This is a genomic window from Psychrobacter sp. TB15 (genome assembly GCF_000511655.1).
Classification (GTDB): Bacteria; Pseudomonadota; Gammaproteobacteria; order Pseudomonadales; family Moraxellaceae; genus Psychrobacter; species Psychrobacter submarinus.
On record NZ_AYXN01000041.1, the window covers coordinates 57,672 to 115,342 of the forward strand.

A 57,671-nucleotide genomic window follows, 5' to 3' on the forward strand; every position below is an offset into this window, starting at 1 on the left:
CTATCATCGGTAATTTGCAAGCCAATGCGGCATTGCATTACCTCGGGCTGAACACCAATCCGCTGACAGGCAAGCTTTTATTGTGGGACGGTAGCCGTATGCAGCAGCGCATGATGGGCTATCGGCAAGATACCAGCTGCCCGGTATGCGCGTTATGATTGTGTACCGCTAGCGCCATCACAGCTATTTTAGATCATTAGGTTATAAATCATTACTTTTACACCTGACTATAGTTGTTCGGGCGTGTTGAACATTCGACCGTGGCACTGACAGAGACTATTTTTTAGGCGATTTGCAGATAAAAATGGTAAGTTTAGTTGTTCTAAGCGTCTATTTTTATCAATAAAGCGGCAAAAAATAGTCCTGTCCCTGTTGTTGTAGTTAGGGCTGATGCTAAAATCGCCCTAGTCGTTGCGACTGTTTAAATAAAATCAGCTAACCAATGCAATAAGCATTACCTGCAATTTTCACTTAGACTAGAACTATTTTAGCTATCAGCAGTGCGCATTTGTGAATGTTCAACACGCCCTATTATCTACTCCTTCTTTAATCATTTATTAAGACAGTTAGCCGTTATGAAATTATATCGCCCGCATTTATTGAAGCACAGTCTGAACGTCGCCAACCGTATCCGTCAGACCGCAAGTGTCGCTGGATTATCGGCGCTGCGTGTGGCGAAAGGTGAAAAACCTGATGCGTATCTACTCAAAGAAACCTTCGAGCAATTGGGCACCACTTATATCAAAATTGGACAGTTTATCGCTAGTACGCCATCCTTGTTTCCGCGTGAATACGTCGAGGCTTTCCAAGGGTTTTTGGATCAGACCACGCCGTTGCCTTATAGTTATATTGCACAAGTATTACGCGAAGAGCTAGCGGTTGATGGCTTAACACTAGAGGAGCGTTTTGCCGATATTGAAGAGCAGCCATTAGCCTCCGCCTCCATTGCGCAAGTGCATGTCGCCCGCCTCCATAACGGTGATGAAGTGGTGCTCAAGGTACAAAAGCCTGGAGTTGAGACGATCATGCAGACCGATTTGGGCGTGCTACACGGCGTCACTAAGCTGCTTGAGCTGCTGATGCCCTCGATGAAGTTTGCTAGCATCGCGCCTATTATTGATGAGATCCGCTTGCGCATGCTCGCCGAAACGGACTTTATCGCGGAAGCCAAAAACATTCGTGATTTTCAGCAGTTTTTGAGCGTTTCAGGTAATACTCGGGTGGTTGCGCCAACCGTCTATGATGAGCTGACTACCAAGCGCGTATTAACGATGAGCCGATTACACGGCGTCTCTATGATTGATGAGCGCGCGATGCGCCAGTATTGTAATGACCCGGCGCAAGTGATGGCAGATACTTTGAATACTTGGTTTGCAAGCTTAATGCTCTGCAACAGCTTCCATGCTGATTTGCACGCGGGCAATCTGATGCTACTGACTGATGGTCGTATTGGCTTTTTAGACTTTGGTATCGTCGGTAAATTAAAAGCGCAGAGCTGGCGCGCTTGCATGGGTATGATGCAAGCGCTGCAGGATAATGACTATCGGGCGATGGCGCAGTATATGATCGATATGGAGATGACCAAAGGCGAGAATCATGTTGATGTCTCTTCGTTAGCAGCGGACTTACAGCGCATGATGCAGACGATTATGGCAGAAGATATTGCCTTTACCAGCGGTGTCCCTTTTAATACCAAAGAGCAAGCGGATGAGCTCAATAAGATGATGCTAGAGATCGTCGAAGTCGGTAAGCGCCACGGTATTCACTTTCCGCGTGATTTTGCATTGTTGACCAAGCAGCTATTATATTTTGATCGCTTTATGCGCACTTTAGCTCCAGATATGGATATGTTTAGCGATCATAGAGTTGCTATGTTAGGTCGACCTGATAGCATAAGCGAATAAAGGCAGATAGCGACGAGTTAAAGCGCCACAACATTTTTATATGGAATCTATTATATTTAGACCTCTGAAATGATATAAATATAGCAGGGTATGGACACCAAGGACGATGGGTTATGAGCAAAAACTGCAATAAACGAGCGCAGCGGTCATGGCAACGAGGATTGCTATGACGCGGGTTTGTTTCAAGTGTTTGGGTACAATGTTGGTCCGGCTATGTTAAAGGCCTCAACGCGCCGCCTGATTCCTTCGATTACCAACGAAACCGTTATCGCGTGGATAGGGCTTTATTGCCTAGCCGTGGTCATGGGTTATGGGCGTTTTTTATTTACCGCAACCTTGCCTGATATCATGAGCGAGCTTTCACTGAGCACAACGATCGCTGGATGGTTGGCATCGGTGAATTATATGGGCTATTTTATTGGTTCATTGATAGCGATGTTTGTGCCCCATCGCTTAACGTGGCGCGCCTTAATACTCGGTACTTTATTGAGTATCATCACCACTTTACTTTTGTTTTTGCCAAACTTGCCTTTAAGCCTTTGGTATGTCATCCGTTTATTCGCAGGAATTGCCAGCGGCATCGGCATGATACTAGGCTCCTCTTTTATTATCCAAAGCTTTAGTACTCATAAACGCTCCTTACTATCGACGGTGCATTATGCCGGTATCGGTGTTGGTATTAGCGCCTCAGCCATTCTGACTTGGTGGCTACTTAACCTTGATCTGCATTTTTATAGTATTTGGCTAGTGGCCGGACTGACAAGCTTACCTTTGCTGGTTTTGCTCTACGCTATTCGCCCGGATGGTGTTTCGCAAGGTAACGCGCTAAACAAAAAGCCCTCTATAAAACAGACGTATATCAATTTTAAGCGTTCGCTCTACGAGGCGATGGTGGGTCAAGCCAAAGCGGTTCTGCTATTGTCATTGAGCTATGTGTTGGCAGGGTTTGGTTATATCACCTCAGCGACTTTTCTGCCGGTAATGGCGGTAAAACAGCTACCGACGCAGACTCATGCCGGACTACTGATTTGGTTAGTGGTTGGGGTGTTTGCTATGCTCTCTAACCCGCTATGGGGCGCGCTAGCTAAGCGTATCGGCGAGACCAAAACCTTGATCGGTTTGACGCTCTTGCAGGCTTTAGGGATGTTCGTGCCGCTATGGTTTGCCGGTGCGTTTGGCTTATATATCAATGCGGCTATTTTGGGTGCGACCTTTGTCGGTATCGTCTCCATGACCTTAAATATTATAAAAAATATAAACCCCGCTTACTCTAATTTGTTAATAGGATTAGCAACTTTGGCGTATGCAGTAGGGCAGTTCTTAGGGCCGTTAGTGACTGTCGCTTTGGCTGGTGCAAAAGACAACTTCGATGCTGGATTACTAGTAGCGGGAGCCGGATTGCTGCTTGGACTGGTATTGATCTTAAGCTTTAGTCGGCAGATGAAGCAAGTACGCCAAGGCTCGTAAGCCAAAGCCGGAGCGTGCAAGTTATACAATACTGCGACAAAAGACCTCTCGCAGCTCAAAGCTAGTATGAACTTGCGCCACGCCTTCGATGCGATTCAGCCTATGTAATAAAAACTCTTCATAATGCGCCATGTCCCGTACGCGTACTTTAATCAAGTAGTCCTCAGTACGGCCGGTGACAATGCTGCAGCTCATCACCTCCTCAAAGCTTCGTATTTTACGCTCGAATTGCTCAAAGCGCTCAGCGGTATGGCGATCCATGCTAATCGCAATAAACACCGCCAGTGGATAGCCTAATTTGTATGCATCAGTTTGAGTATGGTAGCCGGTAATGATGCCGTTATCTTCTAGGCGTTTGACTCGGCGAGCACACGGGGTAGCCGAAAGGTTGACACGCTCAGCCAGTTCAGTGATGCTGATACGCGCGTCCGTCTGTAATAACTGCAATAGATGTCTATCAATCTCATCGAGAGGAAAGCTGAGTGGATGATTTTGCGTCATAGGATTATTATTCATATTAGACATTATTTACCTTAAAATTAGAGGTTTTAGCCAATTATAATTAAATGATTAAGGTTAATCACTAATATAGACAATTAATTTATCAAATTAAGCCGTATTTCACTTCGCAAACCTTGTTATTATAATGGCATCACTTTTGGTTTTGTTTTATGATAAAGCTAAGGTTAAAGCAACTAAACATTAAGGATAAGGGTAACTGCTCTTCATTGAGTCAACACTTTATCCAGATGATTTATCTATCGATCGAACTCTATTCATTTTAGGGACACCTTTTATACCGTTAAGGAACTGTTATGTCTGCAACCACCACTCGCACCGCTAAGATTACACCTAAGCATGCCGCTTTTGACTTTCGCAAGTATCGTCCCTTTGCCTTTGCGCCGCTATTATCGGATCGTACTTGGCCAAGTAAAACGATTGAAAAAGCGCCAATGTGGGCCAGTGTCGATCTGCGTGATGGTAACCAAGCCTTGATTGATCCGATGACGATTGAACAAAAAATGCGTTTTTTTAAGACCTTAGTCGAGGTTGGTTTTAAAGATATAGAGATCGGCTTTCCTTCTGCTGCGCAAGTTGAGTTTGATTTTGCTCGTCAGTTGATTGAAGAAAATCACGTACCAGAAGACGTCACGCTACAAGTATTGGTACAAGCGCGAGAGCACTTAATTGCACGTACCTTTGAGTCGTTAAAAGGTGCTAAGCGCGCTATCGTTCACGTTTATAACTCCACTAGCCGTATTCAGCGCGAAAAAGTCTATGGCAAATCGCGAGCTGAGATCAAAGAGATTGCCGTCGCAGGCGCGCAGTTACTAGTGGACTATGCTGCTAAGTATCCGGAGACAGAATGGGTGTTTCAGTACTCACCTGAGAGTTTCAGTCAAACCGAGACTGAGTTTGCAGTAGAAGTCTGTGACGCGGTTTGCGAAGTATGGCAGCCACAAAACGGGCAGGAGGTTATCTTTAACTTGCCGGCGACCGTTGAGGCGTCTATGCCTAATGTATTTGCCGATCAGGTAGAGTACTTCTGCCGCAATTTGGCCCAGCGCGAGCATGTGATTGTCAGCCTACATACGCATAATGATAGAGGCTGCGCGGTAGCCGCAGCTGAGCTTGGCGTACTAGCGGGCGCCGATCGTATCGAAGGCACATTACTTGGCAATGGTGAGCGCACCGGTAATATGGACGTCATGGTCATGGCGATGAATTTGTTTAGCCAAGGGATAGATCCTGAGCTTGATTTTAGTAACATGAGTGAGATTGTGCAGGTGGCGACCGAAAGTACGAACTTGCCAGTACATCCGCGGCATCCGTATGTGGGCGAGCTTGTCTTTACTGCCTTTAGTGGCTCGCATCAGGACGCGATTAAGAAGTCGCTCGATTATAACGAAAACCATGCTGATGAGACCGAAAACTTCTGGGATGTGGCTTATCTACCGATAGATCCTGCTCACATTGGCCGTAGCTATCAAGATGTGGTGCGTATCAATAGCCAGTCTGGTAAGGGCGGCGTGGCATACATTTTACAGCGCGATTATGGCTTTAACTTACCGCGCTGGATGCAAATTGATTTTAGTAAAGTCGTACAAAACCAAGCAGAACAGAAGGCTCGTGAATTGCAAAATGATGAGATCTTGCAGACCTTTGAGAGCACTTATCTGCAGCAAGGGGGTTTTGATCTACTCGACTATAATGTTAGCAACACAGGCGGTGAGGTCTTCTTCGATGGTCAAGTACAGATGAATGGCGAAACTGTAACTATCAAAGGCAATGGTAACGGGCCGCTGTCCTCTTTCATTGATGGCTTAGCTCATCATACCGGCAAGTCATTACACATTATCAACTATGCTGAGCATGCCATTAGTACCCAGCATGTTGATGATGGCAACGATAATAAAACCAATGCCAATGCGGCCGCTTATATCCAGCTCAATGTTGATGGTGAGGTCTATTCAGGAATTGGCACTTGTAGCAGCACCGTCTCTGCCATGCTAAAAGGCGCTTTGTCTGCTTTTGCTCAAGCGTCAGTAACGAGCGCAGCATAGGTTGTAAGCTAGAATAGACTGAGCTGCAAAGCGCTTAGCTCACAGCGTCACTACTTATTGCGTCACCCAGTAAGCGGTGGCGCTTTTTATGTTAAAGGACTTGATGCACTTGAGTGTTTAAATACTCGCTATTCGAGTACTAGTCGAGCACTAATCATCTGGTTACTGGGCATATCGATATCTATGCGTCATGAGATGTCGTTTGATGGGCTAGAAAAAGGTGAGACGCATAAAGTTACTTGTCTTTTTAACGCTAAAGATTTACGCTGAAGGTTAAAACACTCATTACCGTTTTAACCATAGGGCTAATCACCGTTTAACAACGGGGCTCATTACGACGTCAATTTAATTAAAACGCCAATGAAAATAAATAAGTAAAGGCTAATTATGGAACCCCTCTCATTTGCTTCATTTACTCTAGCAGGTATCTTGTCCACATTTCCGGCTCCTGGTCAGCAAGTTAGCCAGGCGGTGATTACCACTCATATTAGTCCAGCTATAGCAGGTCAATGGGAGATCGAGCTTGATAGCAGTAATGACGCGACTTTTGAGCGCACTATGTCCAATGCACAACAAAGCGAAAAGGCTAATATAACGTCTGATAGTAGGCTTGGCGGCATTGTAGCGCAAGATGAGCGGCGTATCGTAACGCCTAATCCTACAGTCGATAAACAAGGCGCTGATCTGGCTATGAATCTATCGGCGGCTAACGCCAAGCAGTGCCGTGAGATATATCATTTTGGGGAAGATAATGAGATGTGGGCGGTGAGTGGTGATGAATGGACGTACGGCCGTTATATCGTCACGCATATGGACACAGGACTTCCTATCATTGCGCTAAAGACGATTTATGATAATAATGAAGTAGACTGCTCAGGTAACCAAGTGGATCAAAGCAATGAAGCGTTTATCGCTTTTTTAAATCATGATGGCAATCAGATGCAGTGGTGCGCAGATCCTGAGGGTCAAGAGTGCTTTATGAACTTTAAAAAAATATTGCCCTAAGAGGTTAATGACAGTCGCTAATAAACCTTAGGGTTAGTCATTACCAAAAAAAGCCGCTATTGATAAAAATAGCGGCTTTTTTTCAATAGCTATAAGGTTGCAAAGAAGGTTAAGACTTCTCAGCTGACTGTAATAGCTCATTTTCTAGATAGTGAATGTTTTGTGCTTCTTCCACAAAGTTGTCATCTGCCAAAATAACGTCACGATGCAGTGGAATGTTAGTTTTGATCCCCTCGATGATCAGCTCATCTAGCGCGTGCAAGGTTTTTGCTATGGCTTGTTGACGGGTTTGACCATGGCAGATGAGTTTACCGATTAAGGAGTCATAATAGCTTGGAATCTCGTAACCGGGATATAGGTGCGAATCAAAGCGCACGCCAGCGCCGCTAGGGCTGTACAGCTGCGTTATGGTGCCAGGTGAGGGCGCAAAGGTTCTAGCATCTTCAGCATTGATGCGGCACTCAATCGCATTCCCTTGAATCTCAATCTCGCTTTGACGATAGGAGAGACCATAGCCTGCTGCAATCTTAAGCTGTTCGACCACCACGTCGATACCAGTAATCATCTCGGTCACCGGATGCTCAACTTGTACCCGCGTGTTCATCTCAATGAAGAAAAACTCATTATTCTCAAATAAAAACTCAAACGTACCGGCGCCGCGGTATTTTACAAGCTCACAAGCTTTTACGCAGGCTTGGAGGATAGGCGCACGGACATCATCTGGAATATCAGGAGCTGGCGCTTCTTCTAGTACTTTTTGATGACGGCGCTGTAGCGAGCAGTCGCGATCATAGAGATGAATAGCATTACCGTTACCATCGCCCAGTACTTGTACCTCTACGTGACGCGGGTTTTGTAAATAGCGCTCCATATAGACCGTGTCATCACCGAACCACAGCTCAGCCTCTTGCCTTGCAGCTTGGACTTGACCGACCAACTCGTCGAAGCGTTCAACGACGCGCATGCCGCGGCCACCGCCGCCAGCAGCCGCCTTAATCAATAACGGAAAGCCAATATTGCGCGCTTGCTCTTCGGCATTGTGCATCGTGACAGCGCCAACAGAGCCTGGCACGGTTGGCACACCGGCTTTTTTCATCGCATTAATCGCAGAGACTTTATTGCCCATTAAGCGAATATGATCGGCGTTAGGGCCCACAAAAGTAAGACCTGCTTCTTCTATTCGCTCAGCAAACTCAGCACTCTCGGCCAAAAATCCATAGCCTGGATGGATAGCATCAGCGCCTGAGATCTCTGCTGCTGTCAATATTGTATTGATATCAAGATAGCTCTGATTGGCGTTCGGTTTGCCGATACATATGGCCTCATCTACAAAGCGTAAATGCATTAAGTTAGCATCAGCGGTCGAGTAGACACCAACGGTCTCGATACCTAGAGCTTTACAGGCACGGACGATACGTAGGGCAATCTCGCCTCTATTGGCGATGAGCAGTTTTTTTATCATGAGGTCATCCTTGTCGAAGACGTTCTAGAGTAGGGTTAGTGCCGTTTTAAGCTTTGTAGCGGATAACGGGTTGACCGAACTGCACGACTTCAGAATTATCGACCAAAATCTCAGCGATAACGCCGCTTTGAGTGGCTTCTAAAGGGTTCATAATTTTCATAGCTTCGATAATACCTAAAGTATCACCGGCTTGAACCTGCTGACCCACTTTGACAAACGGTGGATCGTTGGGGCTAGGAGCAGCATAGAACACCCCAACCATAGGAGAGGTCTCAACGCTACCGGCTTTGGCTGCAGGTTTTTCACTAGCAGCTGCAGGGGCTACGCTAGCGGCTGGCGCAGCCATCATGGTTGGTGCTGGCGCATCATAGTGACGAGTTAAGCTGATATGTTCATCATCAGAACTGACCTCTAAGTTGACGAGCTCATTTTCTTCCATGAGGGCGATTAGCGTGCGTATTTTTTCAATATCCATTGTTATCAAGGCCTTATGCTTAAGTTCAAAGAATCGGGTTTGAAATTTTGTATTTATGGGGCTGACAGTCAACAAGTATAATGTTCAGTTGATCCAAACTTATCGAATGACAGTGTAACAAAGTATTTAATAAGAATGACTCATGATACCTATCTTCGCCGCAATGAGCAATCAATGTACAGTTGTTAACTGAAAATTTTTACATATTATTGACGTAATGAGTAGCGATAGCAATATAGCCTAAGTGTTATACCTCAATATCAGCCATAAAAGTCGCCACTCATCAAAAAACAGATAACTCATCACGCTTATGGCGACCAAGCTATAGTTAAGCGTCTTTGCTGATAGCGCAAACGAATCGTCAATAAGATAGAAGCCAAAAATAAACCCGTAATCAACGCCATCCAAAACCCTTGCGCGCCAGTATCAGTATAGCGCACTAAATAAATACCAAGCGGTAACGCTACTATCCAATAGCAAAACAGCGTCACCCACATCGGCACAGTCGTATCTTGCATACCGCGCAGGATACCCGCGACGTTGACCTGCCAGCCATCGAATAGCTGATAAGCTAAGGCAAATATTAATAAATGCATGGCTTGAGCGCGCACGGCTGGATTGTCAGTGAAGGCCGCGGCCAACTGAGGCCGGAATAGCCAAACGCCAAGCATAGACGTCAATGCAATCAGTACTGTCCAAATGAGACCCGTCACCTGTACATGGCGCAGGGCCAGCAAGTTCTTCTCGCCAAAGCGGTTAGAGATCATGATAGTCAGCGCCATAGCGACTGAAATAGGAATCATAAATAACTGAGAGGTAACGGCCAAAGCGACCTGATGCGAGGCGGTTGCCAACTCGCCAAGCGGACTAATAACTAGCGCCCCTAAGCTGAACAAACTGGCCTCAAAAAATATAGAAACCCCAATGGGTATACCCAGCTTCAAAAGTTTTGCGATCTGAGCACGGCTAGGCGCACTAAAGGCATAAAAAAAGCGAGTATTAGCGAATTGTGCTCGCTTAGTAAATGCGGTATACACTGCAAGCAACAACACATTGATCCAAAGGACCATAGCCGTCGCGACCCCGCAGCCTGCACCGCCCATCTGCGGCATACCATAGAGACCATGGATGAAGATGTAGTTAAGCGGAATATCAGCAAGCAGGCCGATGATACTAATAATAGTCACCGGTTCAGGCCGTCCTAAGGCTTCGCAATAGCTACGAAGTACGGCATAGACAGCGAGCGCCGGAAAGCCAAAAGAGACGCCAAATAGATATTGCGACGCTATCGGCTGAATATTCTCAGGAACGCCCATTATCGGCAGAATATTGGGCGCTAAATTAACGATAATAAACCCAATAATACCAATTGCTGCCGCTGTCCATAAAGACTGCTGCGTGATGTTTGGTACGTCGCTATGCTTATTTTGACCGACCGCTTCACCTATGAGTGGGGTTGTGGCAATCAAGATGCCAGTAGCGAGTAAGAACAGAGGCAGCCAAATGCCAGAGCCTACTGCTACGGCTGCCAAGTCAAGCGCAGACACTTGGCCTGCCATGATGGCATCGATTACTCCTAGCGACGCTTGGCAAAACTGAGTGATCAAAATAGGGAGTGCTAGTACGCCTAAACGTAGGCTATAGCTTTTGAAGTCTTTAAAGGATATTAGAGATGGCATAGTTCGCAACTGATTGGAATAAAATAACCCATCAATCCAAACGATGAATTGATGGGTCAAAAAAAAGGATAAACTGGCGCTGAAGTCAAAGTATCATCTCAACGCGAGCAAGTACTGATAATTACTGGACTTATATTAGGGCGTGTTGAACATTCGACCATGGCACTGACAGAGACTATTTTTTAGGCGATTTGCAGATAAAAAATGTAAGTATAGTCATTCTATACGTCAGTTTTTATCAATAAAGCGTCAAAAAAGAGTCCTGTCCCTGTTGTTGTCGTGAGGGCTGATGCTAAAATCGCCCTAGTCGTTGTGACTGTTTAAATAAAATCAGCTAACCAATGCAATAAGCATTACCTGCAATTTTAACGACGACTAGAACACAGCTTTGATTAACTAGTAGCGATCAGCAGTGCGCATTTGTGAATGTTCAACACGCCCTAATGTACCTACATTATAGCGCTAACAGACATAAATGATAAGCTTTCAGGCAAATCTAAAACTTAAAGCTTAATCGCCAAGTGACCTATTATTATCGTCAAAGGCTTTATCACAAAAGCATAGTTAGTCGAAGCGCTTAGTATAATAGGGGCAAACTGCCAATTGTTATAAGATATCTAAACTCTCAGCCGTATTCATAATCGCCTGCCAATGCTTAGGCTCAAGGGGTATGACCGTCAATTGCTCGCAGCCTTTTTTGAGTAATAAGGAGTCATCAAGTGCCGGAATGAACTTCAGCTCTGATAGCGGAAGTATCTCTGTAAACGCTTGCTCAAATCTTAGATCAACCATATACCAACGCGGCTGCTCTTCGGTCGCTAGCGGGTCGTAATGGCGATGCTCTGGATGAAACTGACTTGGATCTGGATAACCGGCTCTGACCACGCTCATAATACCCGCGGCACCAGAGGGCTTAGCGCTTGAATGATAAAAAATCACTTGATCGCCGACGCGCATGTCATCACGCATAAAGTTGCGGGCGCGGTAGTTGCGTACTCCGTCCCAGCATTCTGTGCCTAAACGCTGTAAGTCAGCAATACCGAAATATTTGGGGTTCGATTTCATAAGCCAATAAGCCATACATCATCCTAATTTTTATTGAGTTTTCAAGTTCGATATGAGTTTAATAAATATAGAGCTTAACTGTGCCTAACATACTGAGCTATTAGTAGGCATATTTATTGAGGGTTTTGTTATCAACCCCCTTTTCTTTAACCATTAGAGTGGTTATCCTAGCGACCTTTATACTTGTATTTATACTCTGCATTTATACTCTTAAGCCTAACCAGGCCAGCATTTAAAACGGATATCTTTTTGACTGATAAATTACAGAGATTACATACGGCCGATAACGCCCAAAAGACGAATAGCTCAAAAGAGGCTAGTAGTGCCAAAATGACGAATATCGCAGTCAAGGCTATTCCGCTTGCGCTCTACATTCATATCCCTTGGTGCGTCAAAAAATGCCCTTATTGCGATTTTAATTCGCATGAGCTGCCAACAGATAGTCCGCTATCAATGTCTGAGACCTACGAGGACTATGTCGATGCACTGCTCGCCGATGCACTATTGCAGCAGCCATTAGCGCAAGGGCGCAAGCTGAGCTCCATTTTTATCGGTGGTGGTACGCCATCACTATTGCCTATTCCTCAGTATCAGCGTCTTTTTGAAGGGTTACGTCATTACTTTGATTTTGCCGATGATATCGAAATCACCATGGAGGCCAACCCAGGAACACTTGAGCACGCGCCTTTTACTGAGTATCTACAAGTCGGTATTAACCGCCTCTCTATCGGCGTACAAAGCTTCAGTGCCGATAAGCTCACAACGCTTGGCCGTATTCATGATCCGCAGCAAGCCGTTACGGCTATTAAGGCGGCGCGCGAAGCGGGATTCAGACGAGTCAATGTCGATCTGATGCATGGACTGCCGCAGCAAAGCTTAGTTGAAGCGCTCCATGATATCCAGTTGGCTCATGACACGGGCGCTACTCATATCTCTTGGTATCAGCTCACCATTGAGCCTAATACAGTGTTTTATCGCAATCAGCCTGTTTTACCGGATGAGGATAATTTAGCTGATATTGAAGAGGCGGGAGGCGCGTTATTACATAGTCTAGGCTATAGCAACTATGAAGTGTCTGCTTGGGCCGGCAGGCTAGATACGCCTTGCCGTCATAATCTCAACTATTGGCAGTTTGGCGACTATCTTGCGATTGGGGCAGGGGCACATGGTAAGGTCAGTATTGATCTGCTTACAGCCGAGAATGATACCAAAAAGAAGATAAGTACTTTGGTATCGTCAATAGATAATACTTCACTAGAGCCGGAGAACGACATGGCTCCCATCTATCGCTACAGCAAATCACGCTTACCTAAGGATTATCTGAATTATAAAAACCAGCCAAATGACAATCATGCAAATAACGAAAATTCAAATAGACAGAACAACATTGCAACGATGCCGGCACCGAAGATGGTCGGTTGGAGCGCTATTGCTAGCGATGAATTGGTGAGCGAGTTTATGCTCAATGCGCTCAGACTACATGATGGGGTAACATGGCAGTTATTTGAGGCGCGTACAGGAATGAGTTATAAGGACATCGCTGATTCGGTAGAGAGGTTAGTAGCTAAAGGCTTGTTAACTGAGTCGACTGAAAAACTGCAAACGACTGCATTAGGTCGGCGCTATCTTAATCAAATATTGCGCGCGTTTTTATAGCGTCTGATAGCTATGATCAAAGCTGTAGACATAAAAAAAGACTTATCAACTAAATGATAAGCCTTTTTAATGCAAAATCTACTTATTGAGCTTAGATTTTGTTTTGAACGTCTTGTGCGCTGTCAGTTACAGCGTTGCCTGCGCTTTTAACGTCTTGGCCAAGACCTTTAAAAGTGTTGCAACCAGTTAGTACAAACATAGCTGTCAAAGATGCGATAACTAATTTTTTCATAGTAATTTCCTCAAGATAATTTGGTTTTTGGATAATATAAATGGTTTTAAACACTTAAATGCTATAAACACGGTGCTTTATAATCACCTATCAAGATTGGACAAAACAGTGAATAAACCTCATAAAAAAACAACTTCTTCTAAAAGCGGATCTCTTTAAGAAGTTCTATCTATCGCCTTGTCATCCGATAGAGCCATCATAATAAAAGTTGAAATGCATGCAAAGTATCAAAGTGTAAGTATTAGCCATAATCTGTAACTTGTAATTACGATGACGTTAAATAGGGTTACATCGCCACTAGTTATAAACAATTATCGTGTCTGACTTTGCATGGCTTTTCATGTATGACTTAAATTAGAGTCTAAAATATTTAATTACTTTCCTATGGAACGCTTATGACCATTCACATTGTGCTTGTCGCCCCAAAGATGCCGAGCAATACCGGTAATATCATTCGGTTATGTGCCAATAGCGGCGCACAGTTGCACCTAGTCAAACCTCTAGGGTTTGAGCTTGAAGATAAGAAACTTCGCCGCGCAGGACTTGATTATCATGAGTATGCTCATCTACAAGTACACGCAGATTGGGCAGCTACCAAAAAAGCGTTAACGACGGCAGAGTGCCATATTATCACTGCATTGACCACGAAGCTAAGTCATCCACTTTATGAGTATGATTTTGGTCAAGGAGATAATAGCGCAAAGACACCTAATGTTGCCCTGGTTTTTGGCTCTGAGACCTCAGGGCTAGCGGATGATATACGAGAAGATATAGGTGCAGATAATTGGCTGCGACTACCGATGCTGCCGGACTCGCGCAGCTTAAATCTAGCCAACAGTGTGGCGATATGTCTGTATGAGGTATGGCGACAGCAGGGGTTTTTTGGAGACACTGGCCGCAGTACAGGCTATGAGACTCTAAATGTTTATGACCCTAAAGAATAGCAGTCGTTAAACTCATTAAGCGCCCAGTATATTAAGACAGAATAAGTCAGCTGTTATAACCGCTATTACAGACAATTCGGCGGCTTGGGTAAACCTGCTAGCCGATTAACATGACGAGCGACTAGGCCGGTATTAAAAATCTGTTGCAACTTTTGATTACTAATATTATGTTCAGGCAAGGTCTTTTGTAGCCATTTGATTAAAGGGCGAGTGGCCGGCGCGTGATTAAATTTATTAAAAAACGCGCGTACTTGTTGCAAGATTTGCAAGTGCTCAGCGTTTAGGCTGACGTCTAAAGTATCGGCGAGCTGCTGGGCGACCTCTGGCGTCCAAAGGGTGTGATCGCAAAGATGACCGTCTTGGTCTAGCGACATAGTGGTGATTGAGGAGGTGCTGTCAGTCTGAGTCATAAGGCAATAGTCACCACGTTATCAAATGTGCTGTCTTGGGTAAGTTTGACCCACTCTGTATCGCTCAATACGGCGTCGACCTTATTGTTCAGCTTGAGCTTTGTAGTAGTAGCCTCATCAAGCTGCGAGAGGTCTGCGCTCAAGGCGTAAATATTAGCAATGCCTGTTATCTCATTTTCTTTTAGATAAGCGGTAAGCCAATCGATAAAGGCGGCAGTGCTACCTAATAACATCAGGCTGTCACCATGGCGCCAAGTGAGGGCGAGCTGATCGGTACTGCGTCTAAGGTTGTCCATCGTGCTATGTAATTGGTATAAAGTCGCCATAATAAAAGAGTCCAAAAATAGGGCGTTAGCAGTTAGCTTAATAGGTATGTCATCAATAAGGTCTTTAAGCTTGAAGTCTCTGATTTAAGCTTGAAGTGTCTAGAATTTACTCAAAAAGAGAAAATGTTTTGAATATTTTAAAAGCTTAAAACCTGCTGAAAGTCGTCAATATTAATCACCTCAGGCACTAAGGTTAACTGACCGGCTAAGTCATCAGGCAGTACACCTGTCAGCCAACCACTAAATACATCTTCTGGCAACCAAGCCGGCGGCATATCGTATAATTCAAGCGACTGGATCATGCCATGCAAGCGTGCTCTGGGCTGCATCAATAAGCCAAACACTGGCGCATCCAAATACAGCTGTACCTCATGGCCAAAAGTTGCCAAGGTTAATGCCAAAGCGCAGCCTTCATAGCTTGCCATCTCAGTCGCTGTACGCAGTTGAATTAATAACTTCATCATTAGTCCTTAAAACGCTATTAGGCGATTGTCATCTTGTAGCATCATAGCCAGCTCGCTAAGTCCAACTAGCGTAAAGCCGTCAGCTAAATTATCACCGTTTAGCTGATGACGGGCACTGTTTTCACTATCACTGACGCCGCGACTCAGCGCCGTACTAACACAAACCGGCAAAGCTAACCCATGCTTACGGGCGAGCGCTTGCCACTGTTGAGTCAAATCAAGCTGATCGGCAGATTGCCAGCGCAAACGATTGGCTAGATGAGCGCTATCTGCATAAAAAAACAACTGCAAGGCCGGCTTTTTATTTTCATCGGTCTCGTTAAGTAAAGCTTTGGCGTAACGCAGCGCTACATGAGCTAGCGGATGGCTAGGGTCTTTAGTAATCAGTAGGGTAGTCTTGGTAGTCATAAATGTAGTATCACAAAGTTTTGCAAAGTATAAGGTATGGTCGACTTTTAGTTCAATAGACGCTAGTATTTTATCTCTTTTTCAAGATAGGCTTAGTGATGAGAGTCTTTAAAGTCAGTTTGTTTATGCTAACATAAAGCTGAAAATTCACTACTACCTATGTTACTAGGAAACGAGTTATATGCTATCTGTGTCAACAGAGATGTCCTCCACTACACCGAGCGTGGCAAGTTATCAACCCACTGCTGAGCAGCTGCAAGTCTTGCAAACCGCGAGTGAGTTTGCTTATCAGGTGTGGGAGAGTAGGACGATATCCTGCCAAACCTTTCTACGTAGCTATCCTCTAGAGCAAACCTTAACGCGTCAACAAATCGATGATCTTATTCAAGATTATACCTTAGATGAGAACTATCAAACCGCTGATGAGCCCAAAGTCATGAGCGGTCTGCGCCATCTACGTATGCTGCTGATGATGCGCTGGATCTGGCAAGATGCGCTGAGTATTATCTCACTTGAACAGCTCACCGATGAGCTCTCTGAGTTTGCTGATGGCTGTATCTTATTTGCTAAAGACTACACCTATGAGCAATTGATTGTTAAATATGGCAAGCCTACCTTTATTAATGAGCAAGGCGAGCTAAAAACGGATGACATGGCTATTATGGCTATGGGGAAGTTAGGCGCTCATGAGCTTAATTTGTCTAGTGATATCGACCTTATCTTTGTGCATCAAGCCCGCGGCATGACTGATGGTGATAAGTCTAAGGGCACGCGCAGCATCGATAACAAGCGCTTTATGACGCGCTTAGGACAAGGGATTATCAAACTGCTGGATAATAATACTGCTGATGGTTTTGTCTTTCGGGTAGATATGCGCCTGCGCCCTTGGGGTGATGGTAGTGATCTGGCGATTCATTTGTCTGCACTGCAAAAATACTTTGCCAATCATGGCCGCGCTTGGGAGCGTTTTGCTTGGCTCAAAGCGCGGGTAATCGGAGAAGTATCACCAGAATTTTATAATCAGCTACAAGCGCTGATTAAGCCTTTTGTGTTTCGCTATTACGTAGATTATAGTGCCTTCTCAGCGCTGCGTGAAATGAAGTCCTTGATTCAAAATCAAGTGGCGCAGCGTGAGGATTTAGATAACATCAAACTCGGTGCTGGCGGTATTCGAGATATTGAGTTTATCGTACAGGCGTTTCAGTTGATTTACGGTGGTCGCCATCCGCAGTTACAAGTCAAGTCTTGTTTACAGGCAATGCAGGCTCTGTGCGAGCTTGAGTATTTAGAGCCGGACACCTATAAGCAGTTGCAAGCCGCCTACCGCTTTTTGCGGCGCCTTGAGCATGGTCTGCAGGCCATTAATGATCAGCAAACACAGCGCTTGCCTCATGATGAGCAGTGGCAACACAACCTAGCTATTACCCTAGGGTTTGCAGATTGGTCAGCGTTACTCACGACGCTAAACGCCCATCGAGAAACGGTCAATCTCCCTTTTGAGCGGATGGTGACCGAACGGCAAATGCCTACGCAAGATGACAGCCTGCCGCCGCCAACCGATCTTGACGAACAACTCACCCAGTTAGATACGATACTCAGCGAAGAAAACCGCGCACAGTTGCAAGCGTTTTGGGATTCTAAAATGATAGCGAATCTAAGCGATGAGGCGCGTGAGAGGTTAGACGACGCTTATCCGGTGATTATTCACGCTTTGCTTGCCCATCATGAACAGCAGCAGTTGGCGAATAGCGCCTTACCGCGACTGATTACCTTGCTAGAGGCGATTTGTCGGCGCTCTATTTACTTGGTTATGATTGCAGAGAACCCCAATGCGACTGTTGAGCTGATACCAATGCTATCAGCTAGTCCTTGGATAGCCGGTGAGTTGGCGCGCTATCCGGTGCTACTAGATACTTTTTTGCAGCAGCGCTATCGTCACCTGCCAGACAAGCTTGAGCTACGAGATATCTTGCGTCAGCGTTTGCTTCGCGTTGAGCCAAGTGATGAAGAGGAGTTACTTAGTGTCCTGCGCTTATTTAAAAAGAATCAAGTATTAGCAGTAGCGGCAAGCGACGTGTTGGCCGAAAGACCGATTATGAAAGTCTCAGACTCGCTGACTTATATTGCAGAGGTGGTATTAGAAGCGGCACTTGAGCGCGCTTTTGCTGAGCTGGTTAAGCGCTATGGTTATCCAATCGCTCAAAATGGCGATCCGGTAACGGAGGCCGATTGCGGTTTTGCTATTATTGGCTATGGTAAGCTTGGCGGGCTTGAATTGTCTTATTCTTCTGATTTGGACTTGGTGTTCTTGCATAAGATAAAAGAGCAAGGCATGACGACCGGCGAGAAGTCAGTCAGCGGCATGAAATTTGCCGCAAGGCTTGCGCAAAAGCTTATGACCTATCTCAATACCCAAACCCGTGATGGGCGTGCTTATGAGATTGATATGCGCTTGCGTCCTTCGGGCAATGCGGGCATGATGATCGTTTCTTGCCATGCGTTTGAAACCTATCAGCGCGACAAAGCTTGGGCATGGGAGCATCAAGCGCTAGTGCGTGCGCGTGCTATCTGCGGGGATAAGCGCGTGACCGCGCGGTTTGTTGAGATACGCCGCGAAGTGTTATCGCTGCCGCGTACCCTTGATGAAGTGCGCTTGGAGGTGACGCGAATGCGCCTAAAAATGCAGCGTCATCTTGGGACGAGTCGTCAAAAAAAGAAAGCCGGTAAATTTGATCTAAAGCAGGACGCAGGCGGCATTGTTGATATTGAGTTTTTAGCTCAGTTTGCTGTGCTGGCCTATGCGCATGACTACCCAAGCTTGACTAAATGGAGCGACAATGTGCGTATCTTTGAGGAGATGGCGAAGCTTGGCATTTGGGAGCACTCCGTCTGTCAGGACTTGACAGACGCCTATTTACGCATCCGCGCCTCCACTCATCAATTAGCGCTTGCTGAACAGTCTTTGCTAGTGGATGAATCGTTATGGCTTGAAACAAGAGCGCTCGTACAAGACCAGTGGCAGCGCTTGATGGGAGTCACTGAAAACGAAGATAACTCATAACCATAAGTACAGACTACAAGCAGTAGCGTTACAAAGGCTGTATGGGGCTATAATGTCACATAAACAAAAGCTATCGGCTGCTAAAATAAAAAGTTTTATTCGCCAAGGCTGCCGGTGATATAATCAGCTCAATTTGTACTTAAAACACTTACTTCTACAAAAAAAGTTAGACGTTAGCGCTAGCATAAGGACTATAAAATGAATATGGCAACACAAGACGGTAAGCTTTGGATGAATGGCACAATAATTGAACAACCAGATGCCAACGTTCATGTGCTTACCCATAGCTTGCACTATGGCATGGCAGTGTTTGAAGGCGTACGCGCTTATCAAACCGCTGACAACCGCACCGCTATTTTTCGCCTAAAGGAACACACCGAACGTCTATTAGGCTCTGCCAAAATCTTCCAAATGGATGTGCCTTTTGATGCGACCACGCTAGAGCAAGCACATAAAGATGTGGTCAAGCAAAATAACTTAGCAGAAGCTTATATTCGTCCGCTTATTTGGGTCGGCGCAGAAAAGCTTGGCCTGTCTTCACGTAACAATAGCATTAATGCCATGGTTGCAGCTTGGCACTGGGGAGCCTACCTCGGAGAAGACGGTATCAAAAACGGTATCCGTGTCAAAACCTCTTCATTCACGCATCATCTACCAAATGTCACTATGTGTAAGGCCAAAGCCTCAAGCAATTATCCTGTCTCTATCATGGCCAACCAAGAAGTTACCCGTAACGGTTATGACGAAGCCATCCTAATGGACCCACAAGGGTATGTCTGTCAAGGCGCTGGCGAGAACTTGTTTTTAGTTAAAGACGGGGTGCTACATACACCAGATCTGGGCGGCGGAGCACTAGATGGTATTACTCGTCGTACTATTTTCCAGTTCGCAGCTGATCTAGACATCAAAGTCGTCGAGCGCCGCATCACTCGTGATGAGTTCTACTTAGCAGACGAGATCTTTATGACAGGCACCGCTGCTGAAGTGACACCTATCCGCGAATACGATGATCGTACCATCGGCAATGGCGGCCGCGGACCATTGACTGAGAAACTCCAAACCCTATACTTTGATGTGGTTCATGGTCGTAACGAGCACTATATGGATTGGTTAAGCTTTATTGACTAATAAAGTCGTTAGTTTAAAGACCAAAAAGGCTGAACATAATTGTTCAGTCTTTTTTTTATGCTAATATAGCCATCATATTTATTCTTAAGATTAAAGTGAGCAGTCCATGCCAATAGATTCTAGTACAGCAGATAACAATAATATCAAACAAATTATTTGTATTAAATGGGGTACAAAGTACGGGGCTGATTACGCCAATAAACTGTATGGCATGGTATCTCGCAATATTACGCCACCGTTTCGTTTCGTCTGTTTTACCGATGATACCACCGATGTACGTCCAGAAATCGAATGTCAAGAATTGCCACCATTAGATGTCACCATGCCAACCAACACACTTGGCAAGTGGCCAAAATCACGTTTGTGGGGTGAGACATTAGGTGATTTGACAGGGACAGTATTATTTGTAGATTTGGATGTGATTATAGTAGATAGCCTTGATCCTTTCTTTGAGTATGGCGAGCCGGACGATGTTATTTTGTCTTATAACCCAAGTAACCCGCTAGAGCGCCTCGGCCAGACTTCTTGCTTCCGCTTTCAGGTAGGGTCGCTTGTCTCACTACAAGAAAAATTCAAAGCCGATCCGCAAGGCATCGCGGACAAATATCGTTTTGAGCAGCGTTTTGTGACTCGTAATGCGCCAGGCGGTGTCAAGCTGTTTCCAAAGGCATGGGTTGCGCACTTTAGACGCAAATGTCGTCAACCGTTCCCACTTAACTACATCAAAGAGCCAAAGATTCCTAAAGGTGCTCGAATTGTTATTTTCCCTGGCGACTTATATCCTACACATGCGATTGAAGGTAGATACAATAAAAATGCTGCTAACAATGCCAAAGATCACTTAAAAAGATTAACTGAGCCCAAAAATCTAAAAAGACCGCTACGTCACTTGCGTCATTTCATTTTGCCAGTCGACTGGATTGAAAAATACTGGAGGGAGTAGATAGAAGTAAAACATGACTGACTTGCTGATAAAAATAGATGTTAAGCGGGAAGGATGTCAGCAATAGATCTGGACTTGCGTATATCGCAAGAAGTATGAAGTTTAACTCATCTATAGTTATGCTCATAATCGTGCTACGGGTGAGATAGTTGCTTAGTTTTGGTTTAAACGTGACTTGCATACAGCTAAAAAGCTACATTCCCACTTAAAATAGCTGAAATTAGCTATTGCTCTATTAGTATGAACAACTGGAATAATTTTATAACTGTCTTTAAAGTAGATAGGAAAAAATTGACAAACAGCATGCTGTCAGTATAGAAGGTAATAACTGTAGTTTGAGACATCGATTAGAAGGAGCTATTAGACAGACCTACTATTTCTATAAGAAGCTCTATAGCAATTTAAAGTGTTTAAGCCTTGCAAACATATTTTCTACTAAATGACGGAGTTTGTACAAATAGCTATCAAACTCTGGATTAGGCTGTTTGGCATTCTTCCTTTTAGGAGTGACAAGTATCATATTATGGCTTCGAGCTTTATCTCTGATAGACTCTGAGTCATAGCCTTTATCAGCGATAAAGTAATCAGCCTGTCCAATCATGTCAATTAATTCACCTGCAACTTGACTGTCGTGGACGTCACCCCCAGTGATTTTAAAATGGAGCGGATATCCATCGGCATCACAGGATAGGTGTATCTTTGTAGTTGCGCCGCCACGGCTTTGTCCAATTGCTCGATCTTCACCACGCCGAGATCCACTTGCATGCTGGTGACAGCGAATATAGCTTCCGTCTGTGAATACCCATTCCGTGTCGATTTCTTTGCGTAAGCTAAAAAAAACTTTCCCATAAGCCAGTCTTTGACCAGCGGTTGAAACGACTATAGGCTGTTTTCCACGAACACAATTCTTTAGGTATGTCACGCCAAGGCGCGCCTGTGCGTAGTTTCCACAGTATGGCTTCCATGACCTCTCGACTGTTTTGAGTTTGATAGCAGCCATGCTGTGTCATCGTTGATTGCAATTGATCCCAAAGCGTATCTGTTAATGCTTTTCTTGCCATAACTTGTATTTCTCGCATCGACTCAATAGCTGCGGTATTGTAACTATTATTTATGGCTTATCCAATTGAAGACATGACCTAGATTATTGTTTTCATACAGCTTTAACCATTGTAATTTATTATTAAAAAGTATAGGGTTGTTTAAATCTAATACTTTACCCGTTTTCTTATAATGTAATATTTTTGTTGCAGTTATAGGGGATATAAAGTCTACCATATTTGTAAGGCGATTGGTTGAAAACCTATATAAAACGTTTGTATAAATTTTTCTTATAGGAATAGGGTGATTCTTTTCAAAACGATTTCTATTTATAAAACACCATTTATATTTAAGTGTTAATTTAGAAGTGGTTTTTTTTTAGTAAAAGTATAAAGAGATATGTTCACACTGCTAATATTAAAGTCTATAAAACCTGCAGCGCCAGTTACCAAAATTCTCATCAGTCGCTCCCAAATAGATCTCGAGTAAAAACCTTGTCGGCCACATCATTTATATGAGTAGATAGTCTGTTGGCAATTATGACGTCACTTATGGACTTAAACTCTTCTAAATCTTTTATGATACGTGAGTTAAAGAACTCTTCTTCTTCTAGCACGGGTTCATATACAACGACTTCTATGCCTTTGGCCTTGATACGTTTCATAATCCCTTGGACGGCTGAGGCGCGAAAATTATCAGAACCACTCTTCATAACCAATCGATAGACGCCAACGATTTTGGGTTTTCTCTCGATTATCTTATCAGCGATAAAGTCTTTGCGTGTTCGATTAGAATCTACAATCGCTCTTATTAAATTACTTGGCACCTCATCATAATTGGCCAATAGCTGCTTGGTATCTTTTGGTAGACAGTAGCCGCCATAACCAAATGATGGGTTGTTATAATGCGTGCCGATACGTGGATCTAAGCCCACCCCTTCGATGATTTGCCTAGTAGATAATCCAAAAGTCTGTGCATAAGTGTCAAGCTCATTAAAGTAGGCCACGCGCATGGCTAGATAGGTGTTAGAAAACAGCTTGATCGCCTCAGCCTCAGTCGGCTTAGTAAATAGTAAGGGAACATCCTTTTTTTGCGCGCCTTCGATGAGTAATTGTGCAAACTGCTCTGCACGTTTAGACTGCTCTCCGACTATAATTCTAGAAGGATATAGATTATCATGCAGCGCTTGACCCTCGCGCAAAAATTCGGGCGAGAATATAATATTATCGGTGTTATAGCGCGCTCTTACGCTCAAAGTATAACCAACGGGTACTGTTGATTTAATCACGATGAGTGCCTCTTTATTGACTGCTAGTACAGCTTCAATGACCGTCTCTACTGTTGAGGTATTAAAATAGTTGGTCTGAGGATCATAGTCAGTGGGGGTGGCGATAATAATAAAATTAGCATCTTTGTAAGCGTGGTTTGCATCAAGAGTTGCAGTAAAGTTAAGCGACTTATTTGCTAAAAAATTTTCAATATCTTGATCTTCAATTGGAGACTTATTAGCATTAAGTAAGTTAACTCTTTCGGAATCAATATCAGTAGAAATTATTTCATTATGTTGAGCTAGTAATATAGCATTTGATAGTCCTACATAACCTGTGCCTACTACTACTATTTTCATAAGTGATCCAAAGTATCGTCTGTTACGGGGCGAAAATGAATGTCAGTCATTGATTATCGATAGCGGCAAAAAGGGCTTAAACTTTTCAATCATAGCATGAGTTATCCTGTGGTAAGCGACTATACTAAATTGATCTAAGCTTTGAATACAGCCGAATTTTATATCGCGATTGTCTAGATCGTCTATAAAAGTATCAATGTTATTTTCATATTGAATATAGTTAATTGCTACGTCAGACTCTAGATGAGCTTCATTTTTTCTAATCTTTAAGTGGTTCATAAGTGTGATTGGATTAACTTGTTCCACATCTCTAAATTTATACTTAATTTGAGCCTCTAAAAACTGCGGATGATGATTTAAATAGTTTTTTAAAATTTTTTTGTCTACAATGTGTGGGTAGTGCTGAACATTAAAAAAGCGCTTCATACCAAGCATATTAGCACTAAGCATTTGTGCCATAACATAGCGTGGTTGAATTGGTGTGCCAAATAACTTTCGACGAAGTTTACGTAATTTTATATTCCTATAAACAGGCGAATTTGGATTCCAGTGACCATGAATAACAATATTATCATCATTCAAAAAATCAGAGATAGTCACTGGTTGGTTAAAAAAGAAATCATCATTCATATAGATAAAATGATCGTTCAACTCAGGAATGTTACATATCATCGTTTCGATAGAAAGAGAATTAAAGGTAGGTAAAAACTGCTCATAACCTACAAAAATGTCCTTATGATCGATAATCTTGATTTTGTCAGCTGCACAAATACCCTGTTTGACAAACTCATCTATAAATTTAGGTATTTGCTCATTAGTAACAATATAGATATAACGACAAAAAGGAACGTGCTTGATAATAGAGGCAATATTGTAATAAATTTCATTATCACTAGCGAAGCGAGTAGAATCTACTGCGTCTGAGGCTAGAATTTTACTAGTCTTAAAGCCATCTCTTTTTTCTTTTAGTAAGGGGTCATCGCCATCTACCCAAGTGATAACAATATCTACTTGCTTTTCATTAAGGTTTTTTGAAAGACTCACTACTTTCTCACATTATTTTTGCCAAAAACTAGATTTAACGCAATGTTACCATCAACTATCTATGCTAGCAATCGCTTTAATCACATAGATTTTAGACGTATAAAAGAATAATTCTACAATCTTAATGGTTATTAGAGTTTAAAAGGGTTCATTAGCTTTTCTTGAACAGTTTAGTTGTATTGGAAGTAAATAAACTGAATAATAAGCACTAGAATTTCAGCGCATTTCAAGTCAAACTATTAGGTAAGAAATTCTTAAACTTCTTAGTAAATGCGTCCACTACTTTATCTTTATTGATGACTTGAAAATTATCTAAGCTCTGCACACAACCAAATTTCATATTAGGATTATTTAAGTTTGCTAAAAACAAATCAATGCCACGCTCATCTTTTAAATAGTTTAAGGACAGCTCGTTAGTTAATATAGCTTCGTTATTTGCGATTTTAATATGGTTGACCAAAGAGACAGGATCATATTGTCTAATGTTTCGAAATCTATAACTAAGCTGAGCGTTTAATTCGTCAGGGTGGTCATCTACAAAGTTTGTAAAGCTATTTTTGTCTAATATATGTGGATAATGGTGGACTTCAAAAAAACGATTTTGACGAGACTGTTGTCCCAACTCAGCACCTAGCATTTGTGCAACAGTGTATTTTGGCTGAACCAATGTTTTAGCCAATGATTCCATAAAAAGGCGATAATTAAGCTTGGTTTTTAAAAGATTTTTACGTCGCCAGTTCCCTCTAATTACTGATTTAACGACGTCTTCTTCTACTAAAAAATTTTCCACACTTACTGTTTGATTAAAAAAGAAATCATCATTTAAACTAATAAAATAATCGGTTAGATCAGGTATGTTCCAAAGCATCGCTTCAATACTCAGGCTATTGAAAGTAGGAAGATAGTGCTCATAACCTTTAAATAGTGTCTTGTGATCTATGATACGAATTGTGTCAGGCTTACAGAGTTTTTGATCGGCAAATTCATGAATTAGGCTAGGCGTTTGGTCATCGGTGACGATATAGATATAACGATAAAAAGGCACGTATTTCAAAATTGAAGCGATGTTATAGTAGATTTCATTACTACTAGCAAAACGAGTCGTTTTGACAGCATCCGATATGTTTAAAGTGTTTTTTTGATACTTTAAACGCTTTGATTGTAAAGTAAGATCTGTACCATCAACCCACAAGATTACCAAGTCCATTCGTTTTTGATTATCTATCATAACTCATAACCGATTAGATTGTATTTTACAACGAACTTTGCATCGTTCGATGTTTAAAGGTTTACTTCAAAGCAAGGTATTAAAGTACTAATTAATACTTATTCGAATAAAAGATTATCAGTAAGTAGGCTGTATTACTGCAATATAGATATTTTGTGGTGTTCTAAAAAGTATGCTGGCGCTAAAAGTCAATAAGAAGTCTATGCTAAGTTCTCTGATTCTATATGGCTTTCAAAGCTTCAAAAATTGTTCAAATTTTGATCAGCATACTTTTTGATACATCACCAAATATTATATGTCTTAAATAATTGAGTGTTTGAAGTATAGATTATTAACTTTAGCTACTATAAATTAGTAAATAGGAGATTTAGAATATTCATTTCCAATACTCTTTTAACCAAGGACTCGGCAAGACACGCCGATACCATTTGCCGCCGCCGCCTTTAATGGCATCTGGCGGATTGATTTCGCCATGGAAGATAACGATTTTAGCGCCATTAGGCAGAGTAGGTGCTTTGATAAAGTTAAAGGGCGGCTTTGCCATACATTGATATTTAAAGCTGACGCACCAGTCTTTAGGCCAATACTCTAAATGATGATGCTCGCGCAAATAGTTGGATAGATAAGCCTGCTCATGGCGTACTTGCGTGCGAATGGTGGCAAAATTACGCTCAAAATTACTAAGCAAGTCAGAATAAGTACCCATACCGATATTGAAGCGATAGACGGAGCTGTTACCAATCATGCGCCATGGTTTTTTCCAGTCACGGATGATAACCACACTGTCATCAAACTCCGCCTTATAAGTAAAAAAGCTGTCGATATTATCGACAATAACGATGTCGATATCTAAAAATAGCGCCACGCCTTTTAGATCGTACAGCTCAGGCTTAAAGGTGGTGAGTTTTTTCCAGCCGCGTTCAGGTCCCGCTGGCAAATCCATCTCGGGTATCGGGTAGCACTGTACCGCCTCATTAATACCTGTACTATCATCCGTCAAGCAAACCATCTGAAAGTCCAGTGTCAGATGGCGACTGACCATATTATAGAGACGATTGACATACTCAGGACCGTACTTATCGCCCCATTTCATACAGATGATATAGTGTGACTCTGCTAGGTGGGCAGAGTCTTGGTCTTTTAGAGTATGGTTAACGAAGTCAGATGTCATAATTGACTCTTTTTAATAAGATGAAAACATGAAGCTTAGAAGATGCTATATTTGATACCGCTATATTGAGTCTACTATAAAAGATAGCGCAATTAAGTCTTATATCTTTTATCCTTAGCCGATTTTAGAAAGGCTTGTAGCTTGCTACGATCAGCGCGATAAGGATTGCCAAGATTAGGGATGCGTTTAAAGCGGCGATAGCCCCACATATAATGGCTACATTGATCTTCAATCATCTCTTGCATGGCAATATTCAGGGCATGAGTCGCAACTTCTGTGTTGCGATCATAAAGCGCTGGATCATCGAGCTTATAGCAGTAAATATCAAACCCGCGATTATCATCACGGCGAATACAAGACAGACCGACTAGGGCGCACTTGGTTTTGCTAGCAAGTTTAGGGGCGAGGGTACTAGTCAAAGTCTTAACGCCAAAAAAAGGCACAACCACGCCGCCTGAAGGCTCAGGAACATGGTCGGGTAAGATAATACTAAAACCGCCTCGTTTAAGCGTTTTAAACACTGCTTTGACACCGCTACTATCAGTAGGCACTAAGGTAGCGTTAAGGCGAGCACGACCCTTTAGGATAAAATCACCAGTAAGCTTGTCTTTGACCGGCTTGTACATAATCGTCGGCGAGCCGAATTGATTGAGCCAAGCGTTCATCATCTCCCAAGTACCAAGATGAGGAACGATAGCAAGCATGCCGTTGGGATTGGCTAAGCCTTCTATTAAGATCTCTTGGTTATGCACCTCTCGTATCTGCTCAATGCTCCATTCAGGCGGCATCGCCCAACTCTTGATAGACTCGACGCTACTTAGACACTGATGACGGACGATATCTTTGATAACGGTCTTTTTTTGCTTAGCCGTTAGGGCAGGTTCGATGAGTGCCATATTGATCTTGATCGTACGAACGATACTCAAGTTTGGCAGGCGCATCATTATCCTAGCAGTAATACGTGCCAGCATCTGCAATACAGATAAAGGCACGTATTTGAAGATCTGATACGGATTCATAATGAATCGCAGTAATAAGAGATACTCATTACCAGATCAGCTACTGAGCAGGCTTAGTGGTATCTGCTTGAGCTTTTTCACGCAGACGGATACCAAGATCACGCAATTGCTTACCCTCAACAGGAGCTGGAGCTTGAGTCAATGGATCTTCAGCAGTCTTGGTTTTTGGGAAGGCGATGACATCACGGATAGAGCTTGCACCGACCATTAACATGATCAACCGATCCAAACCAAAGGCAAGACCACCATGCGGCGGCGCACCGAATTTTAGTGCGTCAAGTAGGAAGCTGAATTTCTCTTCAGCCTCAATCGCGTCGATACCTAGCGCTTCAAAGACCGCTTGCTGCATCTCAAGGGTGTTGATACGTAGGCTACCACCGCCAATCTCAGTACCGTTTAGTACCATGTCATAAGCGATAGAGAGCGCAGACTCCGGGTTGTTTTTGAGCTCTTCTACTGAACCTTTTGGTTTCGTAAACGGATGGTGCATAGAGGTCCATTGCCCGTCATCCGTCTCTTCAAACATGGGGAAGTCAGTGACCCAAAGCGGTGCCCACTCGCAAGTGGTCATATCCATATCAAGGCCAATTTTCTGGCGTAGCGCGCCCATAGCATCGTTGACGATACTGGCTTTATCGGCACCGAAGAAGATGATATCGCCATCTTCGGCCTCAGTGCGCTCAACAAGGCGAGCTAGCACATCGTCAGTCATGTTTTTGATGATAGGTGATTGTAGACCTGACTCTTTATCCACACCGTTGTTAATGTTGCTTACGTCATTGACCTTAATATAAGCCAAACCGCGCGCACCATAGATGCCAACAAACTTAGTGTATTCATCGATTTGCTTACGGCTTAAGGAGGCGCCATTAGGAATACGCAGCGCGGCAACGCGACCTTTTGGATCGTTGGCGGGACCAGCAAAGACCTTGAAGTCAACGTCTTTCATTAAGTCAGCGACATCGATGAGCTTTAGCGGAATACGCAGATCAGGCTTATCAGAAGCGTAGTCACGCATAGCCTCTGCATAAGTCATACGCGGGAAGTCAGCAAGCTCAACATCCATCATCGTTTTGAATAGGTTTTTGATCAAACCTTCATTGATGTTCATGATCTCTTCTTCATTTAAAAAAGAAGTCTCAATATCGACTTGGGTAAATTCAGGCTGACGATCAGCGCGCAGATCTTCGTCACGAAAGCACTTAGCGATTTGATAATAACGATCAAAACCTGACACCATCAATAGCTGCTTAAAGAGCTGCGGCGACTGCGGCAGGGCAAAAAAGTTACCCGGACGAGTACGCGAAGGCACTAGATAGTCGCGTGCGCCCTCTGGCGTTGCGCGAGTCAAGATAGGCGTCTCAACGTCTAAGAAGCCATGATCATCAAGGTAACGGCGAATCGCTGAGGTGGCTTTGGCACGGAACACCATACGCTCTTGCATCTCAGGGCGACGCATATCGAGGTAGCGGTACTTGAGGCGTAAGTCTTCAGAGACGGTCATGTTCTCGTCATTAAGCGGGAAAGGCGGAGTTTCTGACTTGGCTAAGACTTCAATCTCTTTGCCTAATAACTCGACTTGACCGCTAGTCATATTTTTATTTTCAGTGCCTTCGTAACGACGACGGACGCGGCCGGTAATTTTTAGCACATACTCAGGGCGCGCAGCATCAGCGGTAGCGAAAGCTTCAGGCGTATCTGGATCGACTACCACCTGCAAGATGCCAGCACGATCACGCATATCTAAGAAGATCACCCCACCATGATCGCGGCGGCGATGTATCCAGCCGACGATAGTGATCGTCTGCTCTAATAAGTCTTCGGTCACAGCACCGCAGTATTCGTCGCGATAGCCACTGTGTACGGCGAGGTCTTTTTGCGTAATAGTACTAGGTTTCATAGTGCTGTCAGTCATAGTCAAGGTTATCCAGTTATGTGCCCGATTCAAAGAATAGCCGTTTAAAAATACCAGTGAGGCTCTTAAACGATATTTATTATTAAGATAGTCAATTGCAAAAAACAGCCAGTCAGCGCTATAAAGACGGATAGTCTGCGCGTCGGCTGTATAAAATTTATTTTAAACGCATATTATGCCTAAAGTACGGGTGTTATACAACTATGCTTATTAACTGCGCTCGCTCATAAAGGCATGACAAGCTTACGAGTGTAATAATTGGTTTATCTATTATGATTTATAACCATGACGCTTGAAAATAGCGCGCAGCGAGCGCATATTAGCTGCATCTTAAAATAATTTCAGCTATCGCAACTATAATTATTACCCTAAACCTCTGAATGTAACCCTAAGGAAGACTTGATATGCTATTTCACCCGCCAAAAAACCCTGTCGAGCTTAAAGTCATGCATTTAAATAAGACTCAGCAGCAGCGCCGCGAAGACTTGATGGAAGCGACTCAAGGCAAAGCTGCGCTTAAGCAGCTCAAAAAGAGCATGGCGAAAAAAGCCAAGCAAGCGCTAAAAGTGAAATCTAAAAGCAAGAAGAAAGATAAAAACAAAGAGACCAGTCAGCAAGTATTTGTCCTAGATTTTGACGGTGACATTAAAGCCTCGGCCGTTAAGCATCTGCGGGAAGAGATTAGCACCCTGATCAGTACTGCTAATAAGGGTGATGAAGTTATCATCCGTTTAGAGTCAGGTGGTGGTATGGTGCATAGTTATGGCCTTGCAGCGGCTCAGTTAGTGCGTCTCAAAGACGCGGGCCTTAAACTCACCGTTTGTGTCGATAAAATCGCAGCCAGTGGCGGCTATATGATGGCTTGTGTCGCTGATAAAATTATCGCCGCGCCTTTTGCGGTGATCGGCTCTATCGGTGTCGTCTCACAATTACCGAACTTCAATAAACTACTGAAAAAAAACGACGTTGATTATGAGATGTTTACCGCTGGTGACTACAAGCGCACGGTGACAGTATTCGGTGAAAACGATGATGAAGATCGCGCTAAATACCAGCAAGAGCTTGAGCAAACGCATGATCTGTTTAAGCATTTCGTCAGTACTTATCGCTCTGAGCTTGATCTGAATAAAGTCGCTAATGGTGAGCATTGGTATGGCGAAGATGCAGTAAAGCTCAACCTCGTCGATAAGCTGCAAACCTCAGATAGCTATATCTTACAGCTTATGGAAGATAATGAGGTTTATGCGCTACATTCGCGTCAAAAGCCAACTCTAGCAGAGAAGTTAGGCTTATCACAAGCCGCTGAGGCGACGATCACTATGGCAGTGGATAAACTACCAGACGCTCTTGCCCGTTTTGATCTCAATAGCCGCTTGAATATTCTAAAGTAAGTGTATTCTTTTAATATAAATGAGTAAAAGCTGAATGAGTTGAGATAAGCTAATTGATAGTGGAACAATATTTTTTAGTGTTATTCATTAGTTGGTATAGAAAGAACTTTAGAAATCCCTAATAAATTTAGGTATATACTATTTCACTGTTGATGTTTTGTAAAAGGCGTGCCTAAACAGTCGCGCCTTTTTTGCTGTTTAAAATTTGGAGCTATGTTATAAATAGGGGAAGCGAAAAACAGTACACGTACGTACACCGTAAGAGATTAGCCATGAGAGGTTAATCATTAATAATGAGAAGGAAGTCAGTTATGTCCAATGATACATTGATGTTTACCGCTACTGAGCACGGTCAAGACATGCATGCCAAAGTCAAAGATTTTATTGCCACTAAGATTGAGCCGATTGAGGATGAGTTTTGGCAAGAGTGCCATAAGATGAACCCAGATGGTAATTGGAAGAACTGGCAGTGGCCAGCCTCGTACGATGACTTACGTAAGCAAGCTCGTGAGGCCGGTCTTTGGAACTTATTTTTACCCGATGATGAACTTGGCGCAGGCTTGTCAGTGACCGATTATGCTCCAATTGCAGAGCTTACGGGCCGTAGTTTATTAGCGCCGCATGTCTTTAACTGTAATGCTCCTGATAGCGGTAATATGGAGCTGCTATGGCGCTATGGTAGTACTGATCAGCAGGATAAGTGGCTGACCCCTTTACTAGAAGGTAAGACGCGTTCCGTGTTTTGTATGACTGAGCCTGATGTTGCTTCTAGTGATGCAACCAACATGGAGGCGACCGCTGTCGTCGATGGTGATGAGATCGTCATTAATGGTAGCAAATGGTGGTCATCCGGTCTTGGCGATCCAGCCGTCGATTTACTGATTGTCATGGCATACACGCCTGATGAAAATAAAGATCGCCACCAGCAGCATTCTATGGTGCTAGTTCCTGTAGACACTAAAGGGGTTAACATCAAGCGAATGCTTAAAGTATTCGGTGATTATGACGCGCCGCATGGTCATGGTGAAATCAGCTTCGATAATGTACGGGTGCCAGTTGCTAATTTTATCGGTGGACCTGGTATGGGTTTTGAGATTGCGCAAGGCCGCTTAGGACCTGGGCGTATTCATCACTGTATGCGCTGTATTGGTGCCGCCGAGAAGTCGTTAGAGCTTGCGATTCACCGCGGTATGAGCCGTGTTGGTTTTGGTAAGCCAATCTTACAGCTAGGGGGTAACTTAGAGCGTGTCGCCGAGGCGCGTATCAAGATCGATCAGGCGCGTTTATTGACGTTATATGCCGCGCAAAAAATGGACAGCCAAGGTACCAAAGCGGCGTTAACTGAAATCTCAGCGATTAAAGTGGTCGCGCCTACTGTATTACAAGAAGTGGCTGATATGGCGATTCAGATCCATGGTGGTATGGGCGTTTGCCAAGATACTATGTTGCCAGGGTTCTATGCGCAGGGCCGCGTATTACGCTTAGCAGATGGCCCAGACGAGGTACATAAAACAATGATTGCAAAATTAGAGCTAAAGCGTCAAGGCTTTCGCCGTCCTGCAAAATCGTCTAAATAAGAAGCTCGCGAAATGATAGTCTGCTAAACAAGAGGCGAGCTACAAATAGGGTCTAAGTGCTAATGGGTCATTTAGGCCATAGCATTGACCCTAATGCCCCTTACTTTAGCGAATATTATCCCTTAAGATTCACTATCAAGCTTTTGGTAGTGAATTTTTCACTAAGGTCTGTTGAATATTCAAAAATGGCAACACACAAACAAGCAGTACACAAACAATAAGGAACATTGTATGGCAACTGATAAACCAAATACCGAAGATAGTGCTAAGAGCGACCAGCAGCCAGAACTAAACGCGGTACTAGACAAAGGCGGCGAAGTGCGAGAAGGCGAGGAGCTGGATGCGCAAGCGATTAGCAGCTGGTTACGAGACCAAGGCGTCGACATTCAAGGCGAACCTACCGTTACTCAATTTTCAGGGGGCGCGTCGAACTGGACTTATCGTTTAGAGTATGACAATCAAGATCTGATTCTGCGCCGCCCGCCTAAAGGCACCAAAGCCAAGTCCGCTCATGATATGGTACGCGAATACACGGTACAAAAAGCGCTAAAAGACGCTTATCCTTATGTCCCAAAAATGGTTGCGTTATGTACTGACGACAACATTATCGGGGCAGACTTCTATGTGATGGAGCGCATGGAAGGCATTATTCCGCGTGCCAATTTGCCAAAAGAGATAGATTTTGATCCCGCGCAAACGCGTGAGCTGTGTACTAACGTAATAGATGCGTTAATCGAGCTGCATCAGGTCGACTATACCGAGCATGCTGATCTAGTTAATTTAGGCCGCGGTGAGGGCTACTGTGAACGCCAAGTGACCGGCTGGGATAAGCGCTATGTGAAAGCAAAAACGCCAAACGTACCGAGCTTTGGTATCGTGCGTCAATGGCTCAATAAGCACACACCAAAAGATAGCAAGACCTGCATTATTCATAATGATTGGCGTTTTGATAATGTAATTTTGGCGGCTGACAATCCCACCGAAGTCATTGGAGTGCTTGATTGGGAGATGGCGACCCTTGGTGACCCCTTAATGGACTTAGGCAGCGCTTTGGCGTACTGGATTGAAGCCGACGACAACATCATTATGCAGCAGTCACGTCGGCAGCCAACTCATCTAAAAGGGATGATGACTCGCAATGAAGTCGTTGATTACTACCTAGAAAAAACCGGCCTTGAGATTGCTAACTGGACGTTTTATGAGGTATTTGGACTATTTCGCTTAGCCGGTATCGTACAGCAAATCTACTATCGCTACTATAATAAACAAACCAAAAACCCCGCCTTTAAGAACTTTTGGCTCATCGTACATGTGTTAAATGCAAAGTGCCTGAAGCTTATCGCGCAGTATGAAGGCGAGACACTATTTATGACTCATGTGCAGCCGCGCTTAGAGGAAAAAGGCGTGGATAAAGCCGCGATAGAGCAATTACCAGAGCCGGTACAAAAGCTAGTCAAAAGCATCTTACCTAAAGGTTATTTTGAATCGACGTCAAAGTCAGTTGATGAGTGATGGCGCTAAAATTTCTTTCGTTAATACACTCTTAAAATAATATAACTATTAGGTAGTAGGTTTATGATTACCATACTTTTGGCTCGGCACGGTCAGGCCTCTTTTGGCAAAAAAAACTACGATGAGTTGTCAGAGTTAGGGATTACGCAGGCGCGTATGCTTGGCGCTCATTATGCTCATACGCAGCGCCGTATCGATGCAGTCTTCAGTGGTCACTTGATGCGTCAGCAGGACTCTGCCCGCCATTTTTTAGCGAGCTATCAAGAGACTGTAGCTGAACAAAAACAGAGTCATTCACCTGCCAATGCTCCGGCTGACTTATCTGATGATCGTTTGATTGCTGAATTCAACGAGTTTAATCATCAAGACGTATTGACCAAGTCTAACCCAGCCTTTGCAAACCAAGCGGCTATAGCCATGGAGATCGCAAAAGCTGACGTGCCTAAGCTGCGTTTGGCTGAGCTATTTGATCAAGCGATGCAGCGCTGGCATGGCGGCGAGTATGATGATGACTATATTGAGAGCTGGACACAGTTCAATGAGCGTACACAGCGCGCGCTCGCGCAAATACGCGATAAAGCCAACTCATTAAATACAGCTGCTAAAGATAATAGAGCCGCTGAGGATACGACAGTGTTGGTATTTACCTCGGGCGGGGTAATCGCTGCGATTACCGCGCAGTTACTTGAGCAGGACAGTCAAACGGCCTATCAGCTCAATAAGCGGTTAATCAATACGGGGGTGACCGCTCTTACCTTACGAGGAGAGACGGCACGGTTATTGTCCTTGAATGAATACAGCCATTTATTTGCCGAAGGCGAGCGCTTTGTTACTTGGCGCTAATGGTGAATGTTTAGGGTATAAGGTATAGTGATTATCCGCACTTAAGAAAAGATTACATCTAGTATCTAAAGCATGGCCACTATACTATGATATCTTTATATCTGGTTATTTAAAGCCATAAAGCGGTGCAAACGTACGGTATTGATGAGAAGAGAATGCTATGCAAAATAAACTAATGAGCTTAGTAACAAAAACTGTCAAACAAGGCAGGGCGCAAGCGACCAGTGCGATACAACCTGCGCGCTATCTAAATGGTCTGACCAAATCACAAGTCGGACAAGGCAAAACTGTGCTGGTCACTGGCGCAAGCTCAGGTCTTGGTGAGGTCATGGCACGATTATTTGCCAAACTTGGCTATAATCTAGCGATTTGCGCGCGCCGCGGTGAGCGTCTAGAGCAGCTTAAAGTCGATTTGTTGCAGAGCTATCCCAATATCCGAGTGGAATATAAAATCTTAGACGTCAGCGACTATGAGTCAATATTCAAAGTATTTGATGAGTTTGCCGCAGACTTTGGACATTTAGATCGTATCGTTGTCAATGCTGGTGTCGGAGATAGCCGCCGTATCGGTAAAGGCCGGTTTAAAATCAACCGCCGTACCGCTGAGATCAACTTCATCTCAGCACTCGCGCAGTGTGAAGCTGCCATGAAAATATTTCGCAAGCAAAACGCGGGTCATTTAGTGGTAATCTCGAGCATGTCAGCGATGCGCGGTCTGCCAGGTCATATGACAACCTATGGCGCAGCAAAAGCTGGTATTGCGCATCTTGCCGAAGGGATTCGCGCCGATATGTTGCTCACTAAGCTACCGATTAAGGTCACTACGATTTATCCAGGTTATATTCGTACTGAGATTAACAAGGATGCTAAGCCATTACCGTTTGAAGTGGACGCTAATACAGGAACCAAAGCCATCGTCGCGGCTATAGAGTCTGGTGTCGAGGAAGCTTGCGTACCAAGCTTGCCTTGGTCGATTGTTGGTCAAGCAATGAAGCATCTGCCTTTGCAGATTGTGAGTAAGATTAGCTAAAGCTACTTTTTCTATCTAAGTGCTTAATACCGGTGATTTTATAATAAGAAAGCCCTCGGTTTAGCGAGGGGAGGAAGTCAATGGCTATCAACAATGCTGATTAACGCTTACGCATGATCGGCTAGGTGTTTTTCGCGCAGCTTCTGGCGCAGGACTTTGCCAACATTACTTTTAGGTAGATCATCAACGAACTCAATATGACTTGGGCATTTGTAGCGAGTTAGGTTTTTATAAGCAAAGTCTTTAATCATAGCTTCGCTGACGCTATCATTGTCAGGTATGACGTATATCTTTACCGACTCACCTTGGCTATCATCAGCAACGCCAATAACAGCGCAGTCTGAGATACCTTCACAATCGAGCATAACCGATTCGATCTCATTAGGGAAGACGTTAAACCCTGAGACGAGTATCATATCTTTTTTGCGATCGAGTATAGTGAAGTAGCCTTGCTCATCCATTTTGCCGATGTCACCGGTGCGAAAGTAACCGTCTTCGGTGAACTCCTTACTATTATCTCTATTTAGGTAGCCGGGCGTCACATTAGGGCCTTTCATACAAATCTCACCCGCTTCATTGACCGCAGCCCGCGTACCATCCTCATTGATAACGATCATATCGATGCTAGGTAAAGGAACGCCAATAGAGCCCGTAAATTCAGTATTGGTGAGTACGTTGCAGCTACCTACCGCCACGCATTCAGTCATTCCCCAACCTTCGATCATCGGGCAATCTGTTACTTGCAGCCAACGTGAAGCGGTTTGCTCAGTGGCAGCCATGCCGCCAGCTTGCGACATGTGTAGCGAGCTAAAATCAAGCTTACTAAAGTCAGGATGATCAAGCAGACCTTTAAACAAGGTATTGACCGCTGGTAGTACATGAAAAGGCTGCTTTGAGAGCGTTTTGATAAAGCTTGGAATATCGCGCGGATTAGGAATCAAAATAAAGGCATTGCCAGAGCGTACGCCTACTAAGCTGAGCATAAAGGCAAAAATGTGATAGAGCGGTAAGGCTAAGACCATATTGATTTGTTCGTCGCCAATTTTCGAGACGATAGGTTCCGACCAAGCTTCAGATTGCAAGGCGGCAGCGACAATATTGCGCTGCGTTAAGATAGCGCCTTTAGAGAGTCCAGTGGTGCCGCCAGTGTATTGAAGGAATGCTGTTTGCTCTAAATTAGACTCGACCTTTTTTAAGGGGCGTTTTTTGCCTTGTTTGAGGACATTAGGAAAGGCAGTTACTTTATGTTTAGCGCTATCAAGGTTGTAATCAGGGATTAGTTTTTTGACATGCTGTAGTAGCGTATTTACTACAATACCTTTAAGGCCCATCATATCGCCTACTTTTGAAACCACAATGGCTTCAACCTTGGTATCATCAACGACTTCTTCAAGCGCTTTTGCAAAGTTATCAACCAAAAATATCGCCTTGGCACCAGAGTCATTGAGCTGATGGCGCAGCTCACGGCCGGTGTATAGTGGGTTGACTGGCGTACAGACATAACCTGCTCGCAAGATGCCAAGCATCGTCGGCAAATATTGCGGTACGTTTGGCATCATCAATGCCACCACGCTACCGGGCGCTAGGCTTTGTGATTGTAGCCATGCAGCGATGGCTTTTGAAGCTTGATTGATATCATCATAGCTGTGTTTAACACCCATACAGATGCTAAAGGGCTGATTAGCGAAGCTATCGAAACTCTCTTCATACAGCTCTATTAAGCTTGAGTATTGATCGGGGTCAATAGTGGCAGGGACGCTGGCTGGATACTGTGCAAGCCAAGGTTTATTCATCATTATTACTATCCTTAGTGAGTGATAAATGGAGTAGAAGGTGTGGATTGATAACAAAGGTATCGCTATCGCTTATCCATCTTTTCAACAGATAAATCCTTATATCTGATGAGAGGTGAGCATAATGATAAAATTCTATACTATTTTTGACATTTTACAAAGCAAGAAGCCCTTTATTCATATAAAGGGCTTCTGTAGAGTACCAATCACTAGCAGGTTAGTTATAAAGACGGATTGTCTAATAAATGCTGTTCGCGCAGCTTTTGACGCAGCACTTTACCAACGTTGGACTTAGGAAGCTCATCGACAAACTCAATATAACGAGGGCACTTATAACCAGTCAAATGATCCAAAGCAAACTCTTTGATGTCGCTCTTACTGACGTTCTGATTGGCAGGGACGACGTAGAGTTTGACCGCTTCGCCTTGGCGCTCATCAGGAATGCCAATGACAGCGCAATCAATAACGCCTTCACAGTCAAGCATCACCGACTCAATCTCGTTCGGGAATACATTAAAGCCTGAGACTAAAATCATATCTTTTTTGCGATCGAGTAGGGTGAAGTAACCCTTTTCATCCATACTAACGATATCACCAGTACGGAAGTAGCCATCCTCAGTGAAATCGCCACTGCTATCGGTGCTAAGATAGCCTGAAGTGACATTTGGGCCCTTAAAGCACATCTCGCCTGCTTGATGGACGCCCAGACGCTCACCATTTTCGTCTATAACGATGACGTCAACGCTTGGCACGGGAACACCAATAGTACCGTTGAACTCGCGATTGGTGATGACGTTTGCGGTACCCGCGGCCACGCCTTCGGTCATACCCCAACCTTCGACCATCGGGCAGCCTGTGACCTCTAACCAGCGCGCTGCGGTCTGTTCTGTCGCTGCCATACCGCCGGCTTGGGTGATACGTAGTGAGCTAAAGTCCAAGTCTTTGAAGTTTGGCTGATCTAATAAGCCCTTAAACAAAGTGTTGACCGCTGGGAAGATATGGAACGGCTGCTTCGATAAGGTCTTAATAAATCCGGGCATATCGCGAGGGTTGGGCACTAGGATAAAGGTGTAGCCTGAACGCATGCCCAATAAGCTGAGCATAAAAGCAAAGATATGATACAGCGGTAGCGCCATGACCATATTGATATAGACTTCATTAATCTCCGAGGTCACCGGCAAATACCAAGCTTCTGACTGAAGCGCGGCGGCGACGACATTACGCTGTGATAATACAGCGCCTTTGGATAAACCAGTAGTACCACCGGTGTACTGCAAGATCGCTTTTTGATCTAAGTTCATGTTGGTTTTATTAAAAGGCAGCTCTTTGCCTCTTTTGATAACGTCAGGGAACTTAGTCACTTCATGCTTAGGATCATTGAGCTTATATTTGGGTACTAAGCGTTTAACTTGTCGGATGATGGTATTGACCAGCATTCCTTTTAGACCCATCATGTCGCCCATTTTGGAGAGCACGATACGTTTGATAGCGGTCTCATCGACCACTTGCTCAAGCGCCTGAGCGAAGTTGTCAACGACAAAGATGATTTGAGCGCCAGAGTCATTTAATTGATGACGTAGCTCACGACCGGTATAGAGTGGATTGATAGGTGTACAGATATAGCCGGCACGCAAGATACCTATCATCGTCGGCAGGTACTGCGGTACGTTTGGCATCATAAGCGCTACAATACTGCCTTTAGGTAGGCCCTGCGCTTGTAGCCAAGCGGCGATAGCTAATGAGGTTTTATCGATATCATCATAAGTATGCGTGACACCCATGCAGACACTCATCGGATGCATACGAAAACGATCAAAACACTCTTCATAGAGGTCGACTATACTGCCGTATTTATCAGGGTTGATTGTCTTAGGTACGTTAGTCGGGTATTGGTCGAGCCAAGGTTTGTTCACTGTCATATCTAGCATCCTTAAATTTGAGATAAGTTAAGGTTCTATAGGCAAGTAGTCACATCCCTGTCAACATCAACAGCTATGGTGGTCATCCTGTCCATGGCTATATGATGTCGAGTGCTATCCTATCTATTAACTGACTGCTAACATATGGTGGCCTTTACACAAGTCTTTCATTGAGGCTCTATAAATACGAACCTAAATGAGAAGCTTTTCAGCACTGTCGATACAGCACTGTTGCTGCTTAAAGTATTATCGCTATACAAATATACTGATTTAACTGCCATTAAAACTACTGTTGACTAAAATCTTAGAGCACAATAATCTTAATATTTTGCTAAACAGTAACATAGTGAAATAATTTGGAAACACACTACCATAACCTGAGCTTTTTATGATAACGACATACAAAGACTTTAGAGTAATAATATAAAGTTGATAAGTCTCTCATAATGTGGTGTGGTAAGCGGATAAGTGGATAATAATAATAGACGAGCGGTTATATTGACCCAATATTATATTGCAGCGTTTATATAGTAGTGCTATCAAGCGAACCTATAAAAAAGGCCCTTTATCCAAGTAAAGAGCCCTTATAAATAATGGTGAGCTAACTATTGCTGTAAAGCGTGTTTTAAAGAGTAGGGTTGTCTTCTAAGTGCTTTTCACGCAGTTTTTGTCTGAGTACTTTTCCGACGTTGGATTTTGGCAGTTCATCAACGAACTCGATATAACGCGGACATTTATAACCAGTCAAATTATCAAGGGCAAAGTCTTTAACCATCTCTTTAGTGACATTACTATCCTTACGGATGACGTACATCTTGATAGATTCCCCTTGGTGCTCATCAGGCACACCAATGACTGCACAATCGATGATACCTTCATAGTCGAGCATAACCGACTCAAGCTCATTAGGGAATACATTAAAGCCCGAGACCAAAATCATATCTTTTTTGCGATCAAGCAACCTGACATAGCCTTGTTCATCCATACTAACGATATCGCCAGTACGGAAATAGCCATCGTCGGTGAAGTCATCTGTATTATCTCGATTGAGGTAGCCTAAGGTGACATTAGGGCCTTTAATGCACATCTCACCAGCTTGATTGTAGCCGACGCGGTTGCCGTCTTCATCAATAATACTGACATCGACGCCCGGAACTGGCACGCCTATAGTACCGTTAAACTTACGATCAGTGATGACATTGGCAGTACCAACAGCAACGCCCTCAGTCATACCCCAACCTTCAATCATAGGGCAGCCTGTCACTTCAAGCCAGCGCGTCGCTGTCTGCTGAGTCGCAGCCATGCCACCGGCTTGAGATATCTTTAATGAGCTAAAATCTAATTTTTCAAAATTAGGATTATCCAGCAGTCCTTTAAATAAGGTATTCACTGCAGGGAAAATATGAAAAGGCTGTTTGGATAAGGTCTTCACAAACCCAGGAATATCGCGCGGGTTAGGAACGAGAATAAAAGTATATCCTGATCGTACCGCTAACAGACTCAGCATAAAGGCAAAAATATGATACAGCGGCAATGCCATCACCATATTGATATAAACATCATTGATCTGGCCGGTGATAGGGCGTGTCCAAGCCTCAGACTGTAGAGCGGCCGCTACGACATTACGCTGCGATAAGATGGCGCCTTTTGATAGGCCTGTGGTACCGCCGGTGTACTGCAAAAACGCTTTTTGATCCAAAGACATTTTTGGCTTTTGAAAAGGCATATTTTTGCCTCTTTTGAGCACATCTGGGAATTTAGTGACGGCATGTTTTGGATCATTGAGCTTATATTTGGGTACTAAACGTTTGACTTGCCGGATGATGGTGTTGACTAAGATACCCTTAAGACCCATCATATCGCCCATTTTCGAGAGTACGATATGCTTAATAGCGGTCTCATCGACGACTTGCTCTAGCGCTTGTGCGAAGTTATCGACCAAGAAGATAGCTTTTGCGCCAGAATCGTTGAGCTGATGGCGCAGCTCGCGGCCAGTGTATAAAGGGTTGACAGGAGTACAAATATAACCGGCACGCAAGATGCCTATCATCGTTGGCAGGTACTGCGGTACGTTTGGCATCATTAAGGCCACAACGCTCCCTCTAGGCAAGCCTTGCCCTTGTAACCAAGCGGCGATAGCTAATGAGGCGTCATCGACGTCACCGTAAGTATGAGTGACACCCATACAGATACTTATAGGATGCTGGCGATAACGGCTAAAGCTCTCTTCATAAAGCTCTATGATATTGGCATAATTATCTGGGTAAATGGTCTTAGGTACACCAGCGGGATAACGAGCATGCCAAGGTTTATTCATTGTCATTTTCTGCGTCCTTGAAGTTTAAAGGTCTTGATTGGATCATTCCATGAAAGATGAGACAGTTAATAAGCATAGCAATGGATAACGATAATAGAGCAATATTTAGATGACTTAACCGTTCGTGTTTGTGATTAGCCGCTTTAAATACACTTTATGTCACAAATGTTACCGCTCATCCATTTTCTAGTAACTTTAAATAATAGGCAAAAAAACCTCAAAAGTATAGTAACAATTACTCTAAAAAGTGCTCAGGCCTAAAAGTACGGCGAATAAACGAAGATTCGAAGTTTTTCGAGGGCCTCATATCACGTTAAGCGGCTACTCATGATTTCTCCTAAATCATCTTTGCCGAGTAGCCTGCGAACCGTTTTTATCACCGGTTATTGTATTCGTGGATCGCTTGCTCGATAGTGTCGCGTAGGCTTTTAGGAACACGAACGGGCTTAATAGTAGTGGTTTGATTATTTTGTGTAGCCGATTGACCAGATAATGAGCCGTCTGCTAGGGTAGCCGCTGGCTCTGAGTTTTCAGAGGCAGTAGGGTTTAGCTGATTTTGCACGCAAGCGATAACTATTTTTGCACTGCTTAATAAAGTATCTGAGCTGGCTTGTTTTGGATGCTGAGTTGGTATTGACGGCCGGCGATGAATGCTTTGATAAAAAATAATGCTAGCTGGTTTTAGCTCGACTTTGTCGATACGTACTTCTATGGTTTCGTCTAATAAGATGGCCTTATGATATTGCAACTGCGCTTGGCTCACGACAAAATGCTGTATATGGCCTTCTTGGGTCTGCAAAAAGTAGCCGCTAATATTAAGTTTGGTGAACCAATCACGGCGACAGTTCTCAAAAAATACCAAATGATTGGCGTGATAAACAATGCCGCCGGCATCTGTATGGTTGATATATATAGAGTAGTTAGTAGAAAATAACGGATCTGCTGTTATCGCTGGGACGCTGTCAGATTTTGTAGTCATAAATTTACTCAGTCATAAATAGTAAGGCGCAAGTAGTAAGGTGCAAAGTAATAGCGGAGCCTAGTACTAAAGGTTTAGGAAGGTTTAATACTCTATCCTCTTGCTCATAGTAATCACCGGCTCGTCTTAGTAGACATATTTTTTAATAAAGCTACTTTTTGATAAAGCCACTTTAGCGTAAGGATTGGCAGCAAGCAACAGATAGCGCACTAACTCTGTTATGATTACGGCTCGATTAGACGCTAATCACCAAACTAGCGGTTATAATTAATAAAAGCTCAGTTATTTAAAAGCTCAGTTATTTAAAAGCTTGGATAGTTAATAGCTAAATAGCTTAATATGATAACTAGCATAAACATAATAAAATGAATAAAGAGGGTAACGTATGGTCCGTTTTGTCAGTTTCAATATTAATGGTATTCGCGCGCGTCAACATCAGCTTGAGGCGGTACGCGACATCATTGATCCCGATGTAATGGGGTTGCAAGAGACCAAAGTTCATGATGAACAGTTCCCACTAAAAAACGTCGAATCTTTAGGATATCATGTCGAGTATTTTGGCCAAAAAGCGCATTACGGCGTGGCACTATTGTCAAAAGTTGCCCCTATATTTGTTCAAAAAGGCTTCCCGGGTGAGGATGAGGAAGCACAAAAACGCTTCATCCACGCGCGCTATGTTTTCGAAGGTCGCGAGATTGATGTACTAAATGGTTATTTTCCGCAAGGAGAGAGCCAAGATCATCCGATTAAGTACCCGATGAAAAGAGCTTACTACGCAGATTTGACGGCTTATATTGATGTGTTAATCGCCGAAGGCCGGACGCTGATTATCATGGGTGATATGAATATTGCGCCAGAGGACATCGATGTGGGTATTGGCGAGGCAAACGCTAAGCGCTGGCTAAAAAATAGAAAAACCTCCTTTTTACCAGAGGAGCGTGAGTGGTACACGGCGCTGATGTCTCGCGATTTAATCGATACCTATCGTTTGCATTACCCTGATAGTGAGGACTTTTATAGCTGGTTTGACTATCGTAGTCGCGGCTTCAATGATGATCCCAAACGCGGTCTGCGTATCGACCATATTTTATGTACCCCTGATTTAGTCGACCAGTGCGCAGATGCTGGTATCAGCTATGATCTTAGAGCGATGGAGAAACCCTCAGATCATGCCCCAATTTGGTCAGCTTTTGATTTAAGCAAATAGAGGCTGATTTTTACTAGCTTTAGTAAGCGCGTTTACCCTAATTCATACTTATCCCTAATTCATACTTATAAAGGAAGCATTATGGCTGTTGGAGATACGGCAGTACCTGACACAATATACCCTATCGATGGCATCACTCTTAGCGCTACCGCAGCTGGTGTGCGCTACAAAGACCGTGATGATTTAGTCCTCATTGAGATTGCCAAAGGCGCAAGCGTTGCGGTAGTCACTACTAAAAACGCCTTTTGCGCCGCTCCCGTCAGAGTACTTCGCGAGCACTTTGCACAGGCCAGTCCGCGTTATCTAGTGACGAATACTGGCAATGCCAACGCCGGAACAGGCAACGATGGCAAGCGCCGCGCGAGCGATATCTGTGCCGCTGTTGCTACTAAGGCAGGGGTCGACACTGAGAGCGTGTTGCCGTTCTCTACAGGCGTCATCGGTGAGCCGTTAAATAGCGATGCCGTCATCAAAGGTTTAGATGAAGCCTTAGCTCAGCTAGCGCCTGATAGCTGGCTCGCTGCTGCCAACGGTATTCGCACGACTGATACTTTGCCGAAGCTTGCCAGTCGTAAAGTGGAAATAGCTGAGGGTGATAAAAAAAGTACTTATCACATCACTGGTATCTCTAAAGGCTCGGGCATGATACGACCAAACATGGCGACGATGCTTGGCTATGTCGCCACTGACGCTAATATCAGTGCTGATCTATTACAAGAGATGCTAAGCGCAATTAATGAGCAATCTTTTAATCGTATCACTGTAGATGGCGACACTTCTACTAATGATTGCTGCGTGCTCATAGCGACAGGCAAGGCGAGTCTCGATGTGATTGATAGCCCAGAGCATCCTCATTATCAGCCGCTATTTACTGCGCTGACTGAGGTGTTTGTACGCTTAGCACAATTGATCGTCCGTGACGGAGAAGGGGCGACTAAGTTTATGACGGTTAAAGTAACCGGCGGTAATACTACTCAGGAGTGCTGCGATGTCGCTTATGCAGTGGCGCACTCACCACTGGTAAAAACCGCGTTTTTTGCCAGTGATGCCAACTGGGGACGTATATTAGCGGCTGTCGGCTACGCTGGCGTCCCAGACTTAGATACTGAACAGGTGGATGTGTATCTAGATGAAGTGATGATTTGTCAAAACGGCGGCGTTGCACCGGATTATAAGGAGGCTGATGGAGATAAAGTCATGAGTCGTCCGGAGATTACTATCGGTATCGATTTGGCGCGCGGAACAGCAAGTGATACGGTCTACACTTGCGACTTATCGTACGATTACGTCAAAATCAACGCTGATTACCGCAGTTAACTTAATTTAGAACCTTTTAACAGGTTTAATGGTTCGTTGACAAAAGTTGCAAACTTTGACGTTAAGTTACAAAGGAGTCATAGTGCTAGAATGGGTGCTCGCTCTATAATTATTTTGATTTGAAAAACTATAATCAATATAAGTTACTAAATTAACAAAGCTGTGAACGAAGCTTAAATTATATTAAGCGCTATTTATAGACTATTGGTTTTTATCATCGATAGGTGTTATCAACAGCTGTTAACTTATTAACTATTCATAATTTATATCAATTGAGGATTTATTCATGAAAAAATTAGCAATAGCAGCATTCGCAACTACTTTCGCCTTAGCCGGTTGTTCTACTATGGACCTTAATGACGAACGTACTATGGTTGTCGAAGGTGAAGCGCAGAATGTTAAAGTAGTTAATATTCCTAACTTAAAGATTGAGATTGCCCCTACTAAAGCGGTTTGTGATGTCACTGCAAACACAGGTGAAGTGATTAAGTCTGAGTGCTTGCAATTCCGTCAAGCGCATCAAAGAAACTTCACTTCATTTAACGGTAACATCCAAGGTTTCACTTATGAGCCAGGATACCGCTATATGTTAGACGTCCGCCAAGAAGCGGTCGCTGACGAAGCTGCTGGTGTGGTTAAGCCAGTATGGTATCTAAACGAAGTTATCTCAAAAAACGCTGAGTAAGCTTTGATAGGTGACTAAAACTCATATCTAAACTTATCGTGATTAAATGTAAAAAGCCTCTAATTATTTAGAGGCTTTTTTGTGGTCATTATTTTGTCAGCGTAGCGATGGCTTTATCATTAGCTGTCATTAGCATTAATCAGACTTAGCATTAAGCATACTTAGCATTAACTATAATTAGCACTGACTGTATTTAACACTGACCCCGTGGCTGGCTGTGGGAATTCGATTATTTGCAATCACAGCAAGCCCTGCACGCGAAGTCTCTTTATAGCTCTCAAGCATGTCAGCGCCAGTTTGTTTCATGGTCTCAACCACTTTGTCAAAAGAGACGAAGTGCTGACCATCGCCGCGGCAGGCAAGGCGCGCCGCATTCACCGCCTTTACCGCGCCCATAGCATTGCGCTCGATACAAGGCACTTGCACAAGGCCGCCAATAGGGTCGCAAGTCAGACCTAGGTTATGCTCAATACCGATCTCAGCAGCATTGAGGCATTTGGCAGGATCGCCACCTAATACCTCGGCCAAAGCTGATGCCGCCATCGCGCAAGCAGAGCCCACTTCGCCTTGGCAGCCGACTTCAGCGCCTGAGATAGAAGCGTTTTGTTTAATAAGGCTTCCAATAGCTGTGGCATTGAGTAAAAACTTGCGCGCGCCATCCAAGCTATAGCTAGATAGAAAATCGCGGTAGTAATGCATAACAGCTGGGATAATACCTGCTGCGCCGTTAGTCGGAGCGGTCACGACATTACCGCCATTAGCGTTCTCTTCGTTGACGGCTAAAGCGTATAAATCGATCCAATCCATCGCCGCGAGTTTATCTGTTTTGGCAATAGGGCGGTCTTTTTCAGCGCACAGCTGTAAATATAGGGCTTGGGCACGGCGTTTGACATCGAGACCTCCAGGCAAAATACCACTACTTTGACAGCCTCTGGCTACGCAGTCTTGCATTGAGTCCCATATAGAATCTAAGTATGCAAGAACCTCCTCTTTATCACGATAATGGCACTCGTTCGCTAGTACCAACTCACTGATACTCAAGCCGTTCTTTTGGCAGCGCTCAAGTAACTCTGAGGCGCTATTGAACGGATAGGGGAGCTCTTCTATCGTCGGCGTCGCATGATCGTCATCAGGGTTGGTGGCGTCTTCTTCATTGATTACAAAACCGCCCCCGACTGAATAGTAGGTTTGTTGGTAGCGGCTATCGTCAGCTAAGCGCGCACTAATTGTCATCGCGTTGGGATGATAAGGCAGCACCGTATCACTATACCAGTGAATATGATGATCTACATCAAAAGCAATCTCATGCTCGCCTGCGATATTAAGGGTCTTATCTGAAAATATAGGTAGCAGATATTGGCTGGTAAGCCGGGTGTCTATGGTGCTAGGAGCATGACCGAGCAACCCAAGCAAGATAGCGGTATCAGTCGCGTGTCCTTTGCCGGTAGCGGCTAAAGAGCCAAAAAGCTCGATTTCAATACTTTTTATTGTGTCAAGCTTAGTCTGTTTACGCAGTGCGGATAAAAATAAATTAGCGGCTACCATAGGGCCCACAGTATGTGAGCTTGAAGGGCCGACACCAATTTTAAATAAATCAAAAACACTAATCATAAGTAAATACTCTAAAGGTTAAATATAAAGCCGATAGCTTGTCAGTAGACAGCGTCTATTTGACAGGCACATATTAGGTTGCTTAAGGATTAAGAATTAAGAATTATGCTGCTTTGAACATAGATACTTGAGCATAGATACTTGAATATAGACAAGGATACAACTTGAGGGTTGTTATCTCAGAATATCCATTTCATAAGGGAGTGCTCGAAAATCAGACAGTATATCAAAGGGTCTAATAAGCGCTTTTTTTTGCTATAAAATTCCGTTATTATGCTGAGCACTAACACAGCTGTAACATCCTGTAATAAAATAAACGGCTTAGAGTCTAAACTCTAAGCCAAAAGCGTCCAATTATCAACTCAGTAGAACATATATCAATCGACGTGACTAACGAAAAAAAGCAAGACTTTCGCTATCGATGATTAACTAATTATTATTAATGTCATTTATCATTAATATGACTAGTCAACAGGGCTTAACACCTTTCAATAATGAAGCCATATCTTTCTTTTTAAGTAAATCAACGCAGTTGGGTCAAATAGGAAACGCGCATGACACCCCCTTCAGAACAACCGACGCAAACCTCATCGGAACATAATGCACTAGAGGCTGCAGGTATTGAGACTAATGCTATGACGATACCGCATCATCCAGACTTCGATAATGGCAAATGGTTTCCCACTTGGCGTCCGTTCCAAGGCGACTTAGATCGTAACCCAGTAGGAATCAATGAATATTTGCCACCATCAAAGAGCATTTTGCTAGGTATTCAGCATACTTTTGCGATGTTTGGCGCGACAGTATTGGCACCTTTATTAATGGGGTTTGACGCCAATCTAGCTATCTTGATGTCAGGTATCTGTACCATCATGTTCTTTGTGATTACCGGTGGCCGGATGCCGAGCTATTTGGGCTCAAGCTTCGCTTTTATTGGTCCTGTCATAGCAGTAACCGCTTACGCAGGCACCGGTTTCAATAGCGGTTTGGATGTGGCCTTGGGCGGTATCATGGCATGCGGTATCATTTATGCGCTCGTAGGCTTACTGGTGATGAAGACCGGTACGGGCTGGATAGAGAGCTTGATGCCGCCTATCGTCACCGGCGCTATCGTGATGATTATCGGTCTAAATTTAGCGCCAGTCACTGTTCAAGGCGTCTCGGCCAATCAGTTTGACGCTTGGATGGCAGCATTGACAGTACTGCTCATTAGTGGCGTGGCGGTATTTACGCGCGGTATGCTGCGCCGCCTACTATTACTAGTTGGCCTGATTTTATCTTATGTCATCTATTACATCGTTACTAACGTAATGGGCTACGGCACACCGATTGATTTTACGACTGTCGCTGCAGCCTCATGGTTTGGTCTGCCTAGCATTCATACGCCGCGCTTTGAGATGAGCGCTATTGTCTTGATTGCACCGGTGGCTTTTATTTTAGTCGCCGAAAACTTGGGTCATTTTAAAGCGGTGGAGGGCATGACCAAAGCGCGAGTGACGCCTTATATGGGCCGGGCATTTCTTGCTGATGGCTTAGCAACCACATTCTCGGCCGGCTTTGGCGGTACTGGAGTGACCACGTATGCTGAGAATATTGGCGTTATGGCAGTCACTAAAGTCTATAGCACCACGATATTTGTCATTGCTGGGGTAGTCGCAGTGATGCTGGGCATGTCGCCTAAGTTTGGGGCGATTATTCAGACCATTCCAGCCGCATTATTAGGCGGTGCCTCTATCGTCGTATTTGGTTTGATTACTATTGCAGGCTTGAAGATTTGGATAGATAACAATATTGACTTCACTAAAAACAGCAATCTTGTTATTGCTGCTGTGACCGTCATTATGGGTACAGGTAATTTCAGTCTCATGCTCGGTAGTTTCGATTTGGGCGGTATAGGTACCGCCACTTTAGCAGCCATCGTACTCAACGCTTTATTTAATCGTCAAAAAAACTGATCTTATATCTTCAAGAGCTTTTAGCATTGAGAATAAAAAGGCGAGTCTGTTATCAGGCTCGCTCTTTTTTTTAGGCTAATACTTCTTATTATAAAACCGCGCAAAAAACCGATAGCGGCGTAGCGCTCGAGGTTTGGGCTTTAGTGAGCCTAAATAAATAGCCAACATCGTTAGTAGTGCGCCGGTCCATTGCAAAGCATTAATGGGCTTATCTAGCCAAGTATAGTCAATAAGCAAAGCGGCAACCGGCTCAGACAACAGTAATAATCCGGTCAAAGCCAGCGACAGCTTAGGAATAGAGTAGGCAATCAAGCCCCAAGCTAAGCACTGCATTACAGCGCCATAGACCAGTATCCAGCCCACCTCTGACAAAGTGCTGGGCATAATATTACCTTTATCTAGTATAAGCATCGGGACTATCATCGCCAGTACTCCGCCAATACTGACCAGCTGCATTAGTATCAGTATAGGAGTCGGCTCGGTATCGTGGGTCTTACGAATAAATGTCATCGAAGCGGCTAGCATACCGCCTGAGACGATACCAGTGATAAAACCCCAAGTCGCCGCAGAATTTTGTGCAAACTCTGGACTACCTATCATAGCGACGCCTAGCATCGCTAAACATAAACTAATCAATTGCAAAATAGACTGGCGCTCATTGAAGTACAAAAACCCAATCGCCGCCAAAAAGAAAATCTGCAAACTATTAAGCAGCGTTGAGATACCAGGGCCGACTGCATAGATACTCTCATGCCAAAGCGCTAAGTCCAAGCCCAAAAACGCGCCTGACAATAACCCATAAAAAATAGCGCGTCTCGAGCGTGGCAAGCGTTGTCCGGCTATCTTGGCTAATACTGCAAAAACGATCCCTGAGATAGCCAGACGCCAAAATGACATCGCCCAGCCTCCGACATCGACATGGGCGACAATAAGGCTACCTAAACCAAAAATAATACAACCTATGACCAAGCCAATGGTAGCAGTACGCGTGTTGGTATTGGACATAAAGCTCCCCTCTGACTTATTGACCTGCTTGTGGGTCTGATTGATTTACAAACGACTATGATATTGCACTGACTTTGCGCTTACAAAAATATAAGCCTAAAAAAGAGCACAAGTGTATACCTTTTGATTGAAAATCTAAATGGCATAACGATAATTTTGTATAGCCAACTCCTTATTCGCTATTTGTGGGTTTAGCAGTTTATAATAAACAAGCCTTTGATGAGTTTTCGGCCTTATGAGCAATCCAAAACGCTATTCAAATTTTTGTTAATAACTTACTGGTATATACATTATCTATGTCACTACTTAGATCTACGCTCAATACGCTATCTGCACTGACCGGTCGGTACCTCGCTACAGGAATGCTGATGTCGGCTGGCCTAATGCTTGTTATGCCAAGCGCACAAGCGGCGAGCTGTAAGCTACCCAAAAGCTATTACAAAAACGTCTCTTGTACTGCCAACAGTCGTTATTTTTTAGCGATTAAAGATTTTGGTGCGCCAGTTGCTTTAATCAACAAACAAGGTAAGCGGGTCGTTGATTTGTCGCGCTATCAGCAGGTAGACGCTGACAAGCTAGCGGGCGGATTGATACCTGTTGAGCGCAGTAATAAGGTTGGTTATTTGAATATGAAAGGACGCGAAGTGGTGCCACTGATCTATGATAAGTTGGGTGAATCATCCGGCTGGGCGCGCGCGGCGACAGATGGACGCATCGTGGTCAAAAAAGGCGGTAAATATGGCGTTATAGATACGGCGAACAACATCATAGTGCCGTTTTCTGCTTCTATCAGCGATATCGATAATTATAAGGGCGGTAAAGCGCGGGTGCGTAAAGGTCAAGCCATCAGCTGGCTCGATAAAAATGGTAATACTATTTCAGACCCCAGTCCTGTCAGTGCTAAAAATAATACTAACGACACAAATAATGATACTGCGGCTGTTAACCGCGCATCTTTTACCACTTTGCAAGCCGATCAGCGCGATGGTAAATGGGGCTTTGTCGATGATCGTAATATTACTATGATTACCTATTCGTTTGATGCCGTGCGTCCTTTTTCTGAAGGACTAGCAGGCGTGCGTATCGACGGTAAATGGGGTTTTGTCAATTTAGGCGGGGAGCTGGTGATTCCTTTTCGTTTTGAGGAGGAGGGCGTAGCGAGCAGTGGCAGCTATCGAGAAGCGCCTTCTTTTGTCTTTAAGCAAGGAAAAGCTTGGATTGGCAGTCTGCAAAATGGCGATAAGATGTGTATTGATAAAGCAGGCACCAATGTTGGCTGTGATTGATGAATAGTCCCCAAAGTAGAAATGAGCAAGATTAAATGAATAAAGCGGCGCATTATTAGGGCGTGTTGAACATTCACAAATGCGCACTGCTGATCGCTAAAATAGTTCTAGTCTAAGTGAAAATTGCAGGTAATGCTTATTGCATTGGCTAGATTTTCACAACGACTAGGACGATTTTAGCATCAGCCCTTACGACAACAATAGGGACAGGACTATTTTTTGCCGCTTTATTGATAAAAATAGACGCTTAGAACGACTAAACTTACCATTTTTATCTGCAAATCGCCTAAAAAATAGTCTCTGTCAGTGCCATGGTCGAATGTTCAACACGCCCTAGGTAATACGCCGCTTTTTTTGTTAAAAAACTAGGCCGTTAGCAATATGAGCTACCCTAAAAGATGATTACGAATCAGATCAACCATATAAGGCTGATAGTAAGCTGGAATGTCATGACCCATACCATCGATGAGATAAAACTTAGCATTAGGGATAGTCTTAGCCACTACTTTGCCTTGCGATGCAGGCAATAGCCCATCGGCGCTACCATGCATAACGATAGTCGGCGCTTTTACTTTTTTACTAAATCGCGCAATGGAGCCAGACGCCAAAATAGCATTGAGCTGCTGCAGCGTGCCTAGCGGGTGAAAGCTACGCTGATAGCGCAGCTCTGCCACTTCACGTACTGCCCGAATATCTATATGCCCAGGCGTACCAACTGTCTTAATAAACCAAACACTATGACGGACGATATCGCGCTCAGAGTGACTCTCAGGACGATTGATTAAGGTATATAATTGTTTGGGTTTCGGTGGCCGCAAAAAGGCGCGATTGTTTGTAGTAAACATCAAAGCCATACGATCAACTAAGCTTGGATAACGCGCGGCGACAATTTGGGCAATCATACCGCCCATAGAAGCGCCTATCAGGTGCGTACGCCCAAGGTTTAAAACCTTAATCAAACGCACAGTATCTTCTGCCATATCGGTAAGCTTATAAGCGACTTGCTCACTTTTATTGGACAGACCCGCCTGCAGACGAAACATCATCTTTAGCTGATTGACGCGTGGTAACCCATCAATCTGCACTTTCGAGGACAGACCAATATCCCGATTATCAAAACGTATCACAAAGAAGCCGGCGTCAATGAGCCTTTTTATAAAGCTATTGGGCCAAAAGATCATTTGTGAGCCTAAGCCCATGATCATTAGCAGTGGCGGATTATCAGGGTTGCCGCCAGCTTCGACGCAAAGCTCGATACCATCGCCAATATCTATCATTGTTTGATACAGATCTTTACTCAGATCTGAGGGTGTCCAATGATGCTCACCGAATTTCTGCCAGTCTGAAGTCGGATACTGCACTTGTTTTTTAGTAGCAGCAGTATTCACCGCGTCATGATTAGTAGTGTCGTCACTAGCCATGCTGTGACTAGCGTTGACACGATGTTCGTTAATACTACTATCAACGCTGCTATCTGTATCAGAAGAGTTTGAATTCGTCATAAAGTGTCCTATTTAGAGGGTCCAAGTTACCTAGTTATCAAGGTACTAGCTCTAAAACTCTGCCATCTCAAAATCAAGCTTGCCCACACCGCATTCAGGGCAGATCCAGTCATCAGGAACATCTTCCCAGCGGGTACCAGGGGCAATACCTTCTTCAGGACAGCCCAGCTCTTCATCATAGATCCAGCCACAGACGATACATTCATAACGTTTCATACATAATCCTATCTATCATTGCTCATTTATCATTAGGGTTTTAAGACGATCTAAGCGCGCGTAGTGTAGCATATATCGCCGCTTAGCTCATTTAAGTTTACACTTGTATATTGAGATAAGTAAGCCTTTATTAAAGCCCTATCGCTATATTCAATAGTGAAGCTGCCGTCATTTTTAGCTGTCATCACTGTTAGTACAGCAATTATGCTACTATAACGAGCGATTATGATGACCGCTAAATTTTGGTTATAATCGCTATATTTTTATCCTATAAGGACTTTTATGAGCGCTACAAAAGCGACATCATCCGCTAAGACTGCTACTAACGATACTACTGTCATCAATAAAGAGCATCCGCTTTGGCAAATTATCCGTACTGTACCCAACTTTCCTAAGCCAGGTATAGACTTTTATGATATCACCCCTCTACTGCGCAGTCATATTGATGAGGTAATTGATGCACTGTTAGCGGCATTGCCAGAGGGTCTCATGGATGAGGTGGACTGCTTAGGAGCAGTTGAGGCGCGCGGCTTTGTCTTTGCAAGCTTACTAGCAGGCCGCTTAGGTAAAGGCATGATACTACTTCGTAAACCCGGCAAGCTGCCACCACCAGTTGCTAATAAGGCTTATGCGCTAGAGTACGGTAAAGATACGCTTGAGATGCAAAGTAACTTGCCCCCTGAGCGTTTACTCTTGGTTGATGATATTTTGGCCACTGGTGGCACTTTGCGCACCGCCTATGAGCTGTGCAAAGCCGCGGATCATAATGTGGTAGGGGCGCTGGTATTATTAGACTTAGTCGACTTGCATGGCGAGTTCCCAGTGCCGGTTTATACGGTCTTGAAAGCCTGAGTAGACTTTCAAAGCAAGTATTGATATTGCAAAGCAAGTATTTAGATAAAAAAGCGCTCGAAATAGAGCGCTTTTCGGGTGATTCAGTTTGTTTGGATTATCTACTTGAACTAACGCATAGCTGCTAATGCTTGTGCCAACTCTTCACGAGCGCTAATAAAGCCATCAATACCTTTTGGTAATAGATCTTGGGTCACTTTATCGTTTTGATAGGCGGCGCTGAACTCTTCATGGGTTAAACTGACTTTACTCATAGCATCTAGATCCGTCGACATCGTAGGCGAGAGCTGGCGGGTGACCTCGACATCCATGTTGGCAAGCTCATCTATTAAGTTTGGCGCGATAGTTAATAAATCACAGCCCGCTAAGGCTAATATTTGCTCTACCGAGCGGAAACTTGCGCCCATTACCTGCGTCTGATAACCGTGTTGTTTGTAGTACTGATAAATAAGCTTGACCGATTGCACGCCCATATCATCGGCGACAGGGACGTTTTGGCGATTTTGTTGGCGTTTTTGCCAGTCTAAGATACGTCCAACGAATGGCGATATCAGCGTGACACCAGCATCAGCACATGCAATTGCTTGATGCTGACCAAATAGCAAGGTGAGATTACAGTGTATGTTCTGAGTTTCAAGATAGCGGGCCGCTTCAATACCTTGCCAAGTTGCTGCCATCTTGATGAGTACTCGATCTGAGTCAACTCCTGCCTTTTGATAAGCCTCTATATACTCCAAAGCCTTATCGATAGTGGCCTGAGTATCATAAGACAAGCGCGCGTCTACCTCAGTCGATACCCGGCCTTCGATAAGCTCTAAAATACTACAGCCGATTTGGATCGTTAAGGCATCGATAACGGCATCGACATCACCTTGCTGACGACTCATCGTTTCTGCTAGCATCGATTGATTATCAGGGTGAATCAGCGCTTTGGTGATGAGGCTTGGATTGGTGGTCGCATCGATAGGCTTGAGACGCTCAATAGCGGCTAGATCGCCAGTGTCAGCGACAATAGTAGTCATAGTGCGAAGCTGTTGTAATGCGCTCATTAAATATCCTTGTCATTATAATAAGGGTTAAACCTTGGGGTTACTCGTAGATTGTCTTTAAGACTCTAACACAGATTTGCTTGTGGGGTTACTGCTAGTCATAGCGATTGCGAGTATTTCTTATGATGAGGCGCATACCACAAAAAGCTATGCCCTCATTTACTTTATTTCAGCTATCGATAGCTATTTTGCATGGGCACTGTCAGCAGTTTTTGCTATAGTAGGGGCGATCCATTGTTTACCTGCCTTATTGGCCGATTCTTTTATGAGTAAAGCGGATAATAGAGCCGATAGGTCATCAATGATAATCGAATATTAATAATAACCAAACATCAATAATAAAAAGTGAATGACTAAATTTAGAATCAAGAGACAATCACTAGATTTAGACGTTAGTTTTCTTCAATATAGCAAACGTTAACCGTTTCAAAAAGGATACAGGATATGAGTAAGTCGCCGGCAGAGCAAAAACCAGACAATATGACGTCAGTAAGTACTGATGTCAGCGGCGCTGCAACCGATCAACAGCTTTTGAATCAGTTGCGTCAAGACATAGACGCAGTGGATAATGAGATTCATAAGCTGATTAATAATCGAGCAAAATTAGCCCAAAAAGTAGCGGTGGCTAAAAAAGAGCATCTAGCGGAGCAAAAGTCCGATAGCCATCCTATCTTTTATCGTCCTGAGCGTGAAGCGCAAGTACTAAAAGCGGTGATGGCGCGTAACGAGGGGCCTATCTCTGATGAAAAAATGGCGCGTCTGTTTCGTGAGATTATGTCGGTCTGTCTAGATTTAGAAGCGCCGCAGCGTATTGCCTTTTTGGGACCGCTTGGCACTTTCACTCATGCGGCTGCATTAAAACACTTTGGCAAAGCGGCGGATACTATGCCGCTGACTACGATTACCGATGTGTTTCGTGAAGTCGAAGCGGGTACAGCGATGTATGGCGTCGTACCTGTCGAAAACTCCTCTGAAGGGGTGGTGAATCATACTTTAGACGGATTCTTATCCTCATCGCTGAAGATCATCGGCGAGGTTGAGCTGCCGATTCATCAAAACTTCTTGGTCGCTGAGCATACTAAGATCGACAGTATCAGCCGTATCTATTCGCATCAACAGTCCCTCGCGCAGTGTCGTCATTGGCTCGACGTCAATTATCCTAGTGTCGAGCGTGTGGCCGTCTCAAGTAATGGCGAAGCCGCTCGCCGCCTTAAGAACGAATGGCATTCAGCCGCTATTGCCGGGGATGTGGCAGTCGCTGAATATGATCTGCATAAGCTGTACTCGAATATCGAAGACAACCCGAGCAATACCACGCGCTTCTTAGTCATCGGCCACGAAGCTATCGCGCCATCAGGCCAAGACAAGACCTCTATTGTGGTCTCCG

47 protein-coding genes and 1 pseudogene (2 of these 48 cut by a window edge) are annotated in these 57,671 nt (G+C 44.0%); 22 read left to right on the plus strand and 26 right to left on the minus strand.

Annotation, left to right across the window (positions count from 1 at the left end; translation table 11 throughout):
- The 3 genes from W234_RS0110885 to W234_RS0110895 all read left to right on the plus strand — a co-directional run.
- Window positions 1–158, plus strand: partial view of a HesA/MoeB/ThiF family protein gene (locus W234_RS0110885; protein ID WP_025646877.1) — the final stretch only. The gene continues 643 nt to the left of window position 1, outside the view; 158 of the gene's 801 nt are visible here — the last part of the coding sequence; its start codon lies beyond the left edge, outside the window; it ends in the stop codon at window positions 156–158.
- Between the two features lie 417 nt (window positions 159–575).
- Window positions 576–1,904 carry an ABC1 kinase family protein gene (locus tag W234_RS0110890; protein WP_025646878.1) on the plus strand — a complete coding sequence of 443 codons (1,329 nt, stop codon included), beginning with the start codon at window positions 576–578 and terminating at the stop codon, window positions 1,902–1,904.
- A gap of 213 nt (window positions 1,905–2,117) precedes the next feature.
- Window positions 2,118–3,371 (plus strand): YbfB/YjiJ family MFS transporter, encoded by a 1,254-nt coding sequence (locus W234_RS0110895; protein WP_025646879.1) that lies wholly within the window; start codon window positions 2,118–2,120, stop codon window positions 3,369–3,371.
- A gap of 21 nt (window positions 3,372–3,392) precedes the next feature.
- Here W234_RS0110895 and W234_RS0110900 read toward each other — a convergent pair whose 3' ends face one another.
- Window positions 3,393–3,887 carry an Lrp/AsnC family transcriptional regulator gene (locus W234_RS0110900; RefSeq protein ID WP_413771579.1) on the minus strand — a complete coding sequence of 165 codons (495 nt, stop codon included), beginning with the start codon at window positions 3,885–3,887 and terminating at the stop codon, window positions 3,393–3,395.
- 299 nt (window positions 3,888–4,186) lie between these two features.
- Between W234_RS0110900 and leuA the strand changes: the two genes are divergently transcribed.
- Window positions 4,187–5,935, plus strand: a complete 1,749-nt coding sequence (gene leuA / locus W234_RS0110905; RefSeq protein WP_025646881.1) for a 2-isopropylmalate synthase — start codon at window positions 4,187–4,189, stop codon at window positions 5,933–5,935.
- Window positions 5,936–6,322: 387 nt separating this feature from the next.
- A complete protein-coding gene (locus tag W234_RS0110915) occupies window positions 6,323–6,940 on the plus strand; it encodes a hypothetical protein (protein ID WP_025646883.1) in 618 nt (205 codons plus the stop codon).
- A gap of 109 nt (window positions 6,941–7,049) precedes the next feature.
- Here W234_RS0110915 and accC read toward each other — a convergent pair whose 3' ends face one another.
- The 4 genes from accC to W234_RS0110935 form a co-directional block, all read right to left on the minus strand.
- The gene (accC, locus tag W234_RS0110920; protein ID WP_025646884.1) at window positions 7,050–8,402 is read right to left on the minus strand and encodes an acetyl-CoA carboxylase biotin carboxylase subunit; all 1,353 of its coding nucleotides are present in this window, start codon (window positions 8,400–8,402) and stop codon (window positions 7,050–7,052) included.
- 46 nt (window positions 8,403–8,448) lie between these two features.
- Entirely contained in the window at window positions 8,449–8,877 is a 429-nt protein-coding gene (gene accB / locus W234_RS0110925; protein ID WP_025646885.1) for an acetyl-CoA carboxylase biotin carboxyl carrier protein, read from the minus strand.
- A 308-nt stretch (window positions 8,878–9,185) separates the two neighbouring features.
- Entirely contained in the window at window positions 9,186–10,556 is a 1,371-nt protein-coding gene (locus W234_RS0110930) for an MATE family efflux transporter (RefSeq protein WP_025646886.1), read from the minus strand.
- A gap of 606 nt (window positions 10,557–11,162) precedes the next feature.
- A complete protein-coding gene (locus tag W234_RS0110935; RefSeq protein ID WP_025646887.1) occupies window positions 11,163–11,636 on the minus strand; it encodes an EVE domain-containing protein in 474 nt (157 codons plus the stop codon).
- A 315-nt stretch (window positions 11,637–11,951) separates the two neighbouring features.
- Here W234_RS0110935 and hemW point away from each other — a divergent pair, with 315 nt between their 5' ends.
- Entirely contained in the window at window positions 11,952–13,277 is a 1,326-nt protein-coding gene (gene hemW, locus W234_RS0110945) for a radical SAM family heme chaperone HemW (RefSeq protein WP_025646888.1), read from the plus strand.
- Between the two features lie 91 nt (window positions 13,278–13,368).
- Here the strand turns inward: hemW and W234_RS0110950 are convergent, their stop codons facing one another.
- On the minus strand, window positions 13,369–13,509 hold the full coding sequence (locus tag W234_RS0110950) for an entericidin A/B family lipoprotein (protein ID WP_025646889.1): 141 nt from the start codon (window positions 13,507–13,509) through the stop codon (window positions 13,369–13,371).
- Between the two features lie 395 nt (window positions 13,510–13,904).
- On the opposite strand from W234_RS0110950, the gene W234_RS0110955 reads away from it, so the two are divergent.
- Entirely contained in the window at window positions 13,905–14,453 is a 549-nt protein-coding gene (locus tag W234_RS0110955; protein ID WP_025646890.1) for a tRNA (cytidine(34)-2'-O)-methyltransferase, read from the plus strand.
- Between the two features lie 65 nt (window positions 14,454–14,518).
- On the opposite strand, the gene W234_RS0110960 is transcribed toward W234_RS0110955, so the two are convergent.
- From W234_RS0110960 to tusD, 4 genes are all read right to left on the minus strand, one after another.
- Window positions 14,519–14,863, minus strand: coding sequence for a TusE/DsrC/DsvC family sulfur relay protein (locus W234_RS0110960; protein WP_084212659.1), 345 nt, complete (start codon window positions 14,861–14,863; stop codon window positions 14,519–14,521).
- Window positions 14,860–15,189, minus strand: coding sequence for a hypothetical protein (locus tag W234_RS0110965; protein ID WP_025646892.1), 330 nt, complete (start codon window positions 15,187–15,189; stop codon window positions 14,860–14,862). Before W234_RS0110965 ends, W234_RS0110960 begins: the two co-directional genes overlap by 4 nt.
- A 137-nt stretch (window positions 15,190–15,326) precedes the next feature.
- On the minus strand, window positions 15,327–15,650 hold the full coding sequence (locus W234_RS0110970) for a hypothetical protein (protein ID WP_025646893.1): 324 nt from the start codon (window positions 15,648–15,650) through the stop codon (window positions 15,327–15,329).
- 9 nt (window positions 15,651–15,659) lie between these two features.
- Complete coding sequence (tusD, locus tag W234_RS0110975; RefSeq protein ID WP_025646894.1) at window positions 15,660–16,061, minus strand: sulfurtransferase complex subunit TusD; 402 nt, start codon at window positions 16,059–16,061, stop codon at window positions 15,660–15,662.
- 202 nt (window positions 16,062–16,263) lie between these two features.
- Between tusD and glnE the strand changes: the two genes are divergently transcribed.
- From glnE to W234_RS0110990, 3 genes are all read left to right on the plus strand, one after another.
- Window positions 16,264–19,122, plus strand: coding sequence for a bifunctional [glutamate--ammonia ligase]-adenylyl-L-tyrosine phosphorylase/[glutamate--ammonia-ligase] adenylyltransferase (gene glnE / locus W234_RS0110980; protein ID WP_025646895.1), 2,859 nt, complete (start codon window positions 16,264–16,266; stop codon window positions 19,120–19,122).
- 198 nt (window positions 19,123–19,320) lie between these two features.
- Window positions 19,321–20,250, plus strand: coding sequence for a branched-chain amino acid transaminase (locus W234_RS0110985; RefSeq protein WP_025646896.1), 930 nt, complete (start codon window positions 19,321–19,323; stop codon window positions 20,248–20,250).
- 106 nt (window positions 20,251–20,356) lie between these two features.
- Complete coding sequence (locus tag W234_RS0110990) at window positions 20,357–21,193, plus strand: hypothetical protein (RefSeq protein ID WP_025646897.1); 837 nt, start codon at window positions 20,357–20,359, stop codon at window positions 21,191–21,193.
- A 400-nt stretch (window positions 21,194–21,593) separates the two neighbouring features.
- Here W234_RS0110990 and W234_RS14360 read toward each other — a convergent pair.
- The 7 genes and pseudogenes from W234_RS14360 to aspS form a co-directional block, all read right to left on the minus strand.
- Window positions 21,594–22,254 (minus strand): annotated as a pseudogene (locus W234_RS14360) (IS5 family transposase); the annotation flags it as partial.
- A gap of 440 nt (window positions 22,255–22,694) precedes the next feature.
- Complete coding sequence (locus W234_RS0111000) at window positions 22,695–23,861, minus strand: nucleotide sugar dehydrogenase (RefSeq protein ID WP_025646898.1); 1,167 nt, start codon at window positions 23,859–23,861, stop codon at window positions 22,695–22,697.
- Between the two features lie 42 nt (window positions 23,862–23,903).
- Window positions 23,904–24,905 (minus strand): Stealth CR1 domain-containing protein, encoded by a 1,002-nt coding sequence (locus W234_RS0111005; RefSeq protein ID WP_025646899.1) that lies wholly within the window; start codon window positions 24,903–24,905, stop codon window positions 23,904–23,906.
- A gap of 226 nt (window positions 24,906–25,131) precedes the next feature.
- Complete coding sequence (locus W234_RS0111010; protein ID WP_025646900.1) at window positions 25,132–26,133, minus strand: Stealth CR1 domain-containing protein; 1,002 nt, start codon at window positions 26,131–26,133, stop codon at window positions 25,132–25,134.
- Between the two features lie 376 nt (window positions 26,134–26,509).
- Window positions 26,510–27,226: a glycosyltransferase gene (locus tag W234_RS0111015; RefSeq protein WP_413771580.1), complete on the minus strand. Its 717-nt coding sequence runs from the start codon at window positions 27,224–27,226 to the stop codon at window positions 26,510–26,512.
- A 170-nt stretch (window positions 27,227–27,396) separates the two neighbouring features.
- Complete coding sequence (locus tag W234_RS0111020) at window positions 27,397–28,323, minus strand: lysophospholipid acyltransferase family protein (protein ID WP_025646902.1); 927 nt, start codon at window positions 28,321–28,323, stop codon at window positions 27,397–27,399.
- A 40-nt stretch (window positions 28,324–28,363) separates the two neighbouring features.
- A complete protein-coding gene (gene aspS / locus W234_RS0111025; protein WP_025646903.1) occupies window positions 28,364–30,223 on the minus strand; it encodes an aspartate--tRNA ligase in 1,860 nt (619 codons plus the stop codon).
- A gap of 419 nt (window positions 30,224–30,642) precedes the next feature.
- On the opposite strand from aspS, the gene sohB reads away from it, so the two are divergent.
- The 5 genes from sohB to W234_RS0111050 all read left to right on the plus strand — a co-directional run bounded on the left by sohB (window position 30,643) and on the right by W234_RS0111050 (window position 36,591).
- Entirely contained in the window at window positions 30,643–31,629 is a 987-nt protein-coding gene (gene sohB / locus W234_RS0111030) for a protease SohB (RefSeq protein WP_025646904.1), read from the plus strand.
- Window positions 31,630–31,958: 329 nt separating this feature from the next.
- Window positions 31,959–33,206, plus strand: coding sequence for an acyl-CoA dehydrogenase family protein (locus tag W234_RS0111035; RefSeq protein ID WP_025646905.1), 1,248 nt, complete (start codon window positions 31,959–31,961; stop codon window positions 33,204–33,206).
- 231 nt (window positions 33,207–33,437) lie between these two features.
- Window positions 33,438–34,718 (plus strand): phosphotransferase family protein, encoded by a 1,281-nt coding sequence (locus tag W234_RS13990; RefSeq protein ID WP_025646906.1) that lies wholly within the window; start codon window positions 33,438–33,440, stop codon window positions 34,716–34,718.
- Window positions 34,719–34,781: 63 nt separating this feature from the next.
- Window positions 34,782–35,561: a histidine phosphatase family protein gene (locus W234_RS0111045; RefSeq protein ID WP_025646907.1), complete on the plus strand. Its 780-nt coding sequence runs from the start codon at window positions 34,782–34,784 to the stop codon at window positions 35,559–35,561.
- A gap of 160 nt (window positions 35,562–35,721) precedes the next feature.
- Window positions 35,722–36,591: an SDR family oxidoreductase gene (locus W234_RS0111050; protein ID WP_025646908.1), complete on the plus strand. Its 870-nt coding sequence runs from the start codon at window positions 35,722–35,724 to the stop codon at window positions 36,589–36,591.
- Between the two features lie 107 nt (window positions 36,592–36,698).
- Here W234_RS0111050 and W234_RS0111055 read toward each other — a convergent pair whose 3' ends face one another.
- From W234_RS0111055 to W234_RS0111070, 4 genes are all read right to left on the minus strand, one after another.
- On the minus strand, window positions 36,699–38,390 hold the full coding sequence (locus W234_RS0111055) for an AMP-binding protein (RefSeq protein ID WP_025646909.1): 1,692 nt from the start codon (window positions 38,388–38,390) through the stop codon (window positions 36,699–36,701).
- 215 nt (window positions 38,391–38,605) lie between these two features.
- Complete coding sequence (locus W234_RS0111060) at window positions 38,606–40,303, minus strand: AMP-binding protein (protein ID WP_025646910.1); 1,698 nt, start codon at window positions 40,301–40,303, stop codon at window positions 38,606–38,608.
- A 625-nt stretch (window positions 40,304–40,928) separates the two neighbouring features.
- Window positions 40,929–42,626, minus strand: a complete 1,698-nt coding sequence (locus W234_RS0111065) for an AMP-binding protein (RefSeq protein ID WP_025646911.1) — start codon at window positions 42,624–42,626, stop codon at window positions 40,929–40,931.
- 370 nt (window positions 42,627–42,996) lie between these two features.
- Window positions 42,997–43,599 (minus strand): hotdog domain-containing protein, encoded by a 603-nt coding sequence (locus tag W234_RS0111070; protein ID WP_025646912.1) that lies wholly within the window; start codon window positions 43,597–43,599, stop codon window positions 42,997–42,999.
- Between the two features lie 385 nt (window positions 43,600–43,984).
- Here W234_RS0111070 and xthA point away from each other — a divergent pair, with 385 nt between their 5' ends.
- The 3 genes from xthA (at window position 43,985) to W234_RS0111085 (ending at window position 46,808) form a co-directional block, all read left to right on the plus strand.
- On the plus strand, window positions 43,985–44,806 hold the full coding sequence (gene xthA / locus W234_RS0111075; protein ID WP_025646913.1) for an exodeoxyribonuclease III: 822 nt from the start codon (window positions 43,985–43,987) through the stop codon (window positions 44,804–44,806).
- 81 nt (window positions 44,807–44,887) lie between these two features.
- Window positions 44,888–46,123, plus strand: coding sequence for a bifunctional glutamate N-acetyltransferase/amino-acid acetyltransferase ArgJ (gene argJ / locus W234_RS0111080; protein WP_025646914.1), 1,236 nt, complete (start codon window positions 44,888–44,890; stop codon window positions 46,121–46,123).
- A 286-nt stretch (window positions 46,124–46,409) separates the two neighbouring features.
- Window positions 46,410–46,808, plus strand: a complete 399-nt coding sequence (locus tag W234_RS0111085; protein ID WP_025646915.1) for a DUF4377 domain-containing protein — start codon at window positions 46,410–46,412, stop codon at window positions 46,806–46,808.
- 177 nt (window positions 46,809–46,985) lie between these two features.
- Here W234_RS0111085 and W234_RS0111090 read toward each other — a convergent pair whose 3' ends face one another.
- Window positions 46,986–48,419 (minus strand): L-serine ammonia-lyase, encoded by a 1,434-nt coding sequence (locus W234_RS0111090; RefSeq protein WP_025646916.1) that lies wholly within the window; start codon window positions 48,417–48,419, stop codon window positions 46,986–46,988.
- Window positions 48,420–49,054: 635 nt separating this feature from the next.
- Here W234_RS0111090 and W234_RS0111095 point away from each other — a divergent pair.
- Window positions 49,055–50,374 carry a solute carrier family 23 protein gene (locus W234_RS0111095; RefSeq protein ID WP_264673197.1) on the plus strand — a complete coding sequence of 440 codons (1,320 nt, stop codon included), beginning with the start codon at window positions 49,055–49,057 and terminating at the stop codon, window positions 50,372–50,374.
- A 75-nt stretch (window positions 50,375–50,449) separates the two neighbouring features.
- On the opposite strand, the gene W234_RS0111100 is transcribed toward W234_RS0111095, so the two are convergent.
- A complete protein-coding gene (locus W234_RS0111100; RefSeq protein WP_025646918.1) occupies window positions 50,450–51,379 on the minus strand; it encodes a DMT family transporter in 930 nt (309 codons plus the stop codon).
- A gap of 296 nt (window positions 51,380–51,675) precedes the next feature.
- Here W234_RS0111100 and W234_RS0111105 point away from each other — a divergent pair, with 296 nt between their 5' ends.
- Entirely contained in the window at window positions 51,676–52,665 is a 990-nt protein-coding gene (locus tag W234_RS0111105) for a WG repeat-containing protein (RefSeq protein ID WP_037059726.1), read from the plus strand.
- Between the two features lie 386 nt (window positions 52,666–53,051).
- Here W234_RS0111105 and W234_RS0111110 read toward each other — a convergent pair whose 3' ends face one another.
- Window positions 53,052–53,942 (minus strand): alpha/beta fold hydrolase, encoded by an 891-nt coding sequence (locus tag W234_RS0111110; protein ID WP_051397510.1) that lies wholly within the window; start codon window positions 53,940–53,942, stop codon window positions 53,052–53,054.
- 276 nt (window positions 53,943–54,218) lie between these two features.
- Window positions 54,219–54,383 carry a rubredoxin gene (locus W234_RS0111115; protein ID WP_025646921.1) on the minus strand — a complete coding sequence of 55 codons (165 nt, stop codon included), beginning with the start codon at window positions 54,381–54,383 and terminating at the stop codon, window positions 54,219–54,221.
- A 282-nt stretch (window positions 54,384–54,665) separates the two neighbouring features.
- On the opposite strand from W234_RS0111115, the gene W234_RS0111120 reads away from it, so the two are divergent.
- Window positions 54,666–55,235, plus strand: coding sequence for an adenine phosphoribosyltransferase (locus W234_RS0111120; RefSeq protein WP_025646922.1), 570 nt, complete (start codon window positions 54,666–54,668; stop codon window positions 55,233–55,235).
- 110 nt (window positions 55,236–55,345) lie between these two features.
- On the opposite strand, the gene W234_RS0111125 is transcribed toward W234_RS0111120, so the two are convergent.
- Window positions 55,346–56,284 carry a transaldolase gene (locus W234_RS0111125; RefSeq protein WP_025646923.1) on the minus strand — a complete coding sequence of 313 codons (939 nt, stop codon included), beginning with the start codon at window positions 56,282–56,284 and terminating at the stop codon, window positions 55,346–55,348.
- A 480-nt stretch (window positions 56,285–56,764) separates the two neighbouring features.
- Here W234_RS0111125 and pheA point away from each other — a divergent pair, with 480 nt between their 5' ends.
- Window positions 56,765–57,671, plus strand: the 5' portion of a protein-coding gene (gene pheA / locus W234_RS0111135) for a prephenate dehydratase (RefSeq protein ID WP_025646925.1). 233 nt of this gene lie beyond the right edge of the window; 907 of the gene's 1,140 nt are visible here — the first part of the coding sequence; the start codon lies at window positions 56,765–56,767; the stop codon falls past the right edge of the window.

Bases quoted from the DNA above. Each gene is read 5' to 3' on its own strand.
- W234_RS0110890 (WP_025646878.1), top strand. From the start codon at position 576: ATGAAATTATATCGCCCGCATTTATTGAAGCACAGTCTGAACGTCGCC.
- W234_RS0110895 (WP_025646879.1), top strand. From the start codon at position 2,118: ATGTTAAAGGCCTCAACGCGCCGCCTGATTCCTTCGATTACCAACGAA.
- W234_RS0110900 (WP_413771579.1), bottom strand. From the start codon at position 3,887: ATGAATAATAATCCTATGACGCAAAATCATCCACTCAGCTTTCCTCTC.
- leuA (WP_025646881.1), top strand. From the start codon at position 4,187: ATGTCTGCAACCACCACTCGCACCGCTAAGATTACACCTAAGCATGCC.
- W234_RS0110915 (WP_025646883.1), top strand. From the start codon at position 6,323: ATGGAACCCCTCTCATTTGCTTCATTTACTCTAGCAGGTATCTTGTCC.
- accC (WP_025646884.1), bottom strand. From the start codon at position 8,402: ATGATAAAAAAACTGCTCATCGCCAATAGAGGCGAGATTGCCCTACGT.
- accB (WP_025646885.1), bottom strand. From the start codon at position 8,877: ATGGATATTGAAAAAATACGCACGCTAATCGCCCTCATGGAAGAAAAT.
- W234_RS0110930 (WP_025646886.1), bottom strand. From the start codon at position 10,556: ATGCCATCTCTAATATCCTTTAAAGACTTCAAAAGCTATAGCCTACGT.
- W234_RS0110935 (WP_025646887.1), bottom strand. From the start codon at position 11,636: ATGGCTTATTGGCTTATGAAATCGAACCCCAAATATTTCGGTATTGCT.
- hemW (WP_025646888.1), top strand. From the start codon at position 11,952: ATGACGAATATCGCAGTCAAGGCTATTCCGCTTGCGCTCTACATTCAT.
- W234_RS0110950 (WP_025646889.1), bottom strand. From the start codon at position 13,509: ATGAAAAAATTAGTTATCGCATCTTTGACAGCTATGTTTGTACTAACT.
- W234_RS0110955 (WP_025646890.1), top strand. From the start codon at position 13,905: ATGACCATTCACATTGTGCTTGTCGCCCCAAAGATGCCGAGCAATACC.
- W234_RS0110960 (WP_084212659.1), bottom strand. From the start codon at position 14,863: ATGACTCAGACTGACAGCACCTCCTCAATCACCACTATGTCGCTAGAC.
- W234_RS0110965 (WP_025646892.1), bottom strand. From the start codon at position 15,189: ATGGCGACTTTATACCAATTACATAGCACGATGGACAACCTTAGACGC.
- W234_RS0110970 (WP_025646893.1), bottom strand. From the start codon at position 15,650: ATGAAGTTATTAATTCAACTGCGTACAGCGACTGAGATGGCAAGCTAT.
- tusD (WP_025646894.1), bottom strand. From the start codon at position 16,061: ATGACTACCAAGACTACCCTACTGATTACTAAAGACCCTAGCCATCCG.
- glnE (WP_025646895.1), top strand. From the start codon at position 16,264: ATGTCCTCCACTACACCGAGCGTGGCAAGTTATCAACCCACTGCTGAG.
- W234_RS0110985 (WP_025646896.1), top strand. From the start codon at position 19,321: ATGAATATGGCAACACAAGACGGTAAGCTTTGGATGAATGGCACAATA.
- W234_RS0110990 (WP_025646897.1), top strand. From the start codon at position 20,357: ATGCCAATAGATTCTAGTACAGCAGATAACAATAATATCAAACAAATT.
- W234_RS0111000 (WP_025646898.1), bottom strand. From the start codon at position 23,861: ATGAAAATAGTAGTAGTAGGCACAGGTTATGTAGGACTATCAAATGCT.
- W234_RS0111010 (WP_025646900.1), bottom strand. From the start codon at position 26,133: ATGATAGATAATCAAAAACGAATGGACTTGGTAATCTTGTGGGTTGAT.
- W234_RS0111015 (WP_413771580.1), bottom strand. From the start codon at position 27,226: ATGAAATGGGGCGATAAGTACGGTCCTGAGTATGTCAATCGTCTCTAT.
- W234_RS0111020 (WP_025646902.1), bottom strand. From the start codon at position 28,323: ATGAATCCGTATCAGATCTTCAAATACGTGCCTTTATCTGTATTGCAG.
- aspS (WP_025646903.1), bottom strand. From the start codon at position 30,223: ATGAAACCTAGTACTATTACGCAAAAAGACCTCGCCGTACACAGTGGC.
- sohB (WP_025646904.1), top strand. From the start codon at position 30,643: ATGCTATTTCACCCGCCAAAAAACCCTGTCGAGCTTAAAGTCATGCAT.
- W234_RS0111035 (WP_025646905.1), top strand. From the start codon at position 31,959: ATGTTTACCGCTACTGAGCACGGTCAAGACATGCATGCCAAAGTCAAA.
- W234_RS13990 (WP_025646906.1), top strand. From the start codon at position 33,438: ATGGCAACTGATAAACCAAATACCGAAGATAGTGCTAAGAGCGACCAG.
- W234_RS0111045 (WP_025646907.1), top strand. From the start codon at position 34,782: ATGATTACCATACTTTTGGCTCGGCACGGTCAGGCCTCTTTTGGCAAA.
- W234_RS0111050 (WP_025646908.1), top strand. From the start codon at position 35,722: ATGCAAAATAAACTAATGAGCTTAGTAACAAAAACTGTCAAACAAGGC.
- W234_RS0111060 (WP_025646910.1), bottom strand. From the start codon at position 40,303: ATGACAGTGAACAAACCTTGGCTCGACCAATACCCGACTAACGTACCT.
- W234_RS0111065 (WP_025646911.1), bottom strand. From the start codon at position 42,626: ATGACAATGAATAAACCTTGGCATGCTCGTTATCCCGCTGGTGTACCT.
- W234_RS0111070 (WP_025646912.1), bottom strand. From the start codon at position 43,599: ATGACTACAAAATCTGACAGCGTCCCAGCGATAACAGCAGATCCGTTA.
- xthA (WP_025646913.1), top strand. From the start codon at position 43,985: ATGGTCCGTTTTGTCAGTTTCAATATTAATGGTATTCGCGCGCGTCAA.
- argJ (WP_025646914.1), top strand. From the start codon at position 44,888: ATGGCTGTTGGAGATACGGCAGTACCTGACACAATATACCCTATCGAT.
- W234_RS0111085 (WP_025646915.1), top strand. From the start codon at position 46,410: ATGAAAAAATTAGCAATAGCAGCATTCGCAACTACTTTCGCCTTAGCC.
- W234_RS0111090 (WP_025646916.1), bottom strand. From the start codon at position 48,419: ATGATTAGTGTTTTTGATTTATTTAAAATTGGTGTCGGCCCTTCAAGC.
- W234_RS0111095 (WP_264673197.1), top strand. From the start codon at position 49,055: ATGACGATACCGCATCATCCAGACTTCGATAATGGCAAATGGTTTCCC.
- W234_RS0111100 (WP_025646918.1), bottom strand. From the start codon at position 51,379: ATGTCCAATACCAACACGCGTACTGCTACCATTGGCTTGGTCATAGGT.
- W234_RS0111105 (WP_037059726.1), top strand. From the start codon at position 51,676: ATGTCACTACTTAGATCTACGCTCAATACGCTATCTGCACTGACCGGT.
- W234_RS0111110 (WP_051397510.1), bottom strand. From the start codon at position 53,942: ATGATAGATATTGGCGATGGTATCGAGCTTTGCGTCGAAGCTGGCGGC.
- W234_RS0111115 (WP_025646921.1), bottom strand. From the start codon at position 54,383: ATGAAACGTTATGAATGTATCGTCTGTGGCTGGATCTATGATGAAGAG.
- W234_RS0111120 (WP_025646922.1), top strand. From the start codon at position 54,666: ATGAGCGCTACAAAAGCGACATCATCCGCTAAGACTGCTACTAACGAT.
- W234_RS0111125 (WP_025646923.1), bottom strand. From the start codon at position 56,284: ATGAGCGCATTACAACAGCTTCGCACTATGACTACTATTGTCGCTGAC.